Source organism: Chitinispirillales bacterium ANBcel5 (assembly GCA_029688955.1).
Classification (GTDB): Bacteria; Fibrobacterota; Chitinivibrionia; order Chitinivibrionales; family Chitinispirillaceae; genus Cellulosispirillum; species Cellulosispirillum alkaliphilum.
The window spans coordinates 115344-169144 of sequence record JARUKZ010000006.1; the positions used below are offsets into that span (position 1 = coordinate 115344).

The 53801-nt window shown below is 42.0% G+C and carries 42 protein-coding genes and 1 tRNA gene (1 of these 43 only partly in view); 22 read left to right on the forward strand and 21 right to left on the reverse strand.

Annotation, left to right across the window (positions count from 1 at the left end; genetic code table 11):
* From pth to QA601_05015, 4 genes are all read right to left on the reverse strand, one after another.
* Positions 1-525: the 5' portion of an aminoacyl-tRNA hydrolase gene (gene pth, locus QA601_05000; protein ID MDG5814424.1), read on the reverse strand. The gene continues 105 nt to the left of window position 1, outside the view; the window shows 525 of its 630 coding nt (coding positions 1-525); it begins with the start codon at positions 523-525; its stop codon lies off the left edge, out of view.
* Between the two features lie 20 nt (positions 526-545).
* Positions 546-1142, reverse strand: coding sequence for a 50S ribosomal protein L25 (locus tag QA601_05005; GenBank protein ID MDG5814425.1), 597 nt, complete (start codon positions 1140-1142; stop codon positions 546-548).
* A gap of 70 nt (positions 1143-1212) precedes the next feature.
* Positions 1213-1287: transfer RNA gene (locus tag QA601_05010), tRNA-Gln, on the reverse strand.
* Between the two features lie 119 nt (positions 1288-1406).
* On the reverse strand, positions 1407-1712 hold the full coding sequence (locus QA601_05015) for a SpoVG family protein (GenBank protein MDG5814426.1): 306 nt from the start codon (positions 1710-1712) through the stop codon (positions 1407-1409).
* 372 nt (positions 1713-2084) lie between these two features.
* Here QA601_05015 and argF point away from each other — a divergent pair, with 372 nt between their 5' ends.
* The 8 genes from argF to QA601_05055 all read left to right on the forward strand — a co-directional run bounded on the left by argF (position 2085) and on the right by QA601_05055 (position 8756).
* The gene (gene argF / locus QA601_05020) at positions 2085-3023 is read left to right on the forward strand and encodes an ornithine carbamoyltransferase (protein ID MDG5814427.1); all 939 of its coding nucleotides are present in this window, start codon (positions 2085-2087) and stop codon (positions 3021-3023) included.
* Positions 3024-3027: 4 nt separating this feature from the next.
* The gene (locus QA601_05025; GenBank protein ID MDG5814428.1) at positions 3028-3798 is read left to right on the forward strand and encodes an ATPase domain-containing protein; all 771 of its coding nucleotides are present in this window, start codon (positions 3028-3030) and stop codon (positions 3796-3798) included.
* Positions 3798-4112 (forward strand): hypothetical protein, encoded by a 315-nt coding sequence (locus tag QA601_05030; GenBank protein ID MDG5814429.1) that lies wholly within the window; start codon positions 3798-3800, stop codon positions 4110-4112. Before QA601_05025 ends, QA601_05030 begins: the two co-directional genes overlap by 1 nt.
* Positions 4109-4408: a hypothetical protein gene (locus QA601_05035; GenBank protein ID MDG5814430.1), complete on the forward strand. Its 300-nt coding sequence runs from the start codon at positions 4109-4111 to the stop codon at positions 4406-4408. Before QA601_05030 ends, QA601_05035 begins: the two co-directional genes overlap by 4 nt.
* Before the next feature lie 23 nt (positions 4409-4431).
* Positions 4432-4809 carry a response regulator gene (locus QA601_05040; GenBank protein ID MDG5814431.1) on the forward strand — a complete coding sequence of 126 codons (378 nt, stop codon included), beginning with the start codon at positions 4432-4434 and terminating at the stop codon, positions 4807-4809.
* Positions 4784-5206, forward strand: coding sequence for a response regulator (locus tag QA601_05045; GenBank protein MDG5814432.1), 423 nt, complete (start codon positions 4784-4786; stop codon positions 5204-5206). Before QA601_05040 ends, QA601_05045 begins: the two co-directional genes overlap by 26 nt.
* Positions 5207-5216: 10 nt before the next feature.
* Complete coding sequence (gene uvrA / locus QA601_05050) at positions 5217-8054, forward strand: excinuclease ABC subunit UvrA (protein MDG5814433.1); 2838 nt, start codon at positions 5217-5219, stop codon at positions 8052-8054.
* 126 nt (positions 8055-8180) lie between these two features.
* A complete protein-coding gene (locus QA601_05055) occupies positions 8181-8756 on the forward strand; it encodes an adenylate kinase (GenBank protein MDG5814434.1) in 576 nt (191 codons plus the stop codon).
* A 39-nt stretch (positions 8757-8795) separates the two neighbouring features.
* Here QA601_05055 and QA601_05060 read toward each other — a convergent pair whose 3' ends face one another.
* The 4 genes from QA601_05060 to QA601_05075 form a co-directional block, all read right to left on the reverse strand.
* The gene (locus tag QA601_05060; protein ID MDG5814435.1) at positions 8796-9935 is read right to left on the reverse strand and encodes a glycosyltransferase; all 1140 of its coding nucleotides are present in this window, start codon (positions 9933-9935) and stop codon (positions 8796-8798) included.
* 15 nt (positions 9936-9950) lie between these two features.
* Positions 9951-11597, reverse strand: a complete 1647-nt coding sequence (locus QA601_05065; GenBank protein MDG5814436.1) for an NAD+ synthase — start codon at positions 11595-11597, stop codon at positions 9951-9953.
* Positions 11594-13114 carry a 2,3-bisphosphoglycerate-independent phosphoglycerate mutase gene (gpmI, locus tag QA601_05070; protein MDG5814437.1) on the reverse strand — a complete coding sequence of 507 codons (1521 nt, stop codon included), beginning with the start codon at positions 13112-13114 and terminating at the stop codon, positions 11594-11596. Before gpmI ends, QA601_05065 begins: the two co-directional genes overlap by 4 nt.
* A gap of 125 nt (positions 13115-13239) precedes the next feature.
* Entirely contained in the window at positions 13240-14328 is a 1089-nt protein-coding gene (locus QA601_05075) for a 2-dehydropantoate 2-reductase N-terminal domain-containing protein (GenBank protein MDG5814438.1), read from the reverse strand.
* 672 nt (positions 14329-15000) lie between these two features.
* Here QA601_05075 and QA601_05080 point away from each other — a divergent pair.
* Positions 15001-16245 carry an ATP-binding protein gene (locus QA601_05080; GenBank protein MDG5814439.1) on the forward strand — a complete coding sequence of 415 codons (1245 nt, stop codon included), beginning with the start codon at positions 15001-15003 and terminating at the stop codon, positions 16243-16245.
* Between the two features lie 78 nt (positions 16246-16323).
* On the opposite strand, the gene QA601_05085 is transcribed toward QA601_05080, so the two are convergent.
* From QA601_05085 to QA601_05095, 3 genes are all read right to left on the reverse strand, one after another.
* A complete protein-coding gene (locus tag QA601_05085) occupies positions 16324-18426 on the reverse strand; it encodes a DUF5723 family protein (protein MDG5814440.1) in 2103 nt (700 codons plus the stop codon).
* A 26-nt stretch (positions 18427-18452) separates the two neighbouring features.
* Complete coding sequence (locus tag QA601_05090; GenBank protein MDG5814441.1) at positions 18453-20606, reverse strand: hypothetical protein; 2154 nt, start codon at positions 20604-20606, stop codon at positions 18453-18455.
* An 89-nt stretch (positions 20607-20695) separates the two neighbouring features.
* Positions 20696-21358: a Crp/Fnr family transcriptional regulator gene (locus QA601_05095; GenBank protein MDG5814442.1), complete on the reverse strand. Its 663-nt coding sequence runs from the start codon at positions 21356-21358 to the stop codon at positions 20696-20698.
* A 247-nt stretch (positions 21359-21605) separates the two neighbouring features.
* Between QA601_05095 and QA601_05100 the strand changes: the two genes are divergently transcribed.
* From QA601_05100 to QA601_05110, 3 genes are all read left to right on the forward strand, one after another.
* A complete protein-coding gene (locus tag QA601_05100) occupies positions 21606-22457 on the forward strand; it encodes a 4Fe-4S binding protein (protein ID MDG5814443.1) in 852 nt (283 codons plus the stop codon).
* 82 nt (positions 22458-22539) lie between these two features.
* Complete coding sequence (gene hcp / locus QA601_05105) at positions 22540-24165, forward strand: hydroxylamine reductase (protein MDG5814444.1); 1626 nt, start codon at positions 22540-22542, stop codon at positions 24163-24165.
* Positions 24166-24420: 255 nt separating this feature from the next.
* Positions 24421-25182, forward strand: coding sequence for a rhomboid family intramembrane serine protease (locus QA601_05110; protein ID MDG5814445.1), 762 nt, complete (start codon positions 24421-24423; stop codon positions 25180-25182).
* Between the two features lie 27 nt (positions 25183-25209).
* Here the strand turns inward: QA601_05110 and QA601_05115 are convergent, their stop codons facing one another.
* Positions 25210-28185, reverse strand: coding sequence for a fused MFS/spermidine synthase (locus QA601_05115; protein MDG5814446.1), 2976 nt, complete (start codon positions 28183-28185; stop codon positions 25210-25212).
* A gap of 270 nt (positions 28186-28455) precedes the next feature.
* Here QA601_05115 and QA601_05120 point away from each other — a divergent pair, with 270 nt between their 5' ends.
* Positions 28456-29757 carry an MFS transporter gene (locus QA601_05120; protein ID MDG5814447.1) on the forward strand — a complete coding sequence of 434 codons (1302 nt, stop codon included), beginning with the start codon at positions 28456-28458 and terminating at the stop codon, positions 29755-29757.
* A gap of 75 nt (positions 29758-29832) precedes the next feature.
* On the opposite strand, the gene QA601_05125 is transcribed toward QA601_05120, so the two are convergent.
* Together QA601_05125 and QA601_05130 are read right to left on the reverse strand one after the other, a co-directional pair.
* A complete protein-coding gene (locus QA601_05125) occupies positions 29833-30363 on the reverse strand; it encodes a metallophosphoesterase family protein (protein MDG5814448.1) in 531 nt (176 codons plus the stop codon).
* Between the two features lie 112 nt (positions 30364-30475).
* Positions 30476-32566 (reverse strand): transketolase, encoded by a 2091-nt coding sequence (locus QA601_05130; GenBank protein ID MDG5814449.1) that lies wholly within the window; start codon positions 32564-32566, stop codon positions 30476-30478.
* Positions 32567-33012: 446 nt separating this feature from the next.
* Here QA601_05130 and trkA point away from each other — a divergent pair, with 446 nt between their 5' ends.
* The 3 genes from trkA (at position 33013) to QA601_05145 (ending at position 37645) form a co-directional block, all read left to right on the forward strand.
* Positions 33013-34374 carry a Trk system potassium transporter TrkA gene (gene trkA, locus QA601_05135; protein ID MDG5814450.1) on the forward strand — a complete coding sequence of 454 codons (1362 nt, stop codon included), beginning with the start codon at positions 33013-33015 and terminating at the stop codon, positions 34372-34374.
* Positions 34375-34392: 18 nt separating this feature from the next.
* Positions 34393-35994 (forward strand): TrkH family potassium uptake protein, encoded by a 1602-nt coding sequence (locus QA601_05140; GenBank protein MDG5814451.1) that lies wholly within the window; start codon positions 34393-34395, stop codon positions 35992-35994.
* A gap of 742 nt (positions 35995-36736) precedes the next feature.
* Entirely contained in the window at positions 36737-37645 is a 909-nt protein-coding gene (locus QA601_05145; protein ID MDG5814452.1) for a hypothetical protein, read from the forward strand.
* Positions 37646-39078: 1433 nt separating this feature from the next.
* Here QA601_05145 and QA601_05150 read toward each other — a convergent pair.
* The 3 genes from QA601_05150 to QA601_05160 form a co-directional block, all read right to left on the reverse strand.
* Complete coding sequence (locus tag QA601_05150; protein ID MDG5814453.1) at positions 39079-40089, reverse strand: DUF6340 family protein; 1011 nt, start codon at positions 40087-40089, stop codon at positions 39079-39081.
* A 12-nt stretch (positions 40090-40101) separates the two neighbouring features.
* Positions 40102-40917, reverse strand: coding sequence for a hypothetical protein (locus tag QA601_05155; protein MDG5814454.1), 816 nt, complete (start codon positions 40915-40917; stop codon positions 40102-40104).
* 144 nt (positions 40918-41061) lie between these two features.
* Positions 41062-42126 carry an aminopeptidase gene (locus tag QA601_05160; protein MDG5814455.1) on the reverse strand — a complete coding sequence of 355 codons (1065 nt, stop codon included), beginning with the start codon at positions 42124-42126 and terminating at the stop codon, positions 41062-41064.
* A 429-nt stretch (positions 42127-42555) separates the two neighbouring features.
* Here QA601_05160 and ablA point away from each other — a divergent pair, with 429 nt between their 5' ends.
* The 4 genes from ablA (at position 42556) to argS (ending at position 48665) form a co-directional block, all read left to right on the forward strand.
* Complete coding sequence (gene ablA, locus QA601_05165; protein MDG5814456.1) at positions 42556-43956, forward strand: lysine 2,3-aminomutase; 1401 nt, start codon at positions 42556-42558, stop codon at positions 43954-43956.
* Between the two features lie 36 nt (positions 43957-43992).
* Entirely contained in the window at positions 43993-44856 is an 864-nt protein-coding gene (gene ablB / locus QA601_05170; GenBank protein MDG5814457.1) for a putative beta-lysine N-acetyltransferase, read from the forward strand.
* 254 nt (positions 44857-45110) lie between these two features.
* On the forward strand, positions 45111-46895 hold the full coding sequence (locus QA601_05175; protein ID MDG5814458.1) for a hypothetical protein: 1785 nt from the start codon (positions 45111-45113) through the stop codon (positions 46893-46895).
* Between the two features lie 87 nt (positions 46896-46982).
* On the forward strand, positions 46983-48665 hold the full coding sequence (argS, locus tag QA601_05180; protein MDG5814459.1) for an arginine--tRNA ligase: 1683 nt from the start codon (positions 46983-46985) through the stop codon (positions 48663-48665).
* Positions 48666-48673: 8 nt separating this feature from the next.
* Here argS and zwf read toward each other — a convergent pair whose 3' ends face one another.
* From zwf to QA601_05195, 3 genes are all read right to left on the reverse strand, one after another.
* Positions 48674-49999: a glucose-6-phosphate dehydrogenase gene (zwf, locus tag QA601_05185; GenBank protein MDG5814460.1), complete on the reverse strand. Its 1326-nt coding sequence runs from the start codon at positions 49997-49999 to the stop codon at positions 48674-48676.
* Positions 50000-50138: 139 nt separating this feature from the next.
* Positions 50139-50297, reverse strand: coding sequence for a rubredoxin (locus tag QA601_05190; protein ID MDG5814461.1), 159 nt, complete (start codon positions 50295-50297; stop codon positions 50139-50141).
* A gap of 97 nt (positions 50298-50394) precedes the next feature.
* Complete coding sequence (locus QA601_05195; protein MDG5814462.1) at positions 50395-50937, reverse strand: ferritin; 543 nt, start codon at positions 50935-50937, stop codon at positions 50395-50397.
* 231 nt (positions 50938-51168) lie between these two features.
* Here QA601_05195 and QA601_05200 point away from each other — a divergent pair, with 231 nt between their 5' ends.
* Positions 51169-51669 carry a thioredoxin family protein gene (locus QA601_05200; protein MDG5814463.1) on the forward strand — a complete coding sequence of 167 codons (501 nt, stop codon included), beginning with the start codon at positions 51169-51171 and terminating at the stop codon, positions 51667-51669.
* A gap of 147 nt (positions 51670-51816) precedes the next feature.
* Here QA601_05200 and QA601_05205 read toward each other — a convergent pair whose 3' ends face one another.
* Positions 51817-52536 carry a hypothetical protein gene (locus QA601_05205; GenBank protein ID MDG5814464.1) on the reverse strand — a complete coding sequence of 240 codons (720 nt, stop codon included), beginning with the start codon at positions 52534-52536 and terminating at the stop codon, positions 51817-51819.
* 468 nt (positions 52537-53004) lie between these two features.
* Between QA601_05205 and QA601_05210 the strand changes: the two genes are divergently transcribed.
* Positions 53005-53448 carry a DNA-binding protein gene (locus QA601_05210; GenBank protein MDG5814465.1) on the forward strand — a complete coding sequence of 148 codons (444 nt, stop codon included), beginning with the start codon at positions 53005-53007 and terminating at the stop codon, positions 53446-53448.
* The last annotated feature ends 353 nt before the right edge of the window (positions 53449-53801 follow it).

Here is a 53801-nt window from a genome sequence, read left to right on the forward strand (position 1 = left end):
TTGCATTTCAGTTTCTGAAAAATCTCCCAAAACGAAGTCTATGACGGCACTGTTAGTGGGCAAAGGCCCTATACCTACACGTAATCTCGAAAAATCGGATCCGATTTGGGATATAATAGACTTTAGCCCATTGTGTCCGCCGTGAGAGCCTCCCCTACGAAATCTTAGTGTGCCCAGAGGCAAATTAAAATCATCCACTATTACCAATACATCAGAAGCAGATAACGAGTAATCCTCTACCGCTGTTTCAATCGCTGAACCGCTTCTGTTCATATAGGTTTGAGGCTTAATAAGCAGGACTGGTTGTTCGTTTGCAAAACCACTTTTGCACTCTGAATTGTACGCACTGAATTTCAACTGCTCATTAAGAATGGAACCCAATCTATCAGAGATCATAAATCCAACATTATGCCTGGTATTATGATACTCATCACCTGGGTTTCCCAATCCTGCAATGAGTTTCTGCGGCTTAAATTTTGGTGTTTTTTTACCTGAAAGTATTCCAAAGAGCTTTAGTATATTCATTAATAAAAGCTAATCAACACTTACTCTGCACCGCCTTCTTCACTGGTTTCTTCAGCTTCGCGGGTAGGTGGAGTTACAACTGCAAGTACTTCATCTGCAGGATCTTTTAATTTAAGATTTGGAACAGTAACATCGCGCACATGGATGGAATCTCCAACCTTCAGCTCAGAGACATCAATGGAAATTTTTTCAGGAATGTCTCTTGGCATACACTCGACCATAACAGTTCTAACCGGATGCCCAAGAATACCATTATCAACTTTTACACCTACCGGCACTCCAGTAACTTCAACTGGCACATCAACCGTTACAGTTTTATCCATAGCCACATGCAAAAAGTCGATATGAAAATACACATCGTTTTTAAGTACATTTCTCTGTATTTCACGAATTACTGCTACAGAATCACCATCTTTGTCCAGGCCCAAATCAATAAGATGAGAGAGCTGTTTTGCCCTTGCAATAGCCGAGAAGTCTTTGCTTGAGACCTCAATTTTCACTGGATCCTGATCGTGACCGTAATAGATTGCCGGGACCCATCCCTGAGCACGCGCTTTGCGGGTGTAAGATTTACCCGAATCAGTACGCTCACGTGCCTGCAATTTAATGATATCCAAAGTGCGACCTCCTAAGATAAGACGCTGTGGGTTTTATGCCAAGTTTTGATTTATCAGCCCAAATTAAAAATGGCTGGGGCGGAAGGATTCGAACCTCCGAATGCGTGGACCAAAACCACGTGACTTGCCACTTGTCGACGCCCCAGCAAAGGCTTTTTGTGAAAGAATTTTCAAATATAATTAATGGTCACTGTTAAGAGTAGGAAAAGTGACCATCACAGCGTTTTTTCTTAAGGAAGTGTCTTATCCTTTTAAAACGACTCTTTAGGAAGATGTGACGATGTTGCCAAACAAAATGCTTTCATTTTCATTACACCTGTTTATTTTATCTTCAAAAGCATCAAGAACCCTGTTCTCGATTTCAATTCGCATTTCATTGGTTATAGGATGCGCCAGATCCTGAAATGAACCATCCCTTCTGCGCCTGCAAGGCATTGAGACAAAATACCCCTGACTTCCATTTATCACCTTAAGTCCTCTGATGACAAAACAATCGTCTATAGTAATACTGGCGTAAGCTTTAAGTTTGTTTTGATTATTCAGCGCGATACGCACTTCTGTGATTTTCACAGCAATTCCTCCTATGTGTGTGAATCTATACGGTAGGTAATGAGAATCTAGATAATAAGGTGTCTATTCTTTAATATATAAAGATTAATTCCATTTGCCAATACTTTTATGAAATACTTTTTAAAAGAGCTTTCTATAGCAGCAAAGTGTTTCAACAACTATATTTAAAAACGTAATAATTAATTCTGGGCAGTTACACCACAAAGAATGATAGTTACCCATCTACAGTTTTTTTTGATAGCAGAAGAAAAAAAAGGGATGGGCTTTGCATTTAAACTTGCGAAAATGTGGTGTATAACTATTATATTAGTTTAATTGGTCCAGTTTTTCTATTTTCAGGTATATTATTTCATTTTTTCGGACTTAATGCTAATGACTGTTCAAAAAAAGGATCTTCTTACACTTCTCGATTCCTCAGCCGATGAAATAATCGGCATGATCAAACTTGCAAAAGAATTGAAAGAGGAACGCTACACCATTAAAAATTCGATTTTTTCACAAAAAACAGGTGTACTAATATTTGAAAAGCCCTCGCTCCGTACAAGAATTACCTTTGAAACCGCAATAAATGAATTGGGGGGACATGCCATTAACCTGGAAAGCCAAATGGTTGGAATGGGTAAACGGGAGTGTGTAGAGGATGTGGCTCGAAATCTTGAACGCTGGGTACACCTTATAGTTGCCCGTACCTATAGTCACAGCACTGTTGAACAACTTGCCCGATATTGCTCTATTCCGGTTATAAATGCCCTTACAGATACATTCCATCCGTGCCAGGCGATGGCTTTTGGACTTACTTTGTACGAAAAACTTAGTTTTGATAAAAAGCGTAATGTCGTGTTTATCGGTGATGGAAACAATGTATGTAATTCCATAATGGCATTATGTTCCAAACTGGGGTTCAATTTTACTGTAGTATGCCCCAAAGGTTACGAACCCGACCCTGTAATACAAAAAAGATGTCAGGAAGAATTCAAGAAATCAGGGGGTTCACTTACTCTTACCAACCAAATGAGCCCTTCAATAGAAACTGCTGATGTTTTATATACCGATGTCTGGACCAGCATGGGTCAGGAATCAGAATCCGAGAAGCGTAAAAAGGATTTTTCTGGGTTTCAGGTAAATATGGATACACTATCCCGTGCACAACCAGATATTCTGGTGACACATTGCCTCCCAGCGCACAGAGGTGAGGAAATCACAAGCGATGTATTAGATAGTGATCATAGTATAGCTTTCGATGAAGCGGAAAACCGTCTGCATGCACAAAAAGCAATAATAGTTAATCTCCTCTCATTCAACAATGGTTAAAAACATGAACGTAGCACGTGTTCAATTCGGTATCAAAGATCTCGACAAAATGATTTGCGGCGGACTTCTGGAGGGCTCAGCTAATCTCCTTGAAGGGGCTCCAGGAACCGGAAAAACAACTCTGGCCATGCAATTTATTTATAACGGAATAGTTAAATACGATCAGCCAGGGCTAATTATCACCTTTGAAGAGTTCCCTCAGCAGTACTACCACGATGCGTTGCAGTTTGGGTGGGATTTAAAGAAACTTGAGGATGAAGGAAAACTTAAGGTCATATTTTCAGACCCCTATACTACGCTTGATGAGTTTGACCGCATGGATGGAGAATTGGTCTCGATAGTAGAAGAGATGGGCACGAAAAGAGTGATTGTGGATAGCATGACCCACTTTGAGTCATTGACCGACGATCAGCATGATCTTCGCGAAATAGAACGCAGGTTCATTAATGCACTTAAGCGTGAAAATGTCACCAGCATTTTGCTTAGAGAAAACAATAACCTTCTGGGCCAGGTTTCACAGGTTAGCAGTAAAATCCCATTCATCGTCGACAGCTATATAATACTTCGCTATGTAGAGGTTGATAGTGCAATTGAAAAAGCGCTCTGTTTCCTGAAAATGCGTGGAAGTGATCACCAAAAAGACATTCGCTGTTTTAAGATAACCTCCAAAGGAATTGAGGTTGAAAGCAAGTTCAACGGCAGAGAAGGAATACTGAGTGGGTTTACCCATTCTACACCACAAGATGCTTTCGTGAATGTTTTCGGGAAGAAATAATGTTTTTAACCACTCCGACATTAGCAGAAACACTACTGCTTGCCGGTTATGTACTCTTTTTTATGGGCATGAATATCATCGCCCTGCTGATCTCCTCATTCTACAAACGTAAGTTTTCTCAATCATCCCCCAGTTTAGGATTTTTAGTTGCACTCTTGCTCTCTGCCATATTTATCATATACCTGTTTTCTGGATATATTAACAGTTCTGGAATCCAACTGTATGCAGCGATCATGCTTTTAGGAAGTGCTTTAATGTCTACTTTCAGCATCGTAAATCTCTTTTTTACCATGCGAAGGGAAAAAAATAAATGAATTACCTATATACTATCTTCTTTTTTGACATTAGCGCTTTATCATTTATGCTCGTCCTTTCTTATTTAAGCAAACGCCTGGGTGAGGCGTTAAAGATCAGGCCGTATTATAAGATCCTTTATATCACTTCTGCTATCGTTCTTAGTGCCACTTCTATCGAATTAATCTCTTTGCATGATAAAATTTTACCATTTCAAAACTATATTACCATGGGGATGAGATTAGGAGGGGCAGCAATAGCTTTCTTTGTATGCTTAGTGTATTGGAAATGGTTGTTTGGCGAATTTAAAAAATAGATTGGCTAAGGTTAAAGAGTAAAATGAATGAAAAAATATTGGTTGTAGAAGATGAAAGTGATATTGCGGACCTAATCAAGTTGGTACTTGAATCGGCAGATTTTAAAGTTAAAACCGTACTTGATCCGCTAAAAGCATTGGAAACAGCAAGAGAATACAGGCCAGATGTTATTTTTCTCGATTTATCCATGCCTAAAATGGATGGCTGGACCGTATTCAAACATATCCGTAATGATTCATCCTTTGCTGATGTACCTGTAGCGATTCTTACTGCAAAAACTCAGCATTTTGACCAAATGGTTGGTCTGCATGTGATGAATGCAGATGCTTACATAACTAAACCCTTCGGAAAACAGGAACTGATCGACAAGACCTATGAGCTCATTAAAGGAAAAAAATAACCGCATACTGGTCGTTGATGATGAAGTTGACGTTTTGGAATTCCTCAAAATTTATCTGGAAAGTCTGGGGTGGGAAGTTACCATTGTGTCAAATACTGCCGAAGCTTTCGATGAACTTGAGAAACAACCCTACTTTCTGGTCCTTACTGATATTGCCATGCCTGAAATGGACGGTTATGAATTTATAAGCCGAGTCAAAGAAAAAGACATCCCCTCCCAAATGGCTCTGATGACAGGTTTTGGGTATAACCCAAAACATACATTGGTGAAAATTTATAAAACTATTCGCTATCCCTGTCTCTTTAAACCATTCAATAGATCAAAAGTTGCAGGTGCAGTGAAAAATGCCTGGGATTTGTATCACCAGGATTTAGAACAATCTGATTCTACCAAGTAGAAAACCAAAGATGCGCAATATAACCATTAAAGGTGCGCGGGTACACAATTTAAAAAACATCGATGTTACAATACCGCGCAACAGTTTCACCGTAATAACTGGGCTATCCGGTTCAGGTAAATCATCTCTGGCATTTGACACTCTCTACTCAGAGAGTCAGAGAAGGTATGTAGAATCTCTTTCTTCTTACGCACGTCAGTTTCTCGGAGTTATGGAAAAACCCGATGTCGAACAGATTGAAGGGCTTTCTCCGGCTATTGCGATTGAGCAAAAGAGTACAAGCCACAACCCCCGCTCTACGGTAGGCACAATAACTGAAATTCACGACTATCTTAGAATCCTCTTTGCCCGACTTGGCACTGCAACCTGTTTTAATTGTGGCAGAATTATAACAAATCAAACAGTGCAGGAGATCACTGACAAGGTACTAACACTCCCTGAAGGCACCAAATTTCAGATACTCTCACCTATCATTAAAGAGCGTAAAGGTGAACATAAGGAGACCTTAGCTAAACTTCAAAAAGAAGGGTTTCTTAGAATACGGGTGGATGGGGAGATCCTCTCACTGGACGAAGACATTGAGATAGACCCCAAAAGGAAACACACAATTGAGGTTGTCGTTGATCGATTAATTTCAAGACCAGATCTTGGTGGCAGACTTTCTGAATCTTTAGAAACTGCACTTAAAGTAAGTGTAGATAAAACCGTGCTTGTAGACTGTATAGGAGCTGAAACTCTTTTATTCTCAGAGCAAATGAATTGCCCGGTGTGTGGCATCAGCTATGAGGAGATAAGCCCCAGAATGTTCTCTTTTAATAGCCCTACCGGGGCTTGCTCGGAGTGTCATGGGCTTGGTTTTTTGCTTGAAATCGACCCCGAACTTGTTGTTCCGGATAACTCACGTTCCCTTGCTGAAGGTGCTATAGTACCATGGAATGGTGCTAATACAGAAGGAAGTTGGAATTACCAGATACTGCAATCTGTTTGTAAACACTTCAAAATCTCTGTAAACGTACCATTTCAACAACTCACCCCTAAACAGAGAAAAATTTTGCTTTATGGTGCAGGAAAAGAACGCATACCAATTCAATACAAGGCTAAAAATGGTGATAACCAGGCTTCAATGAAACGTAACTTTGAGGGGGTGATACCTAATCTGCTTCGCAGATATCGCGAAACCTCCTCAGAGGAGATACGACGTTGGATAGAAGGGTTTATGACCCAAAAAACCTGTCCGCAGTGTGCAGGAACACGTCTTAAAAAAGAGAGCCTCTCTATCCTGATAAACGACCACAGCATTGCAGATATCAGCAGAATGCCTGTAGAGAGGGCAAGTGAGTTTTTTAAACATTATTCACCTTCTGGTGAAGATCAAAAAATAGCACGTCCGGTACTAAGAGAGATTACCGAGCGACTTACATTTCTTCTCAATGTAGGGCTTGGTTACCTGAATCTTGAGCGCACATCTTCAACTCTCTCGGGTGGTGAAGCACAGAGAATACGTCTGGCTACGCAGATAGGGTCAAGTCTAAGTGGTGTTTTGTATGTTCTTGATGAGCCAAGTATTGGACTACACCCCCGAGATAACAGCAGACTTCTTTCTACACTGGTAGCTCTGCGTGATCTGGAAAATACTGTTGTGGTAATAGAACACGATCTGGAAACAATGCTTGCAGCCGATTATTTGATAGATATAGGCCCCAGGGCAGGGGCACAAGGTGGAGAGCTTATAGCCTGTGGTTCCCCATCACAAGTGGCCCAAAAAAGTAGCTCTCTTACAGGTCAGTACCTGTCCGGAAAACGAAAGATACCCATTCCTCCTACGCGTCGTAGTAATAATAACAGCTTCATTGAAATAAAAGGGGCTTCAGGACACAATCTTAAAGACATTGAAGTGAAAATCCCGCTTAAAAAACTCGTTTGTATAACAGGTGTATCAGGCTCTGGCAAAAGCTCTTTAATAAATCAGACACTGTATCCGGCTATTTCAAAAAAGTTATATCGTTCAAAACGAGTACCTCTTCCCTACAAAATGATAAAGGGGCTTGAAGAAATAGATAAAGTAATCGATATCGACCAGTCCCCGATTGGGAAAACCCCTAGAAGTAATCCTGCCACCTATACTAAAGTTTTTGATCCCATAAGAAACCTTTTTGCTATGCTGCCTGAAAGCAAAATAAGAGGGTATTCCCCCGGACGATTTAGTTTCAATGTTAAGGGAGGACGCTGTGAAGCCTGCGAAGGTGACGGGGTTCTTAAAATTGAAATGCATTTTCTCCCTGATGTTTATGTCCAATGTGAAACGTGTAAAGGAAAACGGTATAACAGAGAAACTCTGGAAGTTCTTTATAAAGGCAAAAGCATTGCTGATGTGCTTGAAATGACTGTCGATGAAGCATTGATATTCTTTGATAAGATCCACACTATAAAAACAAAGCTCTCCTTGTTATCTGAAGTTGGTCTTGGCTATATACATCTGGGCCAACCAGCAAACACCCTCTCTGGAGGAGAAGCACAAAGAATAAAGCTTGCAAGTGAACTGGCCAAAAGAGCTACCGGTAACACTCTATATATTCTTGATGAGCCCACCACAGGACTTCATCTGGAAGACATATTGATGCTCATGAATGTGGTTCAGGAACTTGTTAATAAAGGAAACTCTGTACTGATTATAGAGCATAACCTTGATGTAATTAAATGTGCCGATTATATTATTGACCTGGGGCCTGAAGGAGGGGATAAGGGGGGTACTATAGTTGCAAAAGGTTCACCTGAAGAAATAATTAAAAACGAATCATCTATTACTGGCAAGTACTTAAAACCCTATATCGAAACGACTGTCTCCTGAACTATAAATATAGAGCTGCAGTACAAAATTGGTAAATTTTAACCATTTCATTTTTTTTCTCACCAGAGCTTTAACAACTACTATTTTAAACTTCTGTTATTTTTCACTTAAGAAGGAGGAATACTAATGTCAGGAAAGAATGTAGTTTTGTTTGGCCCTCCAGGAGCAGGAAAAGGCACTCAAGCTGTACGTCTACGCGACCTTCTGGACGTACCCCACATATCTACCGGTGATATGTTTCGCTACCATATTAAAAACGATACTGAGCTTGGCCGTACCGCCAAAGAGTATTCAAACAGTGGTCGCTTAGTTCCGGATGAAGTAACCATCGCAATGGTAAGAGATCGCCTGAGTCAGGCTGATGTAAAAGACGGATTTCTTCTTGATGGATTTCCACGCAGTGTTCCTCAGGCAGAAGCACTCGACAAAATTATTTCAGATCTGGGAATCACCCTTGATCATGTTGTAAATATCAGTGTTCAGGATGAAGAAATCAGAACTCGTCTGGCAAAACGCGCAAGCATTGAAGGACGTGCAGATGATGCAGATCCAGCAGTTATTCAAAACCGTATCGACACCTACAAGCAGCAGAGTGAGCCCTGCCTGAGCTATTACCGTCCAAAAGGTATTGTCCGCGATATTGATGGTATCGGCTCTATTGAAGAAGTTTTTGATCGCATCAAGGCGGTTTTTGAGAAGTAATAATTCTTAGAGAGGGGCATCTTTATCAGCAAGCTGCCCCTACCCCACTTTCCTTCTGAACTTCTGATCTTTCCAACTGAATTTTCCAAAAACACCTGAGAAAACAGCTGCAATAACCACCGGAAGTTGTATAACAGAAGCTGCTAGTATATACCTTCTAAGCTCCTTTTTCCTAAAAATCTTTGTTCCGGGGTAGAGAAGTAACGCTTCTCCAGTCACCTTAACTCCCACCAACCCCACTGTTACCCCCCAAAAGGTGTGATCAATAAAACCAGTCACAAAAAAAGCAGCAATAAACAGATAGAAGAGAAAAACGGTGGAAAGAATAAGTACCTGTGGTAAACAGTAATGCACTGTTTTAGATCCCCAGCGTTTTCTCTGTTCAAACGCTTCGGCTATAGTTGGTGTAGGATTAGTTTCTACGGCTCCGGCCGGATCAGACATAAATTCAACTTTCCATTTGCCACTTTTCCAAATACGTTGAAGCAGAAGATCATCATCACCCGACACGACACATTGAATGTCTTCTCCATACCCACAAAGTGAGCTAAAGACTTCTTTTTTAAATGCAAAGTTGTTAGCATTGGAATTAATAGGAATTCCTGCACCTATTCCAGCAGCAGCAACAATCCCGTGAGAGAGAAAATCTATTGACTGTACACCATAAAAGTGTCTGTTAATGGATTCGTCCTCTTTATAACATGTGATACCCTGAACAAGTCCAGTGTCTTCTGCAAAATAACAGTCTAAAGTATGCAGCCAGGTTTCAGGAACAACACAGTCAGCATCCGTAAAAACAACTATCTCATTTTTTGCCTGTTCTATTCCTTTTGTAACTGCATATTTTTTTGGAGACACCTTATTTGGTGTTTTTTCAACTCTGATCCACCTAAGATTATGATGCGTTTGAGCAATTTTTGTTAATATAAGAGGAGTATTATCAATCGATCGATCATCAATAACAATAATCTCAAACCGTTCTTTGTCAATTGTTTGGGCAAGAACTGAGTCTATACACAGTTGGATATTTTTTTCTTCATTCCTTGCTGCAATGACAACAGAAAAAGAATATCCGGCTGGCTTTGCAGGCTTATTCAGCGTTATAAGCCCTCTTTTTAAAAAAAGTATCACTAAAGAATAACAAATTGCAGGTATAAGCACCACTAAAGGAAGTATCATTCATTCACCACCAAATCACCACTTATAGTTTGAAGCAATTGGGAATCGTCTTCCTGATCCAAATGCCTTTGGTGTAATTTTTAATCCCGGTGGCGCCTGCCTTCTTTTATACTCATTTTTGGATACCGCCTTCGCAATCCAGGATACTGTATCTTGATCTACCCCCTGTTCTGCAATCTCCCTGGTTGCCATACCATCTTCAATTAATTTGTGAAGAATAGAATCGAGTAATGGATAGGGGGGTAACGAATCTTCATCTTTTTGGTCTGGCCTGAGCTCTGCAGACGGAGCTTTTGAAATTGTTGACTGCGGTATCACCTCCCCGTCACAATTTATCTGGTTCGCAAGTTTACAAACCATATCTTTGGGCAAATCGGATATCACACTCAGTCCACCGTTCATATCTCCATAAAGAGTGCTGTAACCAACCGATGCCTCACTCTTATTTCCTGTTGCCAGTAGCATATGACCAAATTTATTTGAAAGTGCCATAAGAAGGGTTCCACGTATACGGGCCTGAAGATTTTCTTCTGCCAAACCTGGATTTGTGCCTGCAAAGAATGGATCAAGTGCTTTAAGAAAGGACGTAAATATTTCTTCAATACCAATCGTGCTGAATTCTATTCCAAGGTTATTTGCAAGTTCCTCTGCATCTTTTATGCTACCCTCTGAAGAGTACCTTGAAGGTAGAGCAATTCCCCATACATTCCCCGCTCCCAAAGCATTTACAGCCAAGGCACAGGTAACAGCAGAATCAATTCCTCCCGAAAGCCCAATCAAAACTTTGCTAAAACCACACTTTCTAACATAATCCCGCAGACCAAGTGTTAGTGCATTGTGCACCGATTTAATGGTATCAAGTCTAGGAAGCGCAGAGGACTTACAAGTATTTTCTGTATCAATAATCTCGACATGTTCATTGAATGCAGCTAATTTTTTACATAAGTCACCAGCATTGTCGAAAAACATACTGTTACCATCAAATATCAATTCATCATTACCCCCAACCTGATTAAGAAAAATAAAGGGTATTTTGTGCGTTGAGGCGTGTTTTTTCATAACAGAACTGCGTAATTCTTCTTTACCAATATAAAAAGGGGATGCGGAAATATTTATAATAACAGAAGCTTTTTTATCTGCAAGTTCTGCAACGGGATTTCTCTTATAGAGCTTCGGTTGAAAAAGTCCGGAATCATTCCAGGCATCTTCACATATACAGATACCAAGATTTTCACCTTTAAAGCAATAGGTACTAATTTCGTCTGCCGAATCGAAGTACCTGCTTTCATCAAAAACATCGTACGTTGGAAGAAGTGATTTGGCTTGAGTAAATAGTATCTTACCATTATGTATAAGAACGGCACAATTCAAGAGGCCCTTACCCGGTGAGATTGGTGACTCCAATACTGTACCGGTTACTATTCCGGTGTTTGGATAGTTACGGGAGAAGTGAACAATTCTATCCAAAATGGAGTAACAATCCCGTATAAACCACCTCTTCTCAAGAAGATCTCTTGGTGGGTACCCCTGAATAAACATTTCAGAAAAGATAATAAGATCAGGTTTTGAAGGTGCTGTATCCTCAAGCACCTTCTCTATAATTGAAGCATTTCCCTCCAGATCACCAACCAAAGGGTTTAACTGACACAGAGCAATTTTCATATTTGTCCCGGAAGTAAAATTGAAGTACCATCCATTTCGACCGGTTTCTCAATACCAAGCATTTCAAGCATTGTGGGAGCGATATCGGAGAGTTTTCCTCCCTCACGCAGCTTTAAATCTCCGTAACCAACGATAGTAAGCGGTACAGGATTAGTAGTGTGAGAAGTCATAGGAGAACCATCCTCAAGAACTATTTGCTCAGCATTGCCATGGTCAGCAGCGAGAATGCAAGCTCCTCCCATAGAGAGTGCAGCTTCCACTACATCATGAACACAAGTGTCAATTGTTTCAACCGCCTTAATGATAGCTTCTTTTATTCCGGTATGTCCTACCATGTCACAGTTTGCAAAATTGCAGATAACCACATCGTGCTGATTGCTTTTTATTGCTTCAACCAGTTTGTCCCTAACCTCAAAAGCGCTCATTTCAGGCTGCAAGTCATAGGTAGCCACTTTAGGACTATTTACCAGTATTCTATCCTCCTTAGGAAAAGGATCGTTGCGCTGACCATTGAAAAAGAAGGTTACGTGAGCATACTTTTCAGTCTCTGCACAACGTAACTGTTTCATTCCACTGCTTGAGAGTACCTCACCTAAAATGTTTTTATTCTCCATTTCAGGAAAGGCTTCCATGAAATTACCGTTATCATAGTAATGGGTCATTGCGATAAAACATTTCACCTGCCGATCAACAGAGAATTCAGCAAATGATGGCTCTACCATTGACTTTGTAAGCTGCCTTGTACGATCGAAACGAAAGTTAAAAAATATAACCGAATCATTTTCCTTTAACCCCTTATAATCAATAACCCTGGGTTTAATGAATTCATCCGTTTCTCCAGCCTTATACGCCTGATCAATTGCTTCACGCCAGTCAGATACATTGGTCCCCTTACCATCCATTATGGCACGATAAGCAAGTTCGGTTCGATCCCAGCGATTGTCCCGGTCCATTGCAAAATACCTTCCAATGACAGTAGCGACTCTTCCCACACCTGCTTTTTCAACTCCCTTTTGGAGTAACTCCATGTGTTTCTGAGCTGATTTGGGCGGTGTATCACGACCATCGGTAATTGCGTGTATCACCACATTTTCCAATCCCTTTTCCTTACAAAGTTCAAGAAGCGCTACACAGTGGCGGGTAACAGCATGTACTCCCTCTTCCTGAATGAGACCAATTAGGTGAAGTGCTCCATCCTTCTCTTTTGCATGATCAATTGCTTTCAAAAAAGCAGAATTAGTATAAAAAGTACCATCAGAAACACTTTTATCAATCTTGGTCAGACTCTGATAAATTGTCCGCCCAGCCCCTATATTAAGATGCCCCACCTCACTGTTTCCCTGGTATCCCTCCGGAAGTCCAGCACTGAGCCCACTTGTTTCAACCAAAGTTGTAGGGTTTTCCTTCTCATAAGTATCGGTGTACGGGGTGTTGGCTGCAAAAATGGCGTCTCCCTGGTCATGTTTACCCCTTCCCCATCCATCTCTCAGTATCAAACAAAGTGGTCTCTTTTTCATAGTAGCTCCTCTATAATTTATTTAAAACGATTCAATGCACTCAGTAAGTCTTATAATATAGCTAAATACACCAAACAGAGCCACTATTACAGTAACCTCACCCCCTCTAAAGACAGAACAAAACGCTACTTACATCCACAACAAAGACACCGGCACTTTCTTCTTTTAGGCCTCAGAAAGCTATAAATAAATACTAACACTCCCACAACCAGATACAACTCTCCCCAGCGCACCCCAATTTTATGACTACCATAAGGCATAGGTTCTTGTTCGCTTTTGAAATATGGATAGAGCATCTCAATAGAAGTTATTTTTGTATCCACACCCCTTATAAGCTCCATAAACTCATCTATTAGCATCTTCATCTCATCTTTTGCAGCAGTTGTATGACCGATTCCACTAATTTCCATAATTTTTGTCGTAGCCGCCTTTTTTAAGAGCAGAACAAAAAGCGGTTCGGGGATAAAAGGAACTACCTTTAAAAGTGAAGGTGCAATTGTGATCCCTTTTTTCTGCAATGCCTTAAAAGCCTCTTTAGTCGCCCTTGATGCAAGAACAAGAGCATCACGCGTGTTCGCCAATCGCTTAGCATCGGTGCCTGTGGCATAAATTGCACCAACAAGCCCCGGAATTAAAAGTGCTACATGAGTTTTGAGCCATGCGTCCATATCCTTTCTTACCTCAACTTTATACCCTGGCATTTTCCCAAGAACATCAGCTACTTTTTTTGTACGATTTCTTATGCATCCATCAATCTCACCCACAGGGATAGTCCATTTAAATTTATCGGTACCCGAAATTACTCTAATCACATGACCTTCTCTCCTTCCTCCCGGTAGCGGAAACCCCACCATTACTCTTTCACTTCCAAGAGCATCAGCAAAGGGCACTGCTCCCAACACATTATTCATCATAAAAAGAAAGGTTTTGACTCTTCTATTTGCAGCAAGCGTAGGAAGAAGTTGCAGTGCTTGATTTTTGCGCATAACTATAATTACAAGCTCATAGTCATCATCAGGCGCAAAACTTGAAACCGTTTTAATGTTACTGTGAATTTCTTCACAGTTTTTGGTATTTCTTATGATTATCCCGAAATCTCTTAAATCCTGCAGTCTCTGTCCCCGAGCCATTACAGTAACATCGTTTTTAGCTTCAATAAGCTTTGCAGCCAAAAGAGAGCCCATTGGTCCAGCTCCTATCAATAGAATCCTCATCTCTTCCTCCTCATTTGTGGGTAAATACGGTACGATAGTGATGAGCAAAAATTACACCTTGGACCACATACCTCAGCGTGGATAAAATAGTCTGACTTTTTTGCTATTTGCGTTAAAATAGTCTGACTTTTTTGCTATTTGCGTTAAAATAGTCTGACTTTTTTGCTATTTGCGTTAAAATAGTCTGACTTTTTTGCTATTTGTGTTAAAATAGTCTGACTTTTTTGCTATTTGTGTTAAATTAGTCTGACTTTTTTGCTATTTGTGTTAAATTAGTCTGACTTTTTTGATATTTGTATTAAATTAGTCTGACTTTTTTGATATTTGTATTAAAATAGTCTGAGTTTTTTGATATTTGTATTAAAATAGTCTGACTTTTTTGATATTTGTATTAAAATAGTCTGACTTTTTTGATATGTCTGACTTTTTTGCTATTTGTGTTAAAATAGTCTGACTTTTTTGCTATTTGTGTTAAATTAGTCTGACTTTTTTGCTATTTGTGTTAAATTAGTCTGACTTTTTTGCTATTTGTGTTAAATTAGTCTGACTTTTTTGCTATTTGTGTTAAATTAGTCTGACTTTTTTGATATTTGTGTTAAATTAGTCTGACTTTTTTGTTATTTTAGTATAAAATAGTCACACAGTACTACAACGTTATCTGGAATTCTAACAATGAATGATAGTTTCTGCGCCCGCTGGTTTTTAAAGAGTATGGATTCACTTCTTAAAAAACCTTATGTTCACATTCTGTTTGGCGCCCGGCAAACAGGCAAAACCAGCATTCTAAAACATCTTACATCGCACTGTTCTCTATGGTATAACCTTGCAGACCCTGAGGAGAGGAATCGTCATATTCTAGATCCGGGAGTTTTTGCCAGGGAATGCAAAAGCTTGCCCTTTAATGGTAAACCTTTACTGGTAGTGGTTGATGAAGCCCAAACTGTTCCTTCTATTTTTGATGCAATTCAGGCTCTCTATGATACTGATAAAACTCGCTGGAGATTTGTTTTATGTGGTAGTTCTGCCAGAAAGCTACGATCCACCGGATCGAATCTGCTTCCCGGGCGTTCTGTGAAACATCACCTCTATCCACTGGTACTTTGTGAACGACCAGCCATAAACAATCCAACTCACTCCTACATTGTACCGTTTCAATGGCATAAAGAACCACATGAGCCACTTTTTCCCGCTACAGACATTGAAGAAAGACTCGCATTCGGTGATTTACCTGGTGTAATATGTTTGCCTCATGAAGATCGTACCGCTATACTCAGATCTTATGCCAGTATTTACCTTGAAGAGGAGATTCGTCGTGAAGCAACAATCAGGGACTGGAATGCTTTTATAAATTTCCTTCGCCTTGCGGCCTCTTACTCCGGAGAAATAATCAACTACTCTGCAATGTCACGGGAAACGGGTATATCTATTACAACCATAAAATCACACTATCAGCTTCTGGAGGATATTTTTGTGGGATTTTCGATACCAGGATATACCGGAAGCACCAGAAAAGCGCTCCTCTCAACACCCAAATTTTTCTTTGTGGATTTAGGCTTACGGCATGCTGCAGCCGGTCTGATACCGGGAGATAATTTAGTGGCAGCAAACCCAGGCCCTGTTTTTGAACACTGGGTCGGTTTAGAGTTATGGAAAAGATTACAGTACCTGCAAGAGGGTAAATTATACTACCTACGTGCGAAGAGTGGTATGGAAATAGACTACATTATAGCTCTGAACGATCAAACGATACCTGTAGAAGTCAAATGGACCAAATCACCTTCAGTTAGTGATGCAAGACATCTAAACTCATTTATCAAAGATACTCCCAATGCATCCCGTGGTTATGTGGTATGTCGCTGCCAGCGACCTCAGGCCCTCAGTGAAACAGTTACAGCCATTCCATGGTGGATGATCTAAACTAGCCTTATAAAAAATAGAAATAAGTTAGGGATAATGAAGCCGGGAAAAATAATCCCCGGCCCATGCACAAGTAGCTTATCGAATATTAGCAGCTCTAACTCTCTTTTTGAGTACAGTCTCCTCTATCCTTAACTCATCAAACTCTCTTTGTGACTCTATTAAGTTAAACTCGACTCTTCGGTTTAGAGCTCTTCCTTCGGCTGTGTTGTTATCTGCAATTGGTTTTTCTAATCCATAGCCGATTGCTACAATATTTGACTCAGGTACACCTTTTGACATTAGATACTCTTTAACAGACATAGCACGTGCAGCTGAAAGCAGTAAATTGTACTCTGCTGCTCCACGGGAATCGGTGTGTCCCTGTATTTCATAACGTAAATGTGGATATTCGATAAGGAAATCAGCAATATAATCAAGACCAGCAAATGAAGCTGAAACCAACTCAGAGCTATTAGTTTTGAAATTAACATTTCTCAAGTTTGTATTTAACTCTTCGGTTTCCTGCTCGGTTGGCATGACAAACTCTTCTATTTCAGGCTCCGGTTCGGGTTCTGGTTCCGGCTCTGGCTCCGGTACAGCTTCTGGTTCCGGTTCAGGTAGAACTTCAGGTCCCGACTCCATCTCTGGTTCTGGTTGCGGGGCAGGCCTTGGCTCCGGTAGCGGCTCAGGAGCGGGTAGAGGTTCAGGTACACAACACTCTTTTCTATGTCCCCAGTTAATTGTTAACCCGCCAGCGATTTCACTTCCCCGTTCGGGGTTAAAGTAAGCTGTTCCGATAGCTTTATAGGACAAATCGAGTGAAAAATGTCTGAAATTTAACCCCAAGCCAAATGCAGATGCAAGGCGTTCGGAGCCACCAAAAACAAATCCTACCCGAAGAGGCAAAAAGCCTCTCATTGACCCTATTTCACCTCCCAGAGACAAACGAGGAATGTAAGATCTTCCGGGACCCAATAAAATCTGTTGCTGATAGTTTGCCCCCACTGTTGCATGATCAACATTAAATGGGTTATCGTGACGGCTCCTGGTGGTAAAATCCCAAGTGCTTGAATATCCTAAATCAAAGGACATTGGCAAATAGGTTATTATCATATCCCCAGACTCGAGAGTTTCGGTACCATCTGAAATATAGTCTTCAGGATCGTCTCCTCCCAGATTTTCAACACCTGAAACGACTCTTTGCAGATCACTCTCTTTTCTTATACTGTAAGTTACTTCTTTTACATCTCTTCCCCACATAATCATTCCAATATCTCTAATACCTAAGGCTACAGAATGATTATCATTATAGAAAATTCCGCCCAAATCAAAGCCAAACCCGTGTCCATAAGCTTTGGGGATAGAAGAATTTTCAAAGGGGTTGTTGAAATCCCAGGGTCCACTAAATCCCATCCCGGTGGTTTGGATATGAATATCACCATGAAAATCAATTTCCGATGAAGCTGAATCTACAAAAATACGACTATCGTCTGAAGACTCAGCCAAAAGTAAAGAATGCCCCATGATGTATCTCACGCCAAAACCCAAAGCGGCACAATCCAGTTTTAAAAGATCATGAATTCGTGGTAGCGACACTGGTAAACCAAACTGAAAAGAAAACTCTGTGAGCCAGGAAGTATGCTGATTAATACCGGAAAAATCAAGCTCATTACCTTTTCTTACTCCATCAGTTGCTGAATAAATGAGCATAAGTGGGCCACCCGGGATTGTAAGCTCTTCCTCCAGGCGCGTAGAAACATCAAACGCAAAGCGTCTATGTGCAAATGAAAACAGGTTCGTTTCAGCAGCCCCGTATACAGTGAAGCCATTTTTTAAGCCTCTTGTAAGCAACTCACTGACTTTTTCAGGCCCCATATCACTATCGATACCAAAGCTGTTTTTAAAGATTGTAGATTTGAGCTGAGAGATTCCTCTACGATTATCCACCCAGTATTCATTGAATGGCGAAAGGGATAAAACATCACTCCACAAAGTGACTCCGACATTGCCAAGAGATACCCCGCCGTTAGGTGGGCGGGATATAGCAAGCAAAGCCGGGTTATGGTATGAGGCATCAATGGCAACACCTGAAACATTTCTGCTCTGGGTATTTCCCACACTTCGGGGATTGTTGTCGATTGATGCAAAAATTGTAAAACTAAAAAGGAAAACTAGTAGAATTTTTTTGTGAATACTCATCACTTTACCTTTATTGATTTTCCAGCTCACCAGATTATTAATGAGTCACTATTGTTAACGCCTCTTAGATAAATCCATGAATTTATATGAATGTAATCTTCCACATGAATTGCATCAGCAGGTGTTTGTTTCTTAAAAATTTTCTGCCACCTTACAGAACAGGTGTCAGACTGTAACATTCGCTCAAGTTGTTTATCACTAAGAGTGATTGAAAAAGAACTGCTTTGGCTCCTTGGGGGCAAATAGATACCCTGCTCACCTAAAAGATTCACAAATCCCCTGGAGTAAGCCAATTCAGAATCTGCAACCAATTCACTTACTTCATTGTTACTGAGACTGTCCAGTTCAGGTAGCTTTTCCTGCGGTGCCAAAATAGCAAACAGTTGGGCACTCAGATTGGTATTATTTTCTAAACTCGTCTCAAATTCAGCCTCTCTTTGCTCCATTTTTCTAAAAGCTCTCATGGCAGCAGGTACAGAGAATGTATCAGTCCCCAGATCAATTGCAAACTCATCAATTACTTTCCATTTTAGTAATGCATCAATGCTGTATTTCAGTTCAGTCGCTATCTCAACTTTTCCTGCCAGGTTTTCATCCCATGCAACTTCATTAACATTGTTTACGTTACGAAGCCGAGTCCCCTCCGGCATACTTATACCGACAATTACTGCTGCGGTATCCGGAAACTGATTTGCTACATCTGTTAAATCAATTTCCCGTGTATATGTTTCTTCACTTCTTACAGAGTACAGTTTGGTTTCAGTATAGCTTACCACATCAGGGCTTTTAGGGTCAAATACAGAAAAGGTGACATTTAGAGTATCGATAAAGGTTCTTTCAGTCATTGAAGGACTAATCTGTGCCAGTGATGATACATCAGTTAGTATTAACCTGCCTACAAGAGAGTCACTATTTTCGCTCAGGGGTGGCATAGAGATTTCAATAAACTGAGTGTCTAATATGGGTTCTGGTGAATTCATTACTTTGGCCCCAAATTCCTGATAAATAAGGGAAGGGGCTAAAATCTCAAATATAAGTGTATCGCCCTCACTTACATCAACTCTGCGATTTTCGCTTGCAAAAGAAACTCCGTATTCAATGGAAGTCATAGTTGCACCTGCCAGAGTATCCCAATGTGGAAACATCCTTATCCCGGATACATCAATGCTTTCTATTTCTCCCTTTGCACGGGAGTTAATGGTTGCTGCGGCAAGTTTCCCTCTGTGGAATGTACTGTCCAAAGCCCGGTCTTTTAGATCTGTAAGTGAAAAAAGGTCATTATCATTACTGTACTCTGTTAACCACAAGTTTTGATGGTGTCCATCAATTTGTAAATTCAGATCTGTGCTATTATCAAAAAGGTAATTGAACGTTCCAGAATGTACATCAATATATTCCATGAAGATGTCATCAGTGATTCTGTAATCAAAGGAAAAAGTCTGGGAGTAGTTTTTAAGCAGTTGGTCATTTCCTGAATACTTAGATGCTAAAAGACCATCAAAATCAAATTCTACCACTACCCCTTCTCCAAACAAACTGTCTTCAGCAGTTTGAGCCTGTAGAGTTATTTCGATTTCTGATAGCATCTCCTGTCCGGCCACATCAAACTGTACAGTGCCGTGTGAACCCTGAGCGATTGTCCCAAGATGTTGCTGTCCCAAATCTCCAAGCCCGACATACACATTACTAAGCTCAGTTGTAAAATTATTGTATACTCTGACATTTAGATCGTTACTGTTTTCATGGAACAATATACTCTCCACAGCCGGAATCGGCGATCGTTTAGGTCCCATATTTATATTTGTATCTTCTACAACTGCTTCCGAACGAGAAAATCCAGTTTCTACTTTTAACCAATCAGAGAGCGTAAGTGGTCCCAGAATCTCTTTATACCTTTTCGGTTCAGGTCTGTCCTGAGTTATCTCAAAATCTGCACTATCATCTCTTTCTATGGAGAAAGCCAGCGTACTATCTTCTGTTATAAGTCTTACCTTTTCACTGTCATATCTTGCAAGCACCTGATCTTCCACAAAATATTTTTTGTTTGTGATGGGCAGATCAAAAGCAGACAACCATTCCAAAGGCTCATTGACCGGGTTTATGCACCCAAGCAGAAGCACATTAAGCGCTAAAACAATTCCAAAAAATATTCCTGTCGAGGCCCTTAATCCTCTTACCATCTTTTCCCCCGTATACGGTTGATCACTCGATATAAACAGCTTTAGCTTATTTAATTTAAAACCTACTCATAGAAATGTCAAACGGTCTTCTATTCGTTTCTTTTTCGCCACTTATCCCAAAACCCTTCAACTATAGTAATTTGTGGTCCCTCAAGCTGTATTTTCCCCTCCTTGTTTAGCCTTGCAAGAAGCCGGGAGTACGTTTCTGGAGTGGCACCGATTGCAGCAGCAAGGCTTTTCTTTGACATTCCTACAGCAATTCTGTTTTTCATACCATAGTGTTCTTCTATGAACATAAAAAAGCGCTCTTCAACATCATGCATAGTAAGGAAACGTATTCTCTCAGCAAGATATCGTTGCTTGCGCATGAGCATGGCAATGAAATCATTTCTGAAATCTTTCTTTTCCAACAGAAGATAGAATTGTTGCTTAGGTATTATAAACAACACCCCATCCATTAGAGTTGTTGCAGTAACTGGATATGTATCCTGCTCAAAAAGAACCACTTCTGCAAAAGGCTCACCGGGTTGAATAATCTTTATCACAATCTCTCTGCCATCAGGAGTGCTTTTGTAAAGACCAACAGACCCACTTGCTAAAAGGTAAAACCCGTAACCCTTGTCACCTTCCCGAAACAGTACCTCTTTTTTCACAATCTTTTTGGGTATGCATATATCTGCAAGCTGCTCTTTGCTGCTTTTGCTAACACCCTGAAAAAAGGCAGATCTATCGATAAATGCATAAATATCCAAAATTTAACCTCGACTCTCGGTTTTCTTGCAGCAAAATCACCTCGTAATAACTTCCAATATAAATAACGTGTATAAAAACAGCAGAAATAAGTTCTTTTTTTGTGCTTTCAGGGCTCCAACAGGGAAGATTTTTGCTTGTTCACATGAAAAATGCACTTTTCTTGATGCAGATCAATTTTTTTAGAGCCAGATAAACGCATATTTATAAAAAGAGCAACGGGGCAGTTCCAAAATGAAAGGGTAGATCATGAAAAGAAAAGTCGTAAACATCGATCAGGAAAAGTGTAACGGATGTGGATTATGTGTCCCTAACTGTGCCGAAGGAGCAATACAGATTATTGATGGTAAGGCAAGGCTACTTGGAGATCTCTTCTGTGATGGACTGGGAGCCTGTCTGGGCCATTGTCCTCTGGATGCAATATCTATAGAAGAGCGTGAAGCTGAGCCCTATGATGAGCGCAAAGTGATGGAAAACATCGTTGAGCAAGGACCAGCAGTAATAAAGGCTCATATAAAACACATGAAAGATCATAATGAAATGCAATACTATCGTCAGGCGATTGAATATTTGAAAGAAAATAACATAGACATCGATTTAGAAGAGATCGATGGAGAGGAGAAAAAAATGAACAGTAATTCCGGTGGCGGCTGCCCAGGATCAAGGGCAATGAATTTCTCTGCAGAGCAGAAAGCAAAAGAGGAAAGCGGAAGCCGTGATTCACATCTTACTCATTGGCCCATTCAGCTTCACCTTATATCACCAGCTGCACCGCATTACAAAAATGCCGATCTTCTTCTTGCAGCAGACTGTGTAGCTTTTTCTATGGGTGATTTTCATAAAGATTACCTCAAAGATAAAAAATTGACTATTGCCTGCCCAAAACTCGATGATGGACAGGAGATGTATGTAGAAAAACTCGCGTCTCTTATAGATGATGCTAAGATTAACACACTCACAGTTATGATTATGCAGGTCCCTTGTTGCAGTGGTCTTTTAAGAGTAGCTAAGGCAGCAACAGAGAAGGCTGAAAGGAAAGTTCCTATAAAGGCTGTTGTGGTAGGAATACAAGGTGAAATTTTAAAGGAAGAGTGGGTATAGAGTGGACACAAAAACAAAAGACAGTTTTTTCAGCAAATTTAAAAACCTTTTATCATTCAACAAGTCGGAGGAGAATATGAGTATGTTTTGTTTTCAATGCGAACAGGCTGCAAAGGGTACCGGATGTGACAAAGCTGGTGTTTGTGGAAAACAGCCGCAAGCTGCATCACTACAGGATCTGATTGTCTATCAACTAAAGGGCATTGGATTCCTAGCCAACAGTCTTCGCACAAAAGGCATAAAAGTTAGTGATGCAGATCAGTACACAGTTGAGGCACTGTTTACTACTGTAACCAACGTTAATTTTGATTCAGAAAGTCTCTCAGCAGTTATACGCCAGGGTGGCACGATGCGCGAGCAACTATTAACTCTGTACAAAGAGCATGTTGATTCAGACCTTTCATCTGTTCCTGAATCAGCCAGGTTCACACTTGCCAACACCGATGTGGAACTTATGTCTCAGGGCGCCGAGCACGGAATCCCCTCAACTCACCACAATGAAGACATTCGCTCTGTTCAGCAGCTGCTTACATATGGATTAAAGGGAATGGCAGCGTATGCAGATCATGCTCAGATACTTGGAAAAACCGATGATTCTATCTTTGCCTTTTTCCACGAAGCCCTCTCCTACCTCAATGAAAAAGAGCCTGAGTTGGAAAATCTTGTTGCGCTCAATATGAAATGTGGTGAAGTTAATATTAAAGCAATGGAAATCTTAGATGAAGCACATACTACCAGATATGGTCATCCAGAGCCAACTTCTGTTTCGACCTCATGGAAAAAGGGCCCTGCAATTGTTGTCACCGGTCATGATCTTCTTGATCTGGAAGAACTTCTCAAGCAAACTGAAGGTACCGGTGTAAACGTGTATACTCATGGCGAAATGCTCCCGGCTCACGGATATCCCGAACTTCGCAAGTACAAACATCTGGCTGGTCATTTTGGAACAGCATGGCAAAATCAGCAAAAAGAGTTTGATGGTGTTCCTGCAGCATTCCTTTTCACCACCAACTGTATTCAAAAGCCGCTGGCAGGGTATGCTGACCAGGTTTTCACAACCGGACTTGTGGCCTGGCCCAATATTAAACACGTTGGCAAACATGATTTCAAACAGATAATCGAAAAGGCCAAATCTCTTGGTGGATTACCTGAAAAAGAGGGACATTCGCTGATGACCGGTTTTGGTAGAAATGCGGTTTTAGGTGTTGCTGACAAGGTAATTGAAGGTGTTAAGGGTGGTGATATCCGGCATTTCTTTTTAGTTGGTGGTTGTGATGGAGCCAAACCCGGACGTAACTACTATACCGACCTTGCACAAGAAATACCCAAGGACTGCGTTATCCTTACACTTGCATGTGGTAAATTTCGTTTTAATCATCTTGATTTCGGTACTATTGGCGGCATCCCACGTCTTCTCGATGTTGGACAGTGTAATGACGCCTACTCTGCTGTAAAGATTGCTCAGGCTCTCGCCGAGGCATTTGGTGTAGGTGTTAATGAACTTCCACTGTCACTTATTCTCTCCTGGTATGAGCAAAAAGCAGTAGTTATACTTCTTTCTCTCCTTGCTCTTGGTATAAAGGGGATAAGGATTGGACCAAGCCTTCCGGCTTTCATTACCCCCAATATCCTCAACTTCCTGGTTGAGCAGTTTAATATTAAGCCAATCAGTACTGTTGAAGAGGACCTGAGTGCAATTCTTGCTTAATTGAGTACATATTCTTCTCTGTTTAAGGCTCTGTCAAAATAAGGCAGGGCCTTTTTTTATACCACAGAAACAGTTCTCGCCCCGTTTGGACGATAGTATAAGGTTTAACAACCGAAGGTGATTCAAGGTCGGTTTTTTGCTCACCGCTTCCATCCCCCATTAACTAAGCCCCAAAATGAATGTGCACGGTTTTTGATACTCACTATTTGTGGTAATGTATTTAACTGTTTAAAACTAAACCACAGAGTAAAATCTATGTTTCCTCTCAGAGATGAAAATCCTACGTTTCGTACTTCAATGATTACCTTTATAATCATTGCTCTGAATGTGGTCGTATGGGTGTTTTTTCAGGGGATGGGGTCAGAACCGGCTTTGAGTCGCTCGGTGTGTGAGTTTGGTGCCATTCCAGGTGAGCTTCTGGGGACGGTGCAGGAGGGTACCCGAGTTCCCATTTCCAGAAATGCCATGTGTGTTATTGGCGAATCGAAATGGATTACACTCTTTACCTCAATGTTTCTTCATGGGGGATGGCTTCATCTGATTGGTAATATGTGGTTTTTGTATGTATTTGGAGACAATATAGAAGATTCGATGGGAAGAGTTCGGTTTCTGTTTTTTTATCTGTTATGTGGATTTGCGGCTTCTTTGTTGCAGATTTTTACCCACATCGAGAGTCCGGTGCCAATGGTAGGAGCATCGGGGGCGATAAGCGGAGTTATGGGAGCGTATGCTGTGCTTTATCCCAAAGCTCCAGTGCATATGCTTGTGTTTCTTGGCTTTTTTATCACCAAAATTAAAATTCCTGCATATCTGCTTCTTGGTTACTGGTTTATAATACAGTTTTTAAGTGCACTTCCGGCTCTCAGTGGTGATGGCGGTGGTGGTGGAGTAGCATTTTGGGCCCATGTTGGGGGCTTTGTAAGTGGACTTGGTTTGATTTTTCTTTTTAGAAATAAGGATATAGTCCATCTTCACCGCGAGGCTGTTGAGAAGCGATGGGACTGGAATCAGAGTTAACCAATGCTGTTTTTTTTTAGCAGTATCTTATTGGTTCTCTTCCATGCCCAAAAGAGCGACCTCCCTGGCAAGTCTCACCACCACGTTAGCGTTATTTCTGTTTTGAAAGCGACTCCAGGCTTCTTCGACCCCATGGTAATCTTGTATTAAATGTGAGGATATAAAAAGAGAAGCGAGCAGGATCCTGCTACTATAGGTATCAGCGATTGTTCCGGTGGGGATCAAAATACGTGCTGCTTCATTCAAAGCCTCCATATCATAGTAGCACAATGCCTGTAAAAGATCAACCCATGTTTGCTCCTGAGGCGTCAGTTTTAATTTTGAGATCTTTTCCTCTATTACATCCCACAAAGCACGCATCTCGGAAACCGAAAGATAGGGCAGTGTTTTCTCCAGAATAGAAACCACAGAGTTTTGAATCTGAGTAAAAGTAGTTACTTCGGGGTTAGAGTAAGCAAGATCAAGCATTTGGATATCTGAAGTATAATCATTTACAGTGGTGACAATGAAATCCGACCCATAAACAAGTGAGCTGTATAGATCTTTTGCGTTATATATTTCTCTTAGGTTATTCACATCAGGAAAGTTTCTGTAAAGCTCGAAATCAATATAACTTGTATCCCATTCAATATATTTCCTAACCGGCACTATGGCATTTCTAATGTGATCCAACTCCTCTACATGGCTTCCCATATACCTGTGTTTCACTGCGTAAAGATCAACAAAGGGGTGAAAATCGGAATTTGCCATATAAGGATACGATTGGATCAGCGGATCCATGACTTTGTGACCAGCAAATCGAATCAGTCTTATATCATCGATCGATTTAAAACCCATTGATTGTAAGCTTTGAGCAAGTCCATCGATTTCAAATACATCCCTTTTTACACTTATATCTGCTTCAGGGTCGGGGCTGGCTACTATGATATAATCACTTCCTGTAGCATACAGATCGTAGTTAGGGAAACTTTCATTCATGGCTTTTAGAATTGAGGTAATAATCGAGATATCACATTCATACTTATGAAACCACTGTACCAGGATTCCGTCTTCATTGATATAGTTTTTTATGTGTTTGAAAAACTCACGTGAAAAAAGTCCCGATACTCCGCTTACCCAGGGATTAGATGGCTCAGATATAATGATATCGTACTTTTTATTTCGTGCGGCAAAAAAGCTCTTCGCGTCTTCTATATGAATTTCACACCGCTCATCGGTAAAGGTATTGGCGACCCTTTCCCCCATTCTACGTGCAGCTCGTACCATCTCTGGTTCGATCTCAATCACATCAACCTGTTCATACTGCTGGTCGTAGAGCAGAAAATGGCTGGTCATTCCCGCACCAAGTCCGATAACCGCGGCATTTTTCGCATTTTCAACAACGGTCATGGGAATAACACCCAGCATAGCCATCGTATACTCATCACTGCTGTGACTCTCTATGCCTATACTTGCATCTGGTTTACCGTTTGTTGAGAGAACATAGTTTGATGCAGTTCTAAACAGGGAAACCGATGCAGTTCTTCCATCTCTGTGGGATAGGATGTCTTTGTTTCTGGATATGCTGCCATATCTAAAAACACCTGAAGCCATTAGTACCGGATCGATGTGACCAAATGCAAGAGTGACAAACACTATCACTACACACACAGGTGAAACTGCGGTCTTAAGATTGCTAAACCTGGTTTCGGCAAACGTATACAGAATAAGCAGCCCTATAGCAATATCCAACGTTCCACCAATGGAGATCATCAACTTAAGACCAAAAAGTGGCATTAAAATCCACACCGCAAGCACTATCCCCACAATACCACCAAAAGTATTTAATGAGTACACTTTTCCGATAGCCTGCTCGCCAAAACCCTTTTTGTAGAGGATATGAGTAATAAGTGGGATCACCATTCCTGCGCAAATGGTTGAAGGCAGCATTATAGCCATGCAGATAAAATGAGAGATGATATTATACAATAGATATCCCTGTTCATTTCTTTCAAGAGCATTCATTGTAAACTGCATAAACTCAAACATGTTACCATAAACAAATATGGTCATCAAAGCTGAGCTCCCCATAATTATTTGCACTATTCCCAAAAACCTGGGGACATTTTTAATCCTATCGATTCTATTTCTTACAAAGAAACTTCCCAGAGCTATACCAAGAATAAAGGCACTGAGCATGAGCTCAAAAGCATGAGTTGAGCTGCCAAGTACCAGGCTTAGCATCCTGATCCAACCTATTTCGTAGATAAATGATGCTGTAGCAGTAAGACTTGAGATCAAAAGTAAGGGTATATAATACCCTTTTTTTGCGTTAAGTGAAGGTATTTCAAACGGTACATCCTCATTTATACCTTTTTCAGGTTTTTCGACCATTTCTGTACTTTTTACACTTTTTCGGCATAAGTAGAAAACCATCAGCCCGACAAAAATATCAAGGATTCCACCGGTGACGATCGCGCCTCTGAGTCCGTACCGTTCAACCAGGAAAAAGCCGCTCCACAATACCCCAAGTGAAGCTCCAAGTGTATTCACAAAATATATTACCGATATTTTATAACCACTAAGCCCGGGAAAACGACGTACTATACCCGCTGCCATAAAAGGAAATGTGGCACCCAGAAGAATGGACTGGGGAAGAATTATCAGCGATGCTGTAATCCACTTATAAACAGAAATAAGAAAGGATGAATTGAGAGAAGGAATTATATGATCAAAAGACACACTTAAATAGGTGATAAAAACATTGTGAAACAGTAAAGCCATTATTCCAAGTGAAACTTCTATCAGGGCAAAGGCGGCAAGAAGGTTTTTAATGCGCACCATTTTCATACTGGCGATCCATGACCCTAAAGCCATTCCACCCATATATATAACCAGCACAAGGGTCTGTGAATAAGCTGCATGTCCCAGAAAAAGTTTTAAGTACTGAGACCAAATAGATTCATATATGAGCCCTGAAATTCCGGATACAAAAAATAGCGCAAAGTAGAGGTATATGAGCATAGTGCCAAGCCTGTCTTAAAATACAAATAAAGTTGTTGTCATAAGAAGTTACTGAAGGGTTGATACTGAAAGAGTAATCTGGTATTTTCTCCAATTTCATTTCTACATAATTTTGTTTTAGAATATATGGTTCGCCAGAGCGTAAATGCAAGTTAATGGCCTTGCATTTGCATAGAAAGTGTGTGAGTTTGATGCAGCTTATCCCGATTTTCTCAATTCATTTAACTACTAACATTCCAACCATATGAGCAAACAACCTATCTAAACACTATGGACAACAAAATTCTAACAGAAGGTGCAGTAGCAAAGATAAACGGAGTACCAGTGCTTCTAATCAGTGTAGCGATACTGGTGTTAGGTACTAACCTTCAGAGTACTCTTCTTGGGGTTCGGGCTGGCATTGAAGGGATAACCGACAGCAGCATCGGTATGATGATGTCAACATACTATGTAGGGTTTGTGCTTGGTTCACTTCTTCTGCCGCGTCTGATTAGCTCGGTTGGCCATATCCGCACCTATGCTGCTTTAGCCTCCACCGCTTCTGCACTAACACTTGCCTATATCCTTATTATTACAGTTCCATTCTGGGTATTGCTGAGGTTTTTTCACGGCCTGTGTTATGCCGGAATGATACTAGTAATCGAAAGCTGGCTCAATCGTTGTGCGGATAAAAAAAACAGAGGAAGACTTCTTGCAACCTATGGACTGGTATTCTGGGGCTGCTCTGCACTCAGTCAGATGCTTCTCCCTCTTGCTTCACCTGAAGGGTTTGTACTGTTTTGTCTGGTTTCAATTCTTGTATCGCTTGCAATGGTTCCTCTTACTCTTGCTCCTTCAAAAGACCCTGTTTCGGTGTTTTCTAAAAAGACTGAGTTTAGACAGTTACAGGGTATTTCACCCATCGGGGTACTGGGGGTATTTGTGAGCGGGTTGTGTATGGGCAGCGTTTATGGCATGGGGCCTGTTTTTGCACACAACATAGATCTGAGCACAGAACAGATTTCATTGTTCATGTTTGCTATTATGGGTGGAACAATGATCTCTCAGTGGCCCCTTGGAAAATTAAGTGATAAAGTCGACAGAAGGCTGGTTATTTTATTCACCCTTTTGGGTGCAGGTGTAATAAGTATGCTGATAGGATTGCAGAACGACCTTAGCGTTAACGTAGTGTTAATCATGGCACTGATGTATGGTGCTCTGGCTTTTCCTCTTTACTCTATCAGCGTGGCGCATGTTAACGATCTGGTGTCTCCTGAAGAGAGTGTGGGAACAGCCGCAACCCTGATACTTATCCAGGGTATAGGCTCTGCTATCGGCCCTTCAATGGCTGGATTTGTTATGGGCAATATCGGAGCACATGGGCTCTTTATCTTTGTGGGATCGGTAATGCTTTCTGCATCAGTTCTAACCGTAGTTATTATTCCTCATAGAAAAAGCGTTTCTGGTAAGATTAAACGGGGATTTACAGTTATACCCAGGGTCAGTTATGTATTACTTCATACTCATTCAAAGCGTAAATCAAAACAAAAACGCCCAAAGGTCCCGAAGGACAGGTCTCATATCGGGAAATAAAACCACCAAACCGACACCCTGGGTGTCCTATGTGCGGCGGGACTGGCACAAGGCCAGTCCCTACCCCCAAAAACCCTAATAGGACCTGTACAGACCGCTTTCGGATCTCATCAACTGAATTGAATTAATCTCTTTGAAATTCAGATCAAAAATGGTTGCAGTAACAGAACGATTTTCAATGGATAGCATACCAAATGATGGTGGCATGTTTTTGTCAAGTTTTCCTTTTAAATGCCCCGGATTCATATACAGAATCCCTTCGTCGAGCGTTAAATCCTGTTTGTGTGTGTGACCTGACAAGATGACATCAGACTTTATTTTATCGTCTTCTGTCAAATCTTTCTGGATACTGTGCACCAGTAAGATTTCAAGCCCCAAAATAGCTTCTCTTAATTTAGCCGGCAAAGTACCATTTCTGTAGCGTTCATCATAGATACCCGGGATCTGAACGATTTCCACATACCAGTCTTCAAGCCCCATTACATCTTCGTAATCATCCCCCAGATGATAAATTGAGGCAACTTTTTGACGAGAAATCAGAAATTCTGAAGCTTTTTGCAGGTAATCAATATTCTTGTGCGTATCACTTACGACTCCGATCTTCATAGCACTACTCCTTTTATGTTAAAATGACCGGGTCCGGCAACAGGAAACAGTAAAGTCCGTGGGGATGCATGTACCCCCACAGCTCTCAAAAACTGTCCCTGACAGAGTGTGTTTAAGCTCTGTTTGTAACGGTAAGAGAAGCGATCTTCTCAAGCAAAGCAGCATGTTCTGCTAAATAAGTTTCAACCTGTTTAACCACGTTTGAAGCAGTGTACCCAAACTTTTCATCGAGGACTGTAAACGGTGCGGATGCCCCGAAACGTTCCATTCCAATAACCTTGCCCATAGGCCCTACGAGATCTTTAAGCGCAACCGGGAGCCCTGCGGTAAGTCCCAAAGCAGGAACCCCAAAGGGGATGATCGAATCTCTGTACTCCTCACTCTGTTCAAAAAACAGACTCTCAGAAGGAGCAGAAACCACCCGTACCTTCAACCCCATTTTGCTGCTCAAAACTGAAGCACCCTCAACCAGGGTGATCACTTCAGAGCCGTTTGCCACAAGTACCACATCGGGTGTACCATCACAGTCCCGAACGATGTAAGCACCTTTACGGGCACCAAGCGCGTCTTTATACCTTGTGGAATTTTCTTGAGCAGGAACATCCTTTATCTTTTGCCTTGAGAGCAGAAGCGCGCTTGGAGTAGCGATGTTTTCATAGGCAATTTTCCATGCCACCGTTGTTTCAACTGCATCGGCCGGACGTAATACCAGCATACTTCGCTTTCCCTTAAGGTTTGCCATCTTCTCAAGCAGTCTAACCTGTGCTTCCTGTTCGATTGGCTGATGGGTTGGCCCATCCTCTCCCACTCTAAAGGCATCGTGAGTCCAAATGTACTTTACCGGAAGCTCCATCAGTGCGGCCATACGAATTGCCGGTTTCATATAGTCAGAAAAGGCGAAGAAGGTTCCGCAAACAGCCAACACACCACCGTGTGAAGCGATACCATTCATCACTGCAGCCATGGTGAGCTCTGCGACACCAGCCTGAAGAAAACCACCGGTAAAATCACCTTTTTGTAGAATTTTTTGCTGTTTTAAAAAACCGTCGGTTTTATCACTGTTTGAAAGATCAGCAGAAGAAACGATCATATTTTCTACTTTTTTACCAAATTCACCGAGAACTACCCCACTTGCTGCGCGACTTGGTATATCCTGTTTCTGAACGATCTCTTCCCAGTTAATCTTTGGCAGCTCACCATCCATAAATGACCAGAACTTTTTGGCCAATTGAGGGTTTTGCTCTTCCCACTGTGCCTGCTCAGCTTTCTTTTGCTTTGCGTACTGGCGTTTTTTGTTCAGCACATCTTCATAATACTCTTTTACATCAGGAAAAACAGCAAAGGGATCCCGGGGATCTCCGCCCAGATTTTTAATCGTCGCTTCAATTGAAGCACCGGCTCCGGTGAGCGGCATTCCATGCGTTGAAACCATATGTTCAAAAGAGTTCCCTTCACTGTCTCTGGCCCCTTTACCCATTACCGTGTTACCAATAATTAGGGTTGGTTTTTCGGTTTCATCCTGAGCAGTTCGTAGTGCCTGACGGATCTGGTGCTGATCATTACCATCGATGGTTAATACATTCCAGCCCCAGGATTTATACTTCGCTTCAGTATCTTCACTGGTGACTTCAGAGGTAGTGCTTGAGAGCTGAATTGCATTGGAATCAAAAAACATTACAAAATTGCTCAACCCAAGGTGCCCCGCCATTCGGCCCACACCCTGTGAGATCTCTTCCTGAATACCACCATCTGATACGTACGCATAGGTTTTATGCGCCATCCATTCGCCAAATCGCGCAGCCAGAAACCGCTCGGCAATGGCCGCGCCAAGTCCCATTGCATGTCCCTGTCCAAGGGGGCCTGAGGTGTTTTCGACTCCTCGCTTGATGTCTCTTTCAGGGTGACCGGGCGTGCTGCTTCCCCACTGCCTGAAATCCTTAATATCATCGATGGAAAAAGCACCAGTTAGGGTAAGAACCGAGTAGAGCATAGGAGACATATGGCCCGGATCGAGGTAGAAACGATCTCTGTTAGGCCAGGACATATCGTCGGGATCCCAGTTTAGAAATTCAGAATAAAGAATATTAATAAAATCGGCACCTCCCATTGCACCGCCGGGGTGACCAGATTTTGCTTTTTCTACCATAGCGGCAGAAAGGATACGAATATTATCTGCGGCGCGATCAATTGTCTTAAAATTCATCGTGTTTGGAACTCCTTAATACTGGGATTTTAAACTTGAGGACCTTCCGAAATTAGGACACTTGCTCCAAAACAGAAAAATAATAGATGTGCACCAGACAAACCGCTTTTTTGAGGCCCTCGGGAAATTTTAAGAGGATGTATCTTTCTTCATGACTATTTCAGCAGTTGTAACTGGTCTTTCACGAGCAGATGTTTTATCGCTTTTTCACACAGAGGATTACAGAAAGATGTTTTCATTACTCAAAGACTGCAACCGCTAAGGAAAATATGTAAAAGTTACTATTCTCTATATATATACCACAATGATTTCCTCGTTTTCTGTGTTCAATTTTTCTTGGCCTTATCACATCAAATAGTTATATTTTTTGGCCTTTGATTTGTACCCTGTTTATGCATATCATAACAGGAAAACAGAAGACAAATAACCAAATTGGGGAAAACCGGGTGAAAATCATAATTGTTGGCGCCGGCGATCTTGGCCTCGGACTCACTGAATATTTAAGCAATTACGATCACGAAATATCGGTGGTCGAGCGAAACCCCTCTCTTGCATCAGATATAAACTCAAGATACGATGTTCTCACTATCACCGGTACTGGTTCCAGTCCCGATGTGCTTGAGCAGGCCGGAATCGAAGATGCAGACATGCTTATAGCTGTTACCCCCAGTGATGAAATCAACCTTCTTGCCTGCCACTTTGCCATGCAGTACGCAGTTGGCAAAAGGATCGCCAGGATTGTATCCGATGAAATTCTTGGAGCCGGGAAAATTGATCTTAAAACTGTTGGGGTTACCCACGTAATAGGCACAGAAAAAGAGCTGGTTAAAAATGTTCTTCGATTTATTGAATTACCCGGCCTAACTGATGCTGCGGATTTTCATGGAGAGAGTGTGTACCTGAGAGGGTACAGAGTCACCCAGGAGATGCCTATTGCCGGTAAAACTCTTTATGAGATGCGTGGTCTTGCCGGTGATGCCCCGATGCTTGTAATGGCAATAATCCGTGAAGGCCAGAGCCTAATCCCCAGAGGCACAGAGCGGCTTATTCCCGGTGATGAGATGATCGCTATTATGCCCAAAGACTCCTACCCGGCTTTCCGATCGCTTTTAAACCGACCCGTGAAAAAGTTAAAGAAAATTGTAGTTGCAGGAAACACTCTTTCAGCAGTTCAGATCTCTGATGCGTTATCCAGGGCTGCAGAGCGAGTTATACTGGTTGATCCGGATCCGGAGCATGCCCGTGATGCTGCGTTGGCACTAAACCGGGTGGAGGTACTTGCAGGCGATCTAACCGATGCTGATTTGCTGCAGGAGGTGAAGGTAGCAAATGCCGACTTTTTTATCGCTGCCAGTAAGGATATGGAAGACAATATCATGTCGAGTCTGCTGGCAAGGGCTGAAGGAGCAAAAGAAGTTATCGCAATCCGCACTGATGACCGGCATTTTGATCTTTTTCACTCACTGGGGGTTGATCATGTTATAAGCCCCAGAAGAGTTACGCTTCAAAAAATTATTGAGAGCATACAGATTGCGCCAATCGATCCGTTACTGAGTCTCAGAAAAGTAGATCTGGCAGTGGTAAGAGCTGTTGCCTCCAAAAAAAGTTTTGTTCTGGGTAAGACACTCATAAATCTTGATAAATACTTTAAAAAAGGTATCATTATTGGAGCGATTGTCAGAGAAGGTGATATTATTATACCAGACGGGCACACAGAGATACAATTAAATGATGAGGTGCTTGCGCTCTGTAATAAAGAAAATCTCAGTACAGTGAAAAACATTTTTAAAGCCGGATATCGTCTCTAAAAAGGTAAGGGTAACCCTTTGAACCACAGATTCGTAATCTATTTTATTGGTAAACTGCTTCAGATCCTTTCGCTTCTTTTTCTTGTTCCTGCTGCTATTGCCTGGTATGAAACGTCCGGCACTTTTTGGGAACGTGTTTTAGATCCGGCACTTGCGGGGCTGCTCTTTTCGATCATTTTCTCCTCTGTTACCGGAACAATCTTTGTCTTCACCCAGCGAAAAAATAAGGGCAAAATTGAAGTTCGTGAAGGTTTTGCAATTGTAACATTTGGTTGGCTGGCGCTTACTTTCGCCGGCTCATTTCCCCTTTTTATATACTTTCTTTCACTTTACGAAACTTTATCTGCAGGCAAAGTTATCGCCGCTTTTACTGATGCTTTTTTTGAAGTAATGAGTGGGTTAACCACAACAGGTGCAACAATACTTACCGATATCGAAGCTGTTCCTCAGGGAATTCTTTTCTGGAGAAGTCTGACCCACTGGATCGGTGGAATGGGAATAGTAACTCTTGCCCTTGCACTACTCCCTACCTTTGGAGTAGCTGCTTACCAGCTCTTCAGAGGTGAAGTTCCGGGACCATCAAAAGAGCGACTACGGCCCAAGCTGGCACAAACAGCCATCATTCTCTGGGGGGTTTACGCCCTCTTTACACTCATACAAACAGTTCTGCTCATGTTTGGTGATATGTCCCTCTATGATGCTGTACTTCATGCATTCAGCACCATGTCAACAGGAGGGTTTTCCACAAAAAATACTTCCGTTGCAGCATTCAACAGCGCCTATATAGAGTGGGTTATTATACTATTTATGTTTCTGGCGGGAACAAATTTTCTTATCCACTACCGGCTCCTGTTTTTACGCGACCTGAATATGATTAAGAGTAACCGTGAATTTCACCTCTATACTGCTATCGTAATTACTGCTGTTTTCATCTGTATAACAGCGTTAAGTATTCAGGGGCTTCAGCCCAGAAGCGAAATTGAGCGCCATTTCAGAGCACAAGAGCTTACAGAGGAGCAGGTAGATCTTAAAATCATGGTTGAAGAGGAAAAGATTAAACCGCTCGGTGCGCGCGTTCGACACTCCTTTTTTAATGCTCTGGCAATAATTACCACTACCGGCTTTGTCAGCGCAGACTGGGACACCTGGCCCGATTCGGTTCGGGTGGTATTTATGATTCTTATGTTCTTTGGAGGATCTGCGGGCTCAACTGCTGGTGGAATAAAAATGATACGAGTGCTGGTGCTCTTTAAGGTGGCAATTCACCAGGTGAAACTTATTCTTCAACCAAGGCTGGTCTCACCGGTAAAAATTGGTAAAGTAGCTCTCAGCGACTCTCAAATGTCGGGCATCATCTCCTTTTTTATAATCTTTATGGTTCTCTTTGTCTTCTTTACTGCAATAATGTCCACAATGATTCCCGATTTTACCACCTCGGTTTCAGTGGTTGCAGCAACACTTGGAAATATTGGTCCAGGGCTTTCCGGGGTGGGTGCAATGGAGAACTACGCCTGGATTCCCCTGCCCGGAAAATGGATCCTAACACTCTGTATGCTTCTTGGAAGACTTGAAATCTATACCGTTTTGATTGCCTTTTCGCGTATAAGCTGGAGAAAGTAGTCTCTATTCAGGCTCAATGTTCTGTTCAACGCTCACAGCGAAAATCCAGATAACCAAATTGGGGATGTGAATAGAAATTGTTTTATGGGGCTAAAGGCGATAGATTGGGTCACCCCCGGGCGTCAATGGTGAAAGCGTGTGAAGACCCGTTTGGGGGGACCCTTGGGCTATAATCGCGGGGGGAATTTGGAATGAAGGAATGTATCCACACCTCAGCTTTCCCGCTGCGCAATAACTCAGAAACCGCCCCGGGTAGAGAAAACCGGGGCTAATATAAATAACCCCCTTTGGGGTATTATAATCGATGTCCCGAATGATTTGTTTTTTTGTTTAGATGGAAATATTGATTGATGAAATAATCTTATCACACTGCAATTCTCGCTGCCTTAACCCAAAACCTGGTGAATGTAGATATAATAACCTGAAAGGTTTTCTTATATTAGCCCTGGGCTTTCTTCTACCCTGGGCTTTCTTCTACCCTGGACTTTCTTCTACCCTGGACTTTCTTCTACCCTGGGCTTTCTTCTACCCTGGGCTTTCTTCTACCCCGGGCTTTCTTTTCCTGTAGACGGATGGCACCCCCGACCGTTTTTACCCTGTACAATCCTTCCATTTTGCGGTCCTATACGCTCCTTAACACTGCTTTTTTCGCCCATAGTAAAAAAAAGCTGGTATCATCAATTGCTCAGATAGTAATTTAAAGTAATGACACGTTTACCCATCAGGAACAAGGAGCCTACCGATGACTACAGAGTATGAATCGTATGACAAATTAGCCCCGGTATTAATGAACGAAACGTTTGAAACGCTACGGCGTCCCGATATGCCCGTTGATGTATCGGCACATGAAGGATATGTGTTTGTATTGTTGTTGCGTAAAGATGAAGAGGAGCTTAAAAACATAGGCTACGATCCCGCTATTACCAATCGCATTAAAGAACTTGTGGGAACGTTTTGTATAGCGGAAGCAAAGCTTACAGCAATTCTTGGCGACCTGCATGAAGCGGTAAAGGTGTGGAGAGAACACCGGGCTGAGGGGTATAAGTTACGAAAAAAGGTCCTTGGCGCGCTTAGATTTGCATGCAGGGAAGATAAAGAAGCACTCGAAAAACTGCAACCCTTTCCCCGAAGGCCTAAACAGGAGATAATGATACTGAACCTTCACTTTCTTTCTGAGCTTGGCAAAAAATATAAGCATCACTTAAAACAGATTAATTTCGATATGGCGGAGATCAACCGGTGTAAAACATTCGGTGATAAGCTGAGTCGTCTCTACGCGAAGGCCTACTCTGAGGAAGGACCGTGCAAGATGCGGGTGCTTCGAAACAAAGCATTCACCCGTATGAAAGAGCTTATGGCTGAAGCGCGGGCATATGTCCAATATCTGTTCCATGATAATCCTGAACATCTGAGACTTTACAGCAGTGAATACCGCAGGAAGAACTATCGTTATAAGAAGAAAAAGAGTGCTGATTGCAGTGCGCGGAAGAAAACACCACCGGCGGAACCATCACAGGGCAGCGCTAGCGCCACACCACCTGTCCGGCAATCGTTTCCCAACACCCAAAAGAGGTTTTCTATTCGCAGAAGCACAAAAAGGAGAGTTGTTTTAGGGATAAAACGAGCCCCTGAACCGAACCAATCTGCCTAAGCGACCACTCAGTTTACCTTTTTTGTACTCTTTTTCGCCTTCAAAAGTTGGGCGAAACCAGCCTCCTATTGCCTAAATCCACCAAATTCCGACTGAATACACCAAAAATAACGGTCCTCTTCTAAAAATTACGGTACTATGGTCTACCGACCCCTGTTTTAAGCCGCAAATCTTCTGTTGGTAGTGTAAGAACGGGGTGAATGGTGTCATAGTTTCCCTGTTTATAGTGTGCCAAAGGGTGCAAAACAGCGCTATTTCCACACGAAAACAGCACTATTACACCCTACATGCCACACTTTGGTAGTTGCGAACAGCTCATTGCCACCTAAAAGTTCTGCACAGTGACTACTGAGAACACTACGTTGTATAAAGAAAACAGTGCATTGTACCCAGATAACGGGTACAAAGCCAAACCGGTATAAGACTGTTCTCATACCACGCCGGAAGAATTAGCACATGGTTGATACCTATAATTAATAGGCGAAACTTTGTGTTTGGTTCCCTTATACACTACGATCGCACCATGGAAGCTTTTCGTTCATACCTGTTCTGTATGGCGCACCACCATGAAACAGACCTGATCGCTACACTTTTGCATCCATCGTACTCCATTTTCATACCTTTAAACAGCAAATGTGATGGTTATAACCTTCAGATGGGCGCTTCTATGCGGGGTTTAGTGGGGGTATATTCAGGATATTGTTTATGGAACTTCATACAAGCCACTCTAAGAGCGTAAGATTTTTTTGGGGCTAAAGGCGATAGACTGGGTCACCCCCGGGCGTCAATGGTAAAAGCGTGAAGGGATCCGCTTGGGGGGACCCTTGGGCTATTATCGCGGGAGGAATTTGGAATTTGGAATTTGGAATGGAGGAGTGAGGGAATGAAGGAATCCACAGCTCAGCTGGTATTATGAACAATGCACTAACTCAGTTCCCCGAGCGTAGCCGAGGGGCGTTTCTGTTCTAATATACTATGAAGAAAATAGTAACTTTCCATCTTTCCCGTTCCCTGTTCAATGCTCATAGCTATTTAAAGGGACCCTTGGGATATTATCGCGGGAGGAGAGGGGAGAACGGAATTTGGCCTTGATCTCCCTCTTAAGCGCTGAAAGCGCGCAATCTAATAGCCCGGGGTAAGCCAGTCTTCTGGCGCAGCCCCGGGTAATGGTGCCAAAAAAGATCCCAAGCGCTGAAAGTGCGGGATATTCCGTTGGTATTTGGATATGCAGGAATAATGAAAATCAGAACTTTTTTTTCATTCCTAAGTCGCTTAGAAATGAATACCACAACCCGTTTTTTGACTTCTCAGTACAGCAAGGCTGGAAGTCCCAATATTTTTAGGGGTAAGTATAATTATCGCCTCTCAGGATACGTCTGAAGCCTCTTAAACCTAACACTGTTTGCCTGGGCCGGGGCGATTGCCTCGGGCTTTTACTGCAAATCGTCCTGTTCAGGCTCCATTTGGGTAGTATCAGAAAGCGGGGTGTAATAATTTTCCTTAAGTTCCCTTTCCTTTTCAAACTTTTTAACCCACATGGTAAAAGCGGGGTCCGCGGTTTTCTCAAAAGCTAACATTGCGTGCTCAATTGCTCCGTCAAGGTCATTTTGTATATACCTTTTATGTAACATAAGATTATAGAAGGCTTCACTTTTGTTGTTTTGCCGATACTGTTCCCAGATTCGGGAAGCTTCCTCCCAGTTTCCGTTTCTTGCGGCAATTAAAGAGCTTCTGAAGAGTTCATCATCACGTATTGTTGCCATCGCGTAGCTGGCGGTAATTTCTGTGGGCGTAAAGCCCGAGATAAGTGCTTCGTTACTGTTAGCTGTCATCTTTTGCAAAACTGTTGCTCTGTCGGGCAGTTTAGAAAGAGCTACTGCACGGTTTGCGTCCTGTGATTCACTTACATAGTTTTCCTCTACGCTTATGGAATTCATAACTCTGCCATCAGAGGGATCGATAAACCTGTAAGTCACCTGTAGCCTACCCCTGCATTTTGCGGTAAAGGAAGAGCGACGCCTTCCCTCTCTATCGGTATAAGAATTATCTGTCACCTCTGTTTCGACATCATAATGAGTTATGGTTCCGGTAATTACCATCTGGATGGAAGATTCATTCTGAGCGATATCCCTGTCAAACACATTGAACGATCCTGTTTGAATCAGCCTGTTGGTTAAATCATCCGCAAAGACCAGGGCCAATGAGTTTGAAGCATAGTTTTGGCTTAACAGATCCCACAGGGTCATATTTCGGTTGCTAAGCCTTCCTTCCTCAAAAGGGAAGACCGCGATATTTTCTATATGGTTAAAACTGTGCTCAGGATACCTGATATAGGTAAGGTAAACATCTGCACTTCCTCCACCAGACAGAAGATTTCCAAGATGCGCACAACCGCTCAGAAAGCTATGCACCAAGAGCACTATAAGCAGTAACACTGTTTTCATAAACAATCCTTTTTATAGTTCAAAAACATAGGAGATATTCACTACCAGCCCCGATGGAGCAAGCTTGGTTTCACTTGTTTTTTCTCCATCCATCTTAAAAATCACATTTGAAGAGGTAGCTTTTAGTGTTTCTGTGATAGATTCACCACTATCCAGTGACGTTCCGCTGAGCTCAAACTCCGCTTCTGCCACAGACAAGGGAAACTGATATCCAGCGCCAAGCATAATCAGCCCTCTTCGGTTTACCCTAAGATAGGTATTAAGTTCCGGGCGCAACACAGTATGGACAGAGGTTAGTGACACCAGCAGATCATCGCCCTTAAACTGTTTATCATTTATCTCTGTATAGATATCCTGGATGAGAGGAACGGATCCTATATCAACGCTTGACCACCCAAAAAGGATATCAGCTTTGGCCTGTACCCACAAGCGATTATTGATAACTGTTCGATTGTATCCGCCTCCAAAAGCGATTCCAAGCATAGTAAATGTTCCTGACTGGACATCAAAGGCAACACCAAAATGTATTGGCCCCTGAACACTGGTTTCAACATTAATCCCAAGCCCCCAGCTCCCCTTTGGTTTCACCATAGAGGAATCGATGATGGTTGAAGAATCACCAAACATATCATCGATAAGGGTAAATTGAAAGGGACGATCATCTCCTGAGAGTGTACGCATGCCGCTTTGGAGCCGTAGTTGAGCCGTAGGTGTTCCGGCTATCGAGACCCCCGATGGGCTGGTCCCTTCCCCATCAGTTCGGGGTTCAGGCACTCCCTGAGCGAAAATCGTTGTACAGCTCAAAAACAGTAGTAAATACTTGAGCATGATTACTCCTTTAAATAGAAACGGTGTGGCTACAGTTACACGCATCTTTTCAGGCTCACAAAATAGGTAATCGCATGTAGTGTTTCAATAAAAAGGGCTCAAAGGAGGTAATATTATCGTAGCCGGGCTAAAGCAATCATCATTTTAATTAAGCAACTCCCGTCGAATAAATTCCTTGGGATCACCTCTGTAGCGGCGCAGCTTTTTAAGTTGCTCAACGGTTAAAGCCAAATCATGATCGTTTTGTTCGTAAAGCTCATACATAAGCGACAGATCAAGAGTATAGGTCATTCTCGCCGCTATAAAAGCGTTATTGATAGTAGCTCTGTAAAGGCCTCTGTAGTTATCGGTTTCAAAAAGCGAATCATAGTTTTGAGCCAGATTTTCCTTAAACACTTCTATAACCCGTTCTTTCCCATCGAGTTTTTCTTCCCTGCTCAGATCACTTTGATATAAAGTACTGAGTTCATTATACAATGAGTGGATACGATCGATATACACATCATAATCCTCAAGGGCCAAAACAGCACTTTTATACTGGTCTGAATCCTTTCCAAACATTTGTTTTACAAATTTTAATCCGCCCTCATTACCTAAAAATGTCGCGATCTCTTCATTAAATTGCACCTGATTTTTAAGGTATATAGTAGCATGCATCTGCTCATGGATAATCAGATTAGCAAGGTCAAACACAGAGTACTCTTTGAAGAAGGAGTAGACCGGATCGGAGAAAAAGCCTAACGTACTGAATGCTCTTGCCTGACCGATGTGTACATCATAGCCGCGTCTTTGAAGTTTTGCAGCTTGCCGTTCTGCATCAGTTCTTACAAAGAACCCTTTGTAGGGAAAGTTGCCAAAAAACGGAAACCACCAGTTGTGCATTTCAAAGCTGTCATCGCGTGCAGCCATAACCACATCAACCATATATCCCCGCTCGACTTCAACATACTTTAGGTAATTATTATTTTTTTTAAGACCAATTGTATCCATGGCAAAAGAGCGGATCTGCAGCACAAGCTCAAGAAACTCTCTTAACTCATCGGTTATTTCATCATCCTGGAGCATTCGATCAATGCTCTCGGCCCTCCACTGATACCGAAGTAAATAAGCCCCCTGTTTTGCAAGATAACAGCTGCTGTTTAGGGTAATAAAGAGCAGAAGAGATAACAGTGAAATCTTTTTTTTAGACAGTTTTGTGCACCGTTTCATTTATGTATACCTTTAAGTGTGCAAAGAGGAACAATAAAGCAGTACAACAAAATAGTATAAATTCCGTTTGATCGAAGGCAAATATAGGTAATTTTACCCAAAAATCAGTATTTAATGCACTACACAAACCACTTATTGTTTGGTTCTACCCTTTTTTTTCGCTTTTTTAGAAAAACACTGTAGCCAGCAGCAAAAAAAGTTCCATTTTTTTTTTAATTAATTATATAATGTATGAAAATCAGAGCTGTATTTTTAATTCAATATAGCCCGGATTTAAACGTAATTTATTCATACCCGCAAAGAGGGGCCTTGCATTTGCTCTATAAATTACTTATTTTGCATACCATAACCACAATGAACCTCTTATGCAACTACCCCTTATTGAAAAAAAAACAAACTATCAACTTAATCTGTTTATAGGGAGATTATATGATATTTAATCCTGAACAGACAACGATCAATGAAAGTAAGGATGAACAGAAACTCTCACCAACGTTTAGTAAAAGGCAAAAGGAGATCTCAAAGCAGATAGGATCATCTGATTTTGAAAAGACCTGGAAAGACTGGCGCTGGCAGATGCGCAATACGATAACATCGATTGAAGATTTTGAGGATCTTAGCGATATCTCTTTTTCTGATGAAGAAAAAAAGAAGCTTGAAGAGATAATGGATGTATTTCCTCTATCAATTACTCCCTATTACTTGTCTCTTATTGATAAAGACAACTATGAAAACGACCCCGTTTTTCTTCAATCTTTCCCAACGATGCATGAGCTTAACAAAGACAGATGTGATATTCGCGACCCGCTGTCTGAAGATAAAGACAGCCCGACTCCCGGTATAACACATCGCTACCCAGACAGAGTTCTTTTTCATATCAGTAATGTTTGTGCGATGTACTGCCGCCACTGTACCCGTAAACGTAAAGTCGGTGATGTGGATTCCATACCTGAACCAGATGCAATTGAGAAGGGGTTAGCGTATATACGCAGTAATCCAAATATAAGAGACGTTCTTCTCTCAGGCGGTGATCCGTTCATGCTTTCAGATGAATATCTTGACTGGATTTTAGGCGAGATCAGAGCAATTAAGCATGTTGAGATCATAAGAATCGGAACACGTACACCGGTTGTGTTGCCTTATCGCATAACTGACAACCTTATTAAAGTTTTGCGTAAACATCACCCGTTATGGATTAATACCCATTTTAATCACCCCAGAGAGATAACTTCATCAGCAAAAGTAGCTCTTTCAAAATTAGCCGATGCCGGAATCCCTCTTGGTAACCAGTCGGTACTGTTAGCCGGTATTAACGACTGCCCACGTATATACAAAAAACTTATTCATAAGCTTGTAGCAAACAGGGTACGTCCTTATTACCTGTATCAGTGTGACTTATCTGAAGGTCTGAGTCATTTTCGTACCCCGGTAGGAAAAGGAATCGAAATTATAGAAAGTCTTATCGGACACACCAGCGGACTTGCGGTACCAACCTATGTTATTGACGCTCCCGGTGGTGGTGGTAAGATTCCGGTAATGCCCTATTACCTTATCTCTCTTTCTACCAACAAAGTGGTGTTGCGTAACTATGAAGGTGTAATAACCACCTATCAGGAGCCCGACAGTTACACACAAACATTCTGTGACAGAAAGTGTGATACCTGCGATCTGCAGCTTAAACTGGATGAAGGTTCCGAATACAAAAGTGAAGGTATACACAAGCTGCTTAGCGACTTTGATGATACTATCGCTTTGACACCGGAAAATAACGAAAGACATTTAAGACGCAGAAAAAGAAAAGTAAATAAACAAAAGAAAAAAGATCAGTAAAGAAGAACCTGAAATAAAAGAAATCGGATAAAAATTATGATACAGGATACACAAGAATTTATACCCGATGAAATCGTTAAGGTTGGTAATTCACTCATTCAGCATGGAAAGTGGAACGACCGCGTTTATATCATGAAAACGACTCCTGATGATTGCACCAATATCATCAATGAGTCAAAAAAACTTGCTCAGGAAAACGATTACAGTAAAATATTCGCAAAAATCCCTTTCTGGGCAAAAGAGGCCTTTAGCAAGGAAAAGTTTGAAACGGAAGCAGTTATCCCCAGAGATGAAAAGTCTGGCGGGGATATTCTGTTTATGTCTCTGTTTTTAAAAGAGTGGCGTTCACAGTACTGTGACTACGACACTTGTAAAGGCATTCTGGACTCATTTGAGAAAGAACCACCCAAATCAAGCAAACGGAACCTTCCGGACAGGTGGACCATTTCCAAATGTACTCCCGAGGACGCGCCGGAGATGGCTGAAGTGTATAAACAGGTATTCCGTTCCTATCCCTTTGAAATTGATAACCCTGAGTATATCTGCCAGACCATGGAGTCAAACATAAACTACTACTGCGTTAAAGATGAAGTGGGGAAAATCATTGCCCTCTCTTCTGCTGAACTTGATCCCGAAAGTAGTTGTGCAGAGATGAGTGACTTTGCAACCCTTCCCAAAGCACGGGGCAACCACTGCGCTGGTCACCTGCTTGGCCTTATGCATGAGGATGTCGAAGAGTCTGGAATTTGCACTCCTTTCACCATCGCACGAGCCACCTCTCCGGCAATGAACACTGTTTTTGCCAGAAACGGCTACATCTTTGGTGGAACACTTAAGAACAATACTCATATTGGAGAATCCCTGGAAGACATGAACGTGTGGTACCTCAATAAGGACTAAGCAGTGCCTTATCTTTTTTGAGCTTACTCAAAGCGTTCGGCTTTATAAACATTTCAGGACCGGAATAAACCTTCCGGTCCTTTTTTTATCCTCCCTTCACCAGCTCTAACCCATTACTCTGCCTTGTATTACCATAACTCAATAATTCAAGGGTACAGGATCGGGGCTTTTTTTAGATTTTCATACCCGCTTTTTCTATTTAATACTATATTATAATAAGCACGTATAATGGAACCACGGGAGAGCTGCACTAAATGAAAAGGATGCTTACAAGTCTTCTTTATATCGCTTCGATACTTTCGATAGCACCTTTTTTGGATATTGCCCCCACCAGCTCTTCAGTGTACGCTCAAACACATATCTCCCAGACTTACATCGACACCACTATCCAGAGGGCTGTTTACCTGCTTAATGAAAGCGCGACATTGGGTCGGCAGCGCCACAGGCAGGCGGTAGGTCGGGTACGATCAATGGTGAATAATCTTAAAAACCAGGCAAAGGGTGATCCAAACGAACGCTATATCATGTGGCGATTAAGTGAGCTTGAACACCAGTTGTACCTTGAAGAGGAAGAGATACGGGAGATTCAACAGGAGAAAAACACCCTTACTGCCAATGAGCTTTTGATTCAGTTCGATACCGCGCTGCGAAAGAGAAGGCCCGATTTCGCCACACTCAGAAATTTATGTATGCGAATGGGAGAAGTTGATACCAGACATGCCAACCGAATGACAACAGCTTACAACCAGCGCTATCGAAACATCTCAAGAGAAGCGATCCATTCGGCTGAATTAGCCCTTGACCAGGGTAATCTTGAGCTTGCCCGTGAAGAGATTGAATACCTGGAAAACAACAGGTTTTTTCTTGTCATCAATGATTCTCAGCTCCAGTCCATGAGAAATCGCTACAACCGCATTACAAAAGAACAAGACGCAATAGATGATCTTGACTCTGAAATCAGGGAAGCCCACAACAGTGTCTCTGAATTCAGACTCAGCAATGCCAGAATGGAGATTCAGCGGTTGCGGGGAAGGCTCGATTCGCACAGAGAAAATCTCAACCGATCAAAGTGGCAGCAGTACTCAAGCAGAATTGATGAGCTTCAAGCTACGCTGGACAACAGAGAGGATTCGCTGGTTAACGTAACCATGGCTCTTATAGAAAACGATAAAATCGATGAGGCAAGAAGGTATTTCACCCAGATAAGTGAAGAGATGGGGCTTTCAAGAGACCGAAGCGCCTTTATCGACCATACGATTCTGAGCCTGCAAAGCCCGGATCACCGCGCTTCGCAGCCAAACATCACTGAAGGGCTACACACTCCAACTGAGGGAGTGTTTGAGGACATGCGCTCAGGGGTTATGCAATCGGCTCAGAAACGTGCGGACAGTATTCGGGCCATTGAAGAGCAAAAAATGGCCGCACTGCGCAGAGAACAGGCAAAACAGGACAGCATAAGAAGAGCCATTGAAAGAAAAGCTGAGATGGAGCTCAGAGCCAATCAGGAAAAGGCCAACCAGATAAGTATCGACATCTACTCCCTGCTCGATAGAAACAGGACCCGAAGAGCAAGGCGCCGCTTTAACCGGGAGCAAGATTTTTTACAACAGTACCTTAGAAATGAAGTCTTTGCTATCCTGGCACAATCGGTGAGTGATGAAAGACCAGCAGCCACTACTCAGGAGGTTAAAACCGCACAACAAACCCAGCAACCTCCTCCCCCTGAACCACCACCAGAGAGTGAGGCGAGCAGCTCTACTACCACTACTGCCGCGGTGGTCGATGATGATCTCTGGGACTGGGGCCCTCCTCCGGAGCAGCAGCCCAAAACACAAAACCGGACACAGGCGCAGCCATCTGTTCAGGTAGAAAATGAGGAACAGGCTCAGGAAATCACCATTGAAATCTACTCCAAAATCAGTGAAAACAAGACAAAGGAAGCTCGTGAAATATTCAACAGTTCAAAAGAAAGCCTTAAACTCCACCTCAACGAACATGCATTTAATGCACTTGAAACAACTATTTTAAACTCCAACTAATCAGCTGCCAACTCTGTTACTGCACCACAATTTTCTATAAATTATTTTAAGGGTCCGGTAACTTACGTTTCAATTAAAGGATAAAAAATGAAAGAGCATATAGTTGATATTCTCTCAAAAAATTTGGAACAATCGCTTGAAAAAGATACAATTGAGCGTCTGATCGAAATACCACCCAACGATGAGTTTGGGGATTATGCGTTTCCCTGCTTCAGCCTCTCGAAAGTTTTGAAGAAAAACCCCGCAATCATAGCCGCAGATCTGAGTGAAAAGATTAATGAATCAGCTGACGGTATAGAGGCTAAAAACGTTTCTGGCTATATCAATTTTTTCATCGATAAAAAGATGCTTGCTCAAACAATTCTCGCCAGTGCAAAGAGTGAGGACTATGGAGCATTGAAAGAGGGGCAAAAGGTGGTCGTTGAATTTGCCTCCCCCAATACCAACAAACCACTTCACCTGGGACACCTGAGAAACATGTCTATTGGTGACAGCGTGTCCAGAATTCTTGAATATGCTGGAAACGAAGTGGTAAGAACAAGCATAAACAATGATCGCGGTGTACATATATGTAAATCGATGCTCTCTTACAGCCGCCGCGCAAAGGGTGAAACACCGCAATCGGCGCGAAAGAAATCCGACCACTTCGTTGGGGATTACTATGTGCTTTTTAACAACGAATCATCTAAAGATTCCTCATGGAATGACGATGCGCAGGAGATGCTTAGAAAGTGGGAGGCCGGGGATGAAGAGGTTGTTTCACTCTGGAAACAAATGAATAAGTGGGCTCTTGATGGTTTCAGGGAAACCTATCGCAGGTTTGGTATTCGCTTTGACAAAGAATATTATGAAAGTAACATCTACAAAAGCGGTAAAGAGATCGTCCATGAAGGCCTGGACCGGGGTGTGTTCAAAAAACGTGACGATAATGCGGTGTACATAGATCTGGAAGAGGAGAAGCTTGGGGAAAAGGTAGTGCTTCGACCAGACGGCACCTCGGTTTACATTGTTCAGGACCTGTTTCTTGCCTTGCTTAAAAAAGAGGAATATAATTATGATAAATCTATATACGTAGTTGGCAATGAACAAGATTACCATTTTGCAGTGCTTATAGCGATTTTTAAGCGGCTGGGGTACGATATAGCCGACAAGATTAAACATCTCTCCTATGGTATGGTCGAGCTTCCTGAAGGAAAGATGAAGTCCCGTGAAGGCACCGTAGTGGATGCCGATGACCTCATTGCCCAAACCCAGGAACTAGCGAAAGATGAACTTGCGGCAAGGTACTCTTTAAGTGAAGAGGAGATGGAGCTTAGAAGTCATCGTATCACACTGGCTGCAATTAAATACCAGCTGCTTAAAGTCGATATTACCAGAACAATGGTTTTTGATCCCAAAAAGGCGATTAGTTTTGAAGGTGATACCGGCCCCTATCTTCTCTATAGCTATGCACGGGCATCCAGTATCCTGAGGAAAGCAAACGTTACCGAGGATTACACCATAAACGATCTTCATAACTCAGAGATCAAGCTGTTTAAAAAGATTGGCTTTTTTCCTTCAATCATTCAGACAGCCTCTAAACGCCTCTCTCCATCGGTTATCGCTTGTTATTCCTTTGAGCTCTCTCAGCTCTTCAATGAATTTTACCATAACTGCAAGGTAATCGATAGTAAAGAAGAGGCATTCAGACTCAATCTGGTGCGACTATTCAGAAAAACACTCAGTACATGTCTTGATCTGCTTGGTATAGAAAAGATTGAGGAGATGTAAGAAGTGAGTTACAGGCAAAGGGAGCTGTAATTATCAAATTCGATCCAGTTGAGATCGAATTTGGTTGGCGGCCTGCTTCCGGGAGAGTAAGAGTATAACTCTCCCCTATTCAAAACATCTTCAAATAGTGCCCATGCGCATTCTGTTTCCTTTGCACTTACAAAGAGGGTGTGATCCCCTTTAAGTACATCGTACAATAGTTTCTGGTACGCCTCGGGGCTGGATTGGGAAAAGGTGTCTTTATAACAGAAGTTCATATGAGTGTCGGTGAGGTTGTCATCACTACCGGGAATTTTTGTTGAAAGATCCAAAATAATCCCCTCTGCAGGTTGGATTTTAAAGATTATATGGTTTTCTTTCAATTCTCCTTTAGCGTTAAACAGTAATTTTGGCAGGGATTTAAAGCGCACACCGATCTCTGTGCCACGTCTATGCATGGCTTTTCCGCTTCGTATATAGATAGGAATGCCTGTCCATCTGAAATTGTTTACAAAAAGTTTAAGTTCAGCAAACGTTTCTGTGTTTGAATCCTCTTTAACACCTGTTTCCGAACGATACCCACTGTACTGAAACCTGTGACACTCATCAACCCTTAAGGTTCGTAAAATATCAAGCTTTTGAGCCCTTATGTCGTGTGCATCTAATGATACCGGTGCTTCCATTGTCAAAAGACATAAGAGCTGCAGTAAGTGGTTCTGAACCATATCCCTGATTATACCGGCTCTGTCAAAATAGTTTCCACGGTGACTTATGGTGTCAGTTTCAAGGGCATTAATCTGTATTGATTCGATGTATCTGCTGTTCCATACAGGATAGAATATTGAGTTAGCGTACCTGAAAACCAGAATATTACGAACCGCTTCTTTTGCAAGATAGTGGTCTATTCTATATATTTGAGATTCACTGAAACAGGCTTCCAACTCGCTGTTAAGTGCTTTTGCCGAACGATAATCATAACCAAAGGGTTTTTCGATAACGATAGATGTTTCGGCCCCAAATCCTTCAGCCAGAAGTTCACGTGCTGTTGGCGTATACGCAGCAGGGGGTTGCGAGAGAAACACTACTACCTTTGAAAACTCCCCTTTGGATGCGATAAATTCCTTCAAGCCAGAGATGTATTGATGATAGTAGAGTTGTTTTTGGAATGAATTGGTACCGCCGAAACGGTTTCGGAACTGCTCGTCGGTGAAGTGAGTGCGGCCGGAGCCAACTACTATAGAGGAAGTATCTATTTTACCCTGAAGAAAAAGTGCATGAAGCGCAGGAATAAGCTTTCTCCTTGCAAGATCGCCTGATGCTCCCATAATCACTATTGCAATGTTCTTCAGCGCCATCCTACCCTACCTCTCCTCTAAAACATGATTAAACCCTCTTCTGTTACTGCCTTCTGTTTAGCGGTAAACCAGGTTTAAAAGCAAAGTGTTCGAAACAGACCAGAAATTCCATTCCGAACACTTAAGGCTTCATTCTTTATTATTCAGGAGAAAACTCATCTTTTCCAACACCACATTCCGGGCACACCCAGTCATCGGGAATATCCTCAAAAGCAGTTCCCGCGGCAACACCATTATCAGGATCACCTACTTCTGGATCATACACATAGCCACATGCATTGCAAACATATTTTTTCACCGAAAAACCTCCTTAAAATGTAAGTTAAACTATGTAAGTTAGTATACTATTCGGATCAAATTTCATACAAGTTCTTTGCCATTACTGCCGTTTTGCATTATTCTCCACCCATCGCCGATTCAACCCCGGTGGAGAAATCGGTAGGGACGGAAACGGTTCTTGCTCCCAGTTCCTTATCGAGCATATACAGACCACTGCTATTGTCCCCGATGAGTTTTATTCTCTGGATGATATCCATGGCAGTATCTTCCTCCTCTACCTGCTCGGTAACATACCAGTTTAAGAACGCCTGAGTTGCATGATCCCTCTCCTCTACAGCCAGATTCATAAGATCATTTATGCTTGAAGTAACCAGTTTTTCGTGTTCAAGGGTTTTATCAAACATATCTGAAAGGGAAGCAAATTCCTGCTGTGGTTCTTCTAAGGCTACTAGCCTAACTTTGGCCCCTTGCTTCTGGATATACTCATAAATTTTCATGGCATGCACCATCTCTTCATGATACTGGGTCATAAACCATACAGAGGAGCCCTTAAGACCCTTATCAGCACAATCTGCTGACATGGACATGTAAAGAAAGGCAGAAAACATCTCTTTGTTTATCTGCTCATTTAACGCACTCTCCATTCTTTTACTTATCATATGTAGAACTCCTTTGTTAGAGGTTTTTCCTAAAATAATAAATGAACAGCCAGTACCAAATCTTGGGAACAAAGGTTTTTTATCTGGTTTTACTACCATTAAAGAACCAGTAGTTACTATGCAAGCATTGTACCAACAGTTTAGCCCTACTGTTAGGGAACAGAAATTATCCCCTTGTGGTCTGCTATTTGCGTTTTTCTCATAAGCAGACATATAGCCGGGAGATGAATTTTGAAACGACTTGTCCTTTTCTTTTTTATAGCCTTAATAACTCTCATAGCGATTAGCTGCTCAGGGCTTCAAAGAAGAAAAAGTGGGGTTTTCCATTCCATCTCCTCTGTTGAACACTTTGAATTTGTGATTCAGACTTCCGGTTCCAGACTCCTGGCATTTGACCTGCATACAGAATGGTGCATTCCTTCAAGAATCCTTGCACCCACAGTGTATGAAATAGCAAAGGAAAACATTGAGCAGGTTTCTTTTTACAAAGTTAATACCGATCGGTTTCCTCAGATCGCTTCCTATTTTGAAACTCCCGGCACTCCGCTTATTGTTTTTGTAAAGAATGGACGAATCGTGTACGGAATAATGGGCGTACAGAGTAAAGAGAAGTATGAACGTATAATAAACATGTATAGCGATACAGCTGATACTGATTTTTATACACCTCATAATCGTTCCTCAAATGAGATGAAAATCGATTATACCAAGCCCTCATCGCCGCCACTTTAGAATCAGCCAACCGTACCCTTCATTACAGCTAGAGATGACCAACAAGTCCCATTGTAAGTTTTTTTAATCCTTTTCAGCCAAACCGTTTTGTCATTGGACCCTGAAAAATGTCCCTCCCGGATGCAGGGACATTTTCCCACCTATTTTCTACCTGCGCCGGGCCATAGGTATTCCACTACCAAAAAGGAGCCTCACATAGGGGCCTCTCAGACGGGGATCGGGGCCATCAACAACGGTGGTAGTTCCTCTGTTCCAATCACTACCTCTGGCTGGATCAAACATATACCCAGCCCTGATACCAATCAGTCTGACTCCTGCTCTTCCGGGAGAAGTTGTTGAAAACGTTACCCCGGCTCCAAGATTTATGATAAAAGAGAAACGACGCAATTTTAGCGTCTCATCCGGTGTATTCAATGCATCCTCAAAAGTCGTTTCATCCGGTGCGATAGTAAGGCTGCTTAACCCAAGTCCAACCCCAACCAGGGGGTATAAAACAAAGTTGCCTGTTTGTACCAGCGCTATACCATTGTTTAATAGTACTCTTGAAGAGAAAAAATTGGTTCTGCTGCCCTGTGTCTCACTTTGTCTCCAGAAAAGACCTCCAATTTCCCCACCCATAAGAATTCGGTTTCTTATAGCATCCCAGCCAAACGTTGCAGAAAAGCTATAGGGACTAAACTCACCAAGTTCAAACTCTTCAAGTACCGAATTGAGATCATCAACGTCAACCCAATCAGCTCCAAGCATCAGGTAATTGCGAAACACAGGTGTGGGATTTCGCCCACTTCCAAACCAACTTCCGGAATAACCATAAGAGGATACAACAAGAGTAACCAAAGCAACTGTGATACAAGCTCTTTTTTTCATCTGCCCCCCCGAGGATAGTGCATTCGACCTACATCATGATACGCACAAGAGGAAAGTACTCTGAAAATCAATTACTATGCCCGATTTTGACCACAGGCTCTGTAACGTACTGCTCCATACTCTTCCGGGTATTTTGTTATTCGTTGAATCAGAGAGCAGATGAAGATTGTAGCCGGCTCCTCGGGGGTTACAGGGTTTAGTAAATGATAAACCCGCCTGTGCAGGTGTACCGCTATGGGAAGTCCAAACAGCTATGTTTCACACAGCCTTTTAATTACTTTTTCTTCTTTGGAATTTTACCCTGTTGATCGACGAATTTCATGAAGTATTTTGCGACCTTGAAGATCATCAGCAGAATGGTTAGGGTTTTTGCAGCCTCAACGTACCAATACTGTTTTTTCTTTTTTTTGATCATAATCAACCACTCTTATATTTTATTTTTTCACAGTTTTTTCAAATGAGGTTCTTATGGAATATACGACAGGCACAATCGGAAGATGTATTGTAATGCGACTTGAGGAGGATGATGCGGTATACGAGTGCATCGAAACCGTTGCACGGAAAGAGGACATTGAGTGCGGTGCGATTTTGGTGATTGGTGGAGTGAAGAATGGTGGAGTTGTGGTGGGGCCTTCAGATCAAAACCAGCGTCCTCTTAAACCCATCGTGAAAAAGTTTAGCAATGCTCACGAAATCGCCGGTATCGGTACACTCTTTAGAAATGAAGCTAACGAACCGGTGCTGCACATGCACGCTTCACTGGGAAAAGAGGACTCACCCATTGTCGGGTGCCCCAGAGAGGGGTTGGATTGCTGGCTTGTGAATGAAATCATACTACTTGAGATTAAGGGTATAGATGCAAAAAGAGTGAAAGAACAGAGCGGCCTTGAGCTCCTTAAGCTCTTTGGGTAACGCAGGGGATGTGTTGGTGAACTGAAGCAAGATTCTATGAGTTCACCACACCCTGTAAGATGTCCGGGCGGCGATGCCACACTCTTTCATTGTCGTTAGCAATATATTTACTAGCCGCCACACAAAACATCCTAAACTTTTGGTAAACGCCTTTGTTTACTGGGCATTAACTTCTACTCTCGCCCCCCACCACTCTCAATCCTCCCCCATTTCTATCTTCCAAAATATTATCCGCTTAGATCACAAAATAGTTTGACAGTAAGAACACTTTTAAATATTTTACTTTCAAAAGATACTATTAAGCTGGTTACTTACTTGATTTTTCTATTATAAACAGATTAATAATTGCGCTT

Excerpts from the sequence above, each read along its gene's own strand:
- QA601_05125 (MDG5814448.1), bottom strand. The coding sequence starts at position 30,363 with ATGAAGATCGGAGTCGTAAGTGATACGCACAAGAATATTGATTACCTG.
- zwf (MDG5814460.1), bottom strand. The coding sequence starts at position 49,999 with ATGGCGCTGAAGAACATTGCAATAGTGATTATGGGAGCATCAGGCGAT.
- QA601_05120 (MDG5814447.1), top strand. The coding sequence starts at position 28,456 with ATGGACAACAAAATTCTAACAGAAGGTGCAGTAGCAAAGATAAACGGA.
- QA601_05060 (MDG5814435.1), bottom strand. The coding sequence starts at position 9,935 with ATGATACTTCCTTTAGTGGTGCTTATACCTGCAATTTGTTATTCTTTA.
- gpmI (MDG5814437.1), bottom strand. The coding sequence starts at position 13,114 with ATGAAAAAGAGACCACTTTGTTTGATACTGAGAGATGGATGGGGAAGG.
- QA601_05065 (MDG5814436.1), bottom strand. The coding sequence starts at position 11,597 with ATGAAAATTGCTCTGTGTCAGTTAAACCCTTTGGTTGGTGATCTGGAG.
- QA601_05160 (MDG5814455.1), bottom strand. The coding sequence starts at position 42,126 with ATGAAACGGTGCACAAAACTGTCTAAAAAAAAGATTTCACTGTTATCT.
- ablA (MDG5814456.1), top strand. The coding sequence starts at position 42,556 with ATGATATTTAATCCTGAACAGACAACGATCAATGAAAGTAAGGATGAA.
- QA601_05155 (MDG5814454.1), bottom strand. The coding sequence starts at position 40,917 with ATGCTCAAGTATTTACTACTGTTTTTGAGCTGTACAACGATTTTCGCT.
- QA601_05150 (MDG5814453.1), bottom strand. The coding sequence starts at position 40,089 with ATGAAAACAGTGTTACTGCTTATAGTGCTCTTGGTGCATAGCTTTCTG.
- argS (MDG5814459.1), top strand. The coding sequence starts at position 46,983 with ATGAAAGAGCATATAGTTGATATTCTCTCAAAAAATTTGGAACAATCG.
- QA601_05100 (MDG5814443.1), top strand. The coding sequence starts at position 21,606 with ATGAAAAGAAAAGTCGTAAACATCGATCAGGAAAAGTGTAACGGATGT.
- QA601_05110 (MDG5814445.1), top strand. The coding sequence starts at position 24,421 with ATGTTTCCTCTCAGAGATGAAAATCCTACGTTTCGTACTTCAATGATT.
- QA601_05195 (MDG5814462.1), bottom strand. The coding sequence starts at position 50,937 with ATGATAAGTAAAAGAATGGAGAGTGCGTTAAATGAGCAGATAAACAAA.
- QA601_05030 (MDG5814429.1), top strand. The coding sequence starts at position 3,798 with ATGTTTTTAACCACTCCGACATTAGCAGAAACACTACTGCTTGCCGGT.
- QA601_05025 (MDG5814428.1), top strand. The coding sequence starts at position 3,028 with ATGAACGTAGCACGTGTTCAATTCGGTATCAAAGATCTCGACAAAATG.
- QA601_05085 (MDG5814440.1), bottom strand. The coding sequence starts at position 18,426 with ATGAGTATTCACAAAAAAATTCTACTAGTTTTCCTTTTTAGTTTTACA.
- QA601_05090 (MDG5814441.1), bottom strand. The coding sequence starts at position 20,606 with ATGGTAAGAGGATTAAGGGCCTCGACAGGAATATTTTTTGGAATTGTT.
- ablB (MDG5814457.1), top strand. The coding sequence starts at position 43,993 with ATGATACAGGATACACAAGAATTTATACCCGATGAAATCGTTAAGGTT.
- QA601_05075 (MDG5814438.1), bottom strand. The coding sequence starts at position 14,328 with ATGAGGATTCTATTGATAGGAGCTGGACCAATGGGCTCTCTTTTGGCT.
- QA601_05055 (MDG5814434.1), top strand. The coding sequence starts at position 8,181 with ATGTCAGGAAAGAATGTAGTTTTGTTTGGCCCTCCAGGAGCAGGAAAA.
- uvrA (MDG5814433.1), top strand. The coding sequence starts at position 5,217 with ATGCGCAATATAACCATTAAAGGTGCGCGGGTACACAATTTAAAAAAC.
- hcp (MDG5814444.1), top strand. The coding sequence starts at position 22,540 with ATGTTTTGTTTTCAATGCGAACAGGCTGCAAAGGGTACCGGATGTGAC.
- QA601_05045 (MDG5814432.1), top strand. The coding sequence starts at position 4,784 with ATGAGCTCATTAAAGGAAAAAAATAACCGCATACTGGTCGTTGATGAT.
- QA601_05115 (MDG5814446.1), bottom strand. The coding sequence starts at position 28,185 with ATGCTCATATACCTCTACTTTGCGCTATTTTTTGTATCCGGAATTTCA.
- QA601_05130 (MDG5814449.1), bottom strand. The coding sequence starts at position 32,566 with ATGAATTTTAAGACAATTGATCGCGCCGCAGATAATATTCGTATCCTT.
- QA601_05210 (MDG5814465.1), top strand. The coding sequence starts at position 53,005 with ATGGAATATACGACAGGCACAATCGGAAGATGTATTGTAATGCGACTT.
- QA601_05040 (MDG5814431.1), top strand. The coding sequence starts at position 4,432 with ATGAATGAAAAAATATTGGTTGTAGAAGATGAAAGTGATATTGCGGAC.
- QA601_05080 (MDG5814439.1), top strand. The coding sequence starts at position 15,001 with ATGAATGATAGTTTCTGCGCCCGCTGGTTTTTAAAGAGTATGGATTCA.
- QA601_05205 (MDG5814464.1), bottom strand. The coding sequence starts at position 52,536 with ATGAAAAAAAGAGCTTGTATCACAGTTGCTTTGGTTACTCTTGTTGTA.
- QA601_05175 (MDG5814458.1), top strand. The coding sequence starts at position 45,111 with ATGAAAAGGATGCTTACAAGTCTTCTTTATATCGCTTCGATACTTTCG.
- QA601_05035 (MDG5814430.1), top strand. The coding sequence starts at position 4,109 with ATGAATTACCTATATACTATCTTCTTTTTTGACATTAGCGCTTTATCA.
- QA601_05145 (MDG5814452.1), top strand. The coding sequence starts at position 36,737 with ATGACTACAGAGTATGAATCGTATGACAAATTAGCCCCGGTATTAATG.
- argF (MDG5814427.1), top strand. The coding sequence starts at position 2,085 with ATGACTGTTCAAAAAAAGGATCTTCTTACACTTCTCGATTCCTCAGCC.